A 41,426-nucleotide genomic window follows, 5' to 3' on the forward strand; every position below is an offset into this window, starting at 1 on the left:
AAGGGCGCGACGGGATAATCCCCTGAAAAGCAGGCGTCTCAATATTGCGGACATTCGGCATTGCGTCCGCCAGCCTCGCCCACCGCGCGATACAGCCCGTCCAGCGACACAAAGGACAGCGAATCGACGCCGATCCAGTTGCGCATCTCTTCGGGCGACATCTGAGCTGCCAACAGCTTTTCGCGGTCGGGCGTGTCCACGCCATAGAAACAGGGCCAGGCTGTCGGTGGCGAGGCGATGCGGAAATGCACCTCTGCCGCGCCCGCATCCAGGATCATGTCCTTCATCTTGCGGCTGGTCGTGCCGCGCACCACGCTGTCATCGACCAGCACCACCCGCTTGCCCGCGATCAGCGCGCGGTTGACGTTCAGCTTGAGCCGTACGCCCATGTTGCGGATCTGTTCGGTCGGCTCGATGAAGGTACGACCGACATACTGGTTGCGGATGATCCCCATGCCATAGGGAAACCCGGATTCCTGCGCAAAACCGATGGCGGCGGGGGTGCCGCTGTCGGGCACCGGGCAGACCAGATCGGCCTCGACCGGGGCCTCGCGCGCAAGTTCCACGCCAATCTGCCGCCGGGTCTCATAGACTGATCGACCGCCGATAATCGAATCGGGGCGAGAGAAATAGACATGCTCGAAAATGCAGAACCGGCCCTTCGACGGCCCGAAGGGACGGCTGCTTTCGACCTTGTCCTTCGAAATCACGACCATTTCGCCAGGTTCGATCTCTCGCATGAATTCTGCGCCGATAATGTCCAGTGCACAGGTTTCCGAGGCCAGAACAAAGCCGTCATCCCCGACCTTGCCCAGTACCAGCGGCCGCACCCCCAGCGGGTCGCGTACGCCGATCAGCTTGGTCCGGGTCATGGCGATCACCGAAAACGCACCCTCGACCCGGCGCAGGGCGTCCTTCATCCGCTCGGGGATGTTGCGCTGGATCGAGCGCGCCATCAGGTGAATGATGCATTCGCTGTCGCTGCTGGACTGAAAGATGCTGCCGCGTTCGGTCAATTCGCGGCGCAGCGCGGCGGCATTGGTGATATTGCCGTTATGCGCAATGGCACAGCCGCCCATCGAAAATTCGCCGAAAAAGGGCTGCACGTCGCGAATCGCGGTATTGGCCTTGGTGCCTGCCGTAGAATAGCGCACATGCCCGATGGCCAAAGACCCCGGCAGCGTCGCCATCACATCGGCCTTGGTGAAATTGTCGCGGACATAACCAAAGCGATGCGCGCTGTTAAAGCCCTGCGCGGGGTCATGTGCGACGATTCCCCCGGCCTCTTGCCCGCGATGTTGCAGGGCATGCAGCCCCAATGCGACAAAGCTGGCCGCGTCGGCGACGCCGATGGCTCCGAATATTCCGCATTCCTCGTGCAGGCGGTCCGAATCGAACGGATGGGCCAGAAAGGGTTGCATTGGCTGTCCTGAGAGTGATGGCGGTCGCCCGCTTATTTAGTGCGGACCCGTCACAAAGTCACGCCCCCGCGTGCCACAGGGGCAAATTTTAGTCATACAAATGACGCATGCCCCCCTGTCCGCACGGCACCGGAACATCCCCGCCAGCGCGGCGGGGCCGACATTGCCCCTCTTGTCGCCAAGGCTCAGTTCGCGGCGGGAATCGGGCAGCTACGCACCATCTGTTCGTAACGGCGGACGACCCAGCCGGGCGCATCGTCGGGGATCTGCCGGTCCATCTGGCCGCGCAACTGTTCGAACACCTGGGCCGAACGGGAATTTTCCACCATGGCAAGCTGCTGGCTGGTCATCACCCGGTCATAGACGATGAAGGCAATGGCGACGATCAGGATACCGCGCGCCGCGCCGAACACAAAGCCCATGCCCTGATCGATGCCGCCAAGCGCCGAACGCTGCACAACCGAGGAAAACAGCGGCGTCAGGATCGAGAACACCACCAGCGCTCCGGCAAAGACCACGGCGAAGGCGGCAATGGTGGCCAGTTCGCAGCTATCGGACAGAAATTGCTCAAGCACGGGCAGTTGGGCGATCATCGGCCGCACGCTGGCCGCGAACAGAAAGGCCAGCACGGCCGCAGCGATCCAGCCCAGAATTGCCAGCGATTCGCGGAAAAACCCCCGCGACCAGGCAAGAATCGCCGAAAGGATGATGATCCCCGCCACCACCGCGTCGATTATCGTGAAGCCGTCCATGGTCTGCCCCTGCGCCGGATATCGTTGCATTTCAGGCGGTTCAGCCGGCGCCGAAGACATCGCCCACAAATCCTGTCAGGTCGGCGACACGCCTTGTGCTCGTACCGCCGCCCGACCCGCCTGTACCCTCGACCTTCTGGCCTTCGGGCAAAATCGCCTGTGAGAAACCAAGTTTCTGCGCCTCTTTCAACCTGTTTTCCGCCTGAGCGACCGGGCGCAGCGCGCCCGACAGGCTGATTTCGCCGAAAAGAACGGCTTCGGGCGGCAATGCGCTGTCCTCGCGGGCGGATAACAGCGCACCGGCGATTGCCAGATCGGCGGCGGGTTCGCTGACCCGCATGCCGCCCGCGACGTTCAGAAAGACGTCGAGGCCGGTGAAGGGGATGCCGCAACGCGCCTCAAGCACGGCAAGGATGGTGCTGACGCGGCCGGAATCCAGCCCCACCACGGTGCGGCGCGGGCTGGCCAGGGTCGATGGCGCGACCAGTGCCTGAATTTCGGTCAGCACCGGCCGCGTACCCTCGATCCCGGCAAAGACGGCGCTGCCCGGCACCGGCTGGCCGCGTTCGGACAGGAACAGCGCCGAAGGGTTGGCGACCTCGGCCAGCCCCGCGCCGGTCATCTCGAACACGCCGATCTCGTCTGCGGGGCCAAAGCGGTTCTTGACGCTGCGCAGGATACGGAACTGGTGGCCGCGCTCGCCCTCGAAATATAGGACGGTATCGACCATATGCTCGACCACGCGGGGGCCGGCGATCTGGCCGTCCTTGGTGACATGGCCGACAATGACGATGGCGACGCCGCGCCGCTTGGCAAAGGTCACAAGCTCGTGCGCGGCGGCGCGGACCTGCGCAACGCTGCCCGGCGCGGCCTCGACCGTGTCGGACCACAGGGTCTGGACCGAATCGATGATGGCAAGATCGGGGCGCTCATTGTCCAGCGTGGTCAGGATGTCGCGCAGATTGGTTTCCGCGCCAAGCCGGACCGGCGCATCGGCCAGCCCCAGCCGCTGCGCGCGCATGCGGACCTGCGCGCTGGCCTCTTCGCCGCTGATATAGATGGCGTTCAGCCCCCGGCGTGCAAAAGCCGCCGCGCCTTGCAGCAGCAGCGTGGACTTGCCGATCCCCGGATCGCCGCCGACCAGCACGGCCGAGCCGGGAACCAGCCCGCCGCCCAGAACACGGTCCAGTTCTGCCATGCCCGAGATGCTGCGCGGCGGGGGCGGCTCGTCCGTGGCAAGGCCCGACAGCGGCACGCTGCGCCCCTTGGCCGCCCCAAGCCCCCGGCCCGGTCCCTGACTTAACGGAGCCTCTTCGATGACGGTGTTCCATGCGCCGCAGGCATCGCAGCGGCCCGCCCATTTCTTGTGCGCGGCTCCGCAGGCGGTACAGGTGAATGCGGTAACGGGTTTGGCCATGCCGTATCTTGTGGCATCGGAATGTCCGCGCCGCAATATCTGTCTTGCGGCGCCGGGGCAGGGATCACGCCATTGTCGGCTTGATCTTTCCGGTCTGCGGGGTCAGGTTCGCCGCGAAATCCGCAAGGTCCGCCCATGTCCAGCCCCGCACCCTTTTCACGTTACGAATTCATGATCGCCTGGCGATACCTTCGCGCCCGCCGGGCCGAGGGCGGCGTCAGCGTGATGACCTGGATCAGCCTGATCGGTATCGCGCTTGGGGTGATGGCGCTGATCGCGACGCTGGCCGTCAGGGCCGGCTTCCGGGCCGAATTCGTGGACACGATCCTAGGGGCAAACGCCCATACCGCCGTGTCCATGGGACCGCAGCGGATCGAGAACAACCTGACCGGCGATGTCTATATCGTACCGGGCCGGATACAGGATTACGACGCGATGACCGCCCGGCTGGCCGCCGTGCCCGGCGTGACCCGCGCCGCGCCGGTCATTCGCGGGCAGGTGATGGCGACGGCGCATGACAATTCCAACGTGGCCGAGGTCTTTGGTGTCACGCTGGACGATCTGAAGGCCATGCCGCGGATCGTCGATCCCGCAAGCGCGGTGGGGAATGTCGGGGATTTCGGCAAGGGCATCGCCATCGGTTCAGGCATCGCGCGCGAGCTGAACCTTGGCATCGGCGACAAGATCCGGCTGATCGCGCCCGAGGGGGCAAAAACGCCCATCGGCACCACCCCGCGCGTTGCCGCCTATGAGGTCGCATATATCTTCAGCGCCGGGCGCTATGACATCGACCGCACGCGCATCTACATGCCGCTGGCCGAGGCGCAAAGCTATTTCAACCGCGAGGGCGTGGCGGATGAGATCGAGATCTTTGTGACCGACCCCGAAAAGGTCGATGACTGGGCGCTGCCGCTGTTGCAGACGGCGGGCGAGGGGGCCCTCGTCTGGAGCTGGCGCGACAGTTCCGGCAGCTTTCTGGCCGCGCTGGACATGGAGGATGACGTGATGTTTGTCATCCTGTCGGTGCTGGTGCTGATCGCGTCGATGAACATCACATCGGGGTTGATCATGCTGGTCAAGAACAAGGGCCGCGACATCGGCATCCTGCGCACGATGGGACTGACCGAAGGCGCGGTGCTGCGGGTGTTTTTCCTGTGCGGCGCCTTCACGGGGGTGATCGGCACGATTGCCGGGGTGATCCTGGGTGTCCTGCTGGCGCTGAACGTGGATAATATCATGGCGGCGCTGAATGCGCTGACCGGCGGCGGCGCATGGCAGCCCGAGGTGCGCGGCATCTATCGCCTGCCCGCCGAATTGCGGTTGTGGGATGTGTTCCGCGCGGTTGCGCTGTCGCTGACCCTGTCCTTCGTCGTCACCATCTTTCCCGCGCGCCGCGCCGCGCGCCTGAACCCGGTCGAGGCCCTGCGCTATGAGTGACGTTCTGCGGCTTGAGGGGATCACGCGGACCTATGCCAAGGACGGCCCGACCCCGGTCGAGGTGCTGCGCGGCATCGACCTGACCGTCGCGCGCGGCGAGGTGGTGGCGCTGGTCGCGCCATCGGGGGCGGGCAAATCGACGCTGCTGCATATCGCCGGGCTGCTGGATATGCCCGATGCGGGCCGCGTCGTGCTGAACGGGCGCGACATGACCGGCCTGCCCGACAAGGCGCGGACCGAGGCGCGGCGGGCCGAGCTGGGCTTTGTCTATCAGTTCCACCACCTGCTGCCGGAATTTACAGCCGCCGAAAACATCACCCTGCCGCAGTTTGCGAACGGGATTGCGGCCAGCGCAGCCTCGGAGCGCGCCGCCGATCTGTTGAACCGCGTCGGGCTGGCCCATCGCGCGGGCCACCGTCCGGCGGAACTGTCGGGGGGCGAACAGCAGCGGGTGGCTTTTTGCCGGGCGCTGGCCAACAGCCCCGCGCTGCTGCTGGCGGACGAACCTACGGGCAACCTCGACCCCGAAACCTCGGACCGGGTGTTCGATCTGCTGATGACGCTGGTCCGCGACACCGGCCTCAGCGCGCTGATCGCGACGCATAACCACGACCTGGCGGGGCGGATGGACCGGGTAATTCATATCTGACGCTGGGGCAGGGGGCAGGCAGGGCCGCAGGCCCCCTGCCTGCCCCGACGTGAAATCAGGCGGTCGCCTTGGCCAGCGCCTGATCCAGATCGGCGATCAGGTCGGCGGCGTTCTCGATTCCGATGGACAGGCGCACGACCTCGGGGCCGGCCCCTGCCGCGCGTTGCTGCGCCTCGGTCAGTTGCCGATGCGTGGTCGAAGCCGAATGGATCACCAGCGACCGCGCGTCGCCCAGATTGGCGACATTGCTGAACAGTTCCAGCGAATCGACCAGCTTGACCGCAGCTTCGTAGCCCCCCTTGATTTCAAAGGTGAACAGCGCCCCCGCGCCGCGTGGATAGAGGCGTTTCGCTGTGGCGTTCCAGGGCGACGAGGCCAGCCCGGCATAGGTCACGCTGGTGACGCGCGGATCCTGTTCCAGCCACTCGGCGACCTTTTGCGCATTCTCGACATGGCGGGGCATGCGCAGACCCAGGGTCTCGATCCCCATCAGCGTGTAATGCGCGCCCTGCGGGTTCATCGTCATACCCAGATCGCGCAGCCCGATGGCGATGCCGTGAAAGGTAAAGGCCAGCGCGCCAAAGGTCTCGTGGAATTTCAGGCCGTGATAGGCAGGTTCCGGGGCCGAAAGAGAGGGGAACTTGTCGCTGCCCGACCAGTCGAACGTGCCGCTGTCCACCACCGCGCCGCCGGTCACGGTGCCATTGCCGGTCATGTATTTGGTCAGGCTGTGCACGACCAGCGTGGCCCCCATCTGAATCGGGTTGCAGAGCCAGGGCGTCGCCAGCGTATTGTCCACAATCAGCGGCACCCCCGCCAGATTGGCGATTTCGGCAACGGCGGGAATGTCGGTGACATAGCCGCCGGGATTGCTGATCGATTCACAGAACACCGCTCGGGTATCGTCATCAATGGCCGCGCGCAGCGCTGCAAGATCGTCGAGATCGACGAATTTGCACGACCAGCCAAAGCGCCGGATCGTCTGGCTGAACTGGGTGACGGTGCCGCCATACAGCCGGGTCGAGGCGACGATGTTCCGGCCCGGCCCCATCAACGGAAACAGCGCCATGATCTGCGCGGCATGGCCCGAGGAACAGCAGACTGCGCCTGCGCCCCCTTCAAGCGCGGCGACCCGCGATTGCAGCGCCGCGATGGTCGGGTTGGTCAGCCGCGAATAGATATAGCCGACCTCTTGCAGGTTGAACAAACGCGCGGCGTGATCGGCATCGCGGAACTGATAGGCGGTGGTCTGATAGATCGGCACCTGACGCGCCCCGGTGGCCGGATCGGCCCCGGCCCCTGCGTGAATGGCCAGAGTATCGAAATCGTAATTCTGAGACATGGTCCCCTCCAACTGACTTGGGCGCAGCCTAGTCGCAGGCGCGTGCTTGCGGCAATGCCGTTTTCAGCACAGCCGCATCGGCACACGCCACAGCACGGCGATGACCGATATCAGCGCAAAGACATAGGTGGTCGCACCCGTCCACGCCGCCGCAAGCGCCACCAGCGCCATGACCGGCAGCGCCAGCCCGCGCCAGCCAAGGCTGAAATGCCGGTCACGGATCAGCGTCAGGGCGATCCAGAAGGTTGCCAGCGGCCCGCCAAGCCACCAGGCGACCGTAGCTGTGGTCGATCCATGCGCCGCGTGAGTGGCCAGATCGACCTCGGCCGCGACCCCGGCCCCCAGAACAGCCAGCGCGCCGAACACGAAGACATGGCCATAGCCCCACAGCAGCGCGACGGACAGATCGGTGCTGACCAGATGATCTTCTTCCGCGAAATAGATCCAGAAGGCGGCAAAGACGATCACAAGTGAGGCGACCGACGTGCCAAGCGCCGCAAATTCGGGATGTTCACCGAACAGCGCGCCAAAGCCAAGCGAAACGGCCAGAACGATTTCACCCAGTGAAATGATGGTCAGCAGGCCATAGCGTTCGATCATGTGGTGGCGGTGAAAGGGCGTCCCGCGCGAGGATTCCGCATAGACGGGCACCGCCAGTTCCAGTGCAAAGACCAGGATGCCCCAGACAAAGAAATTGTGTCCACCCTGCATGACGGCAATATACATCGCCACCCAGCAGGCCTGCGCCAGCGCGATTCCCAGGGCATAGCGCAAGGCAGTGGTGCGGTATTCGGCATTTCCCGCTGCCCGCAGCCACAGCAGGATCATCGCCAGCCGCATCACGATCCAGCCGACCAGACCCCAGCGGAAATCAAGCGTTTCAAGGATATAGCCGACGCCCCCGGCGAAAAGCAGCTCGCCCCCCATGATGACCATGACCAGCAGCCGATAGACCGGACCGTCATTGTCAAACGCGCTGGCGAACCAGGTGAAATTCATCCAAACCCACCAGATCGCGAAAAACACGAAGGCAAAGCGGGGAAAAACCTCATAGCCATGCCCCTCGCTGATGGCGTGGTGCAGGCTGCCGGTGATCGTCGCAATGGCAATGACGCTGACCAGATCGAAGAACAGTTCAAGCTGGGTCGCGGCGCGGTGGGATTGATCGGGATCGCGGGCTTTCAGAATCGGCAGGGACATCGAAACTCCTGTACGCATCTTGCACAAGCAATAGCGGCAGGTTCCGGAACAAGGCAATTGCAGAAAACTGCGGCACGCCAAACAACGTCGCGCGCCCTCGCATTCATGGCCTGCGATCAAGCCCGGCGGTCATTTCGTTGCTATCAATCGGGGATCACCGCCAAAGCCCGACGCAACGGGTGCGGCGAGTTGGCGGTGATCGGATCACTAATAATCCGTCTTATGGAACGAAAATGTCAGCGCAGAAATGCGCCTCAGGACACCAAGCCCCGCTGCAACGGCCAGAACCAGACGTCGTCGGCCTGATTATAGCACTGAGTCCCGCAGCTCAGGGCACCGGCGCTGCCATCGATCAGGTCGATATGGCCACCGCCCGAATAACCCGGAAGCCCGAAATATGCGATGACGCCTTGTCCCGAGCCGATCGCGTTGGAAACGTTCCGATCCTCAAGAACGCGCGGAGCGCCGAACCAGGACGGTTGGGCAAGTTTTTCGGCCAAAGTCCTCATGCGGACCTCGACCCGCTCGCCCTTGTACGCACCGGCAAGGATCTTGTGCGAACCCGAGCTAAGCGGATGTCCGGTCTTGATCAGCGCAAGGCACAGCCGGATGGCGCAGGTGTTCTGATAGCTTGGGTTGCTGATGAAGTCGTCCCAGCCGATTTCATGGAAAAGATCGGCTGTCGAGACATAGCCGGGAAGCGAGGGAGTGCCAGATGAAAAATTCGCGCGAAGCTGAGCGTAGGAAATCTGTACTGTCATTCGGAAACCTCTTGTTCTGGGCATGGTGCCAGGGCGCGAAGGGTATCTCCGACAGCAGTATCGGCCCCCTGTTCCCCGGCCGAACCGTTTAATGTTTCTATGTGATCATAAATACGCGCCACAACTTCGTGTGGCGCAATGCCAGGGTCACACCATATTTTGTCATGCGTTGCCTGCGTCGCAAGCGCGGCAACATAACCTTCGGCAAAGGCGACAGCGCGGTCGCCGGAATACAGGATTGCGCGATAGTTGACCTCGTCGCCCCGGATCGCATCTCGCAAGTCTGCGGCCGAAAAGCCGGACCCGCCCGGCGACACGGGCTCTGCCATCGCGCCAAGGACGGTAAGCAAAGCAAAAGCGGCACCGACACCCGCCACCGAAAACGCGTGCATCGTCAATATCTCCCGACCGCATCGCGGTCTTGTTGTTGCCCTGAAGGGCTCAGAGGGGGCGCGGTCGAACCGCGCCCCATCCAGATGCGAATGCCCGATCAGGCAGCCTTTGTGGTCGTCAGATCGTAGGACGCGATCATCGGCGACTTCGGCTTGTGCTGCTCGTCGTGCGGGATGTACTTCACTTCCATTTTGGTGAAGTTCAGGTGGATGGTTTCCACCGGACGATCACCCGAGGTATCGACCGAGTAGTTCGAAACCAGCGTGTTGGTCAGCTTGTACTCGACATACACATCACCGGGGTTGCCGGTCGTGACCAGATGAATGATCGTGGTCTTGCCGGTGCGGCCGGTGCAGGCTTCGGCGAACAGCTTGGTCGAAGAGCTGTCGGTTACTTTGGTCAGGATCACTTCGCTGACCGTCGGTTCCGAGGCTTCGCGGTTCGCGGTCGAACCCGCCTGGGTGTTCATGTTACGCGCAACGTTCCAGTGCAGCGTTTCAATGTCCATCCAGTTCTTGTGCGTCTCGTGCGTCGCGTCACCGGGAATGCCATCAAGTTGCAAATAAATCGGCATCGTTTACTCCAAAGCTTTGATAGGAAGGGTTAGTGTGGGCTTGGGCAATGTATTGGACACTCCCCTAACCCGCTTGACGCCGTCTTGGTCCGACCGCCGAAACGGTGAACCCGGACTGAGGATCGACGTCTATTTCGACACTGCGTGGCATGGCACCGCGCAGGACCGAATCCAGGAAAAAGTCTGCAAGCCGCGGCAACAGGTTGCGCGACAGCATCGCCTCGATAGCGCGGGCACCGGCATCACCGGTTTCCGCCGCATCCGTCAATGTGGTACGGGCAGCTTCGCTGACCTCGAACCGCGTGTCATAGCTGGCAGCCAGCCGGTCGGCGATCTTGCCAAGCTGAATATCGACAATCCCGTTCAGAATTTCGCGCGTCAGCGGCAGGAATGGCAGGACCGAGACGCGGCCAAGAAAGGCGGGCTTGAACTGGCCCAGCAATTCGGGCTTCAGCGCGGCAGTCAGCGCATCGCCTTCGGGCATCGTGTCGGGGTCTTCGGACAGGGTCGCCAGCGTTTCGGTTCCGGTATTCGCGGTCATCAGGATGACCGTGTTGCGGAAATCCACGTCCCTGCCCTCGCCGTCGCGCAGCGTTCCCTTGTCGAACACCTGATAAAAGATGTCCTGAACGCCGGGATGGGCCTTGTCCATCTCGTCCAGCAGCAGGACACCATAGGGACGCCGCCGCACCGCCTCGGTCAGAACGCCGCCCTCGCCGTAACCGACATAGCCGGGGGGCGAACCCATCAGCAACGAGACCTTATGTTCTTCCTTGAACTCGGACATGTTGATGACGGTCAGCCCCGAAGGTCCGCCGAACAGTTCGTCGGCCAGCGCCAGCGCCGTTTCGGTCTTGCCGACGCCCGAGGTGCCGACCATCAGGAACACGCCTTGCGGGCGGCGCGGATCCTGCAGGTTGGCACGGGCTACACGCATCGCATCGGACAGCCCGTCCAGTGCGCGGTCCTGTCCCAGAACCCGCGCCTTCAGCCGTCCGCCAAGGGTCGAAACAGCCTTGATCTGATCGCGCATCAGCCGGGCCACCGGAACCCCGGTCCAACGGGCCACGACCTCGGCCACGGCACCGGCATCGACGACGCGATGCACCAGAGGCGCCTCGCCCGCCAGCTTGGCCAGTTTCTGTTCCGCCGTCGCCAGCCGCTTGAGGCGGTCGGCATCTTCCTCGGCCTCGATGGCATCGGCTTCATCGGCAAGCTTGCGCTGCTCGGTCAGGCGCTGACGCGCGGCCTCGGCCTGAGATTCGGCCTGCGCCAGTTCCGCCTTCAGCCGCCGCAGCCGGTCGCGCGTGTCGGCTGCCGCCGGCTCCAGCCCAAGCGCCTCGATTTCGTGGCGCAGAAATTCGGCCTCGCGCTGCGGTTCGGCCAGAGCGTCGGGGTCGGTTTCGCGGCTCATTGCGACGGCAGAAGCTGCCGTGTCGATGAGGCTGACCGCCTTGTCAGGCAGTTGCCGTTCGGGAATATAGCGTGCCGACAATTCCACCGCTGCGCGCAGGGCGCTGTCGCGGATGGGAATGCCGTGATGGGCCTGAAAGCGCGGCGCAAGCGCGCGCATCATCCGTATGCCGGTTTCGATGTCGGGCTCATCGACCTTGACGGTCTGGAAACGGCGGGTCAGTGCCGGATCCTTTTCGAAATATTTCTTGTATTCGGCCCAGGTCGTCGCCGCGATGGTCCGCAGCTCTCCTCTGGCTAGGGCGGGCTTGAGGATATTTGCGGCATCGCCCTGCCCGCCTCCACCGCCCGCGCCGACAAGCGTATGCGCCTCGTCGATGAACAGGATGATCGGGCGCGGCGAGGCCTTGACCTGATCGACCACGCCTTTCAGACGCCGCTCGAACTCGCCCTTCACCCCTGCCCCGGCCTGCAACAGGCTGAGGTCAAGCACATGCAGCGACACATCATGCAGACGCGCGGGTACGCGACCTTCGATGATGGCCATCGCAAAAGCCTCGACAATGGCGGTCTTGCCCACGCCCGCCTCGCCCACAAGGATGGGGTTGTTCTGGCGGCGGCGCATCAGGATGTCGATCATCTGACGCAATTCATTGTCACGACCAACCACCGAGTCGACCTCGCCGGCGCGCGCACGGGCAGTCAGATCGGTCGAAAACTGTGCCAGAAAATCCTCTCCCGAGGCCGATTGCAGGGGCGCGGACCCCGCCTCGCCCGCCGCTTCGGGAACGGCGGCGGCAATTTCCTCCAGCTTCGACAGGTTGATCCGCAGCAGCGACGGCGCGGCGGACCGCAACGCGGCGCGCAGATCGGTCTCGCTGCACAATGTCAGCAACAGCACGGGCAACAGCACGCGGTTATGTGAAAAGCGCAACGACGCTGCCGCCCATGCTTCACGGGCCAGCGTCACCACCGGCTGCGCCAGCGACGGCGCGCCCTGAGAGTCTCGCGTCATTTGCGACAGGTAAACGTCGGTTTCCGACACGACGGTCGCAGGTGCTACGCCCGCCTGTTCCAGCAGACCGACAGCGGATTGTTCGCGCGCAAGAACATTAAGCAGATGAGCAATCTCGACGGTCGGATGGTTGTTCCTGACCGCCAGTGCCGCTGCCCGCTCCAATGCCACCGAAAGCGGTGCATCAAGTCGGCGAAGCAATTGATGTAAATCTATAATAGCCAAAACCAAACCGTATAAATTTCACTTGCATACCCGTGGCTGGCGCTGGTTATTTATCTGTGCGGCGCCTGCCGTGCCTCGTGAACGTCAAAGAGCAAAATCTTGCGCAGGTTTCAATTAACTGTTTTCGATTGGCCCCTCGCAAAGGCAAGATCCGGATCAGCGCAATAATGAAACGAACCGAACTTATTAGTATTAATTTTGTTGGAAATGTCTGAATCCATGCAACAAACATCGCAAGTTGACCTAGATGCCGAAAGTATAGGCCTTCGGCAACCAATAAGCGAAAATCCGCCTATTGGAGGGGATCCACGTACCGAGCCGACGCAAAGTAAACTCTATCAGAGGTTGAGAGATGCCCGAAATGACGCCCGGCGCGACGAACGTCAGCAAGACGCTTCGGGGGCCGCTGAAGACAGCGTTTCGCTTAGCCCACACTGGAAAATAGTGCGTGATTTGTCTATTCAATTGCTGACCGAATCAGCAAAGGACATTGAAGTGATGTCGTGGCTGGTCGAGGCCGAAACCCGGTTGAACGGACATGCCGGGCTGGCCCGCGCATTGTGCCTGATCCGTGACATCGTGGCCGAGTTCGGCACCGATCTGCACCCCCGCCCGGAAGAGCCGGACGACGATCCCTATGCGGTTCTGGCGGGGCTGAACGGCATCGGTCGCGAGGGGGCCCTGGTCCAGCCATTGCGCCTTATTCCCCTGATTCCGGGTGATTCATGGGGTGAAAATTCGCTGTGGACCGCCGACGATCCGAAACGTGGTCCGGGCTTCCACACGGCGGTGTCAGAGGCGGGTCGCGACGCCATGATAAGGATAGCCGCAGATGTCGGTTCGGCACGCCGGGAACTGGATGCGCTGGACGCCCTGCTCAGCGACCGGCTGGGCAGCGGCGCACCGCCGACCGCCACCTTGCGCGCCGTTCTTGAGGATACGGACCGGACGATTCGCCGTGCCGCCAATCTGGGTGATTCGCCGCCCGAAGAGGTTGTCGAAACGGTCGAACAAGAGGTCGTCACCTCCTCTGACGGGCAGATTCGTAACCGAGAGGATGCGTTTTCTCAGCTTTTGCGGATTTCCGCCTATTTCCGCCATGCCGAGCCTCATTCACCGATTGGCTACGCGCTGGAAACCCTTGTCCACAGGGGAAGAATGGACTTTGTGACACTGCTACAGGAATTGATTCCCGACGACGCGGCGCGTGATTCGCTGATGACAAATGCCGGAATCCGGCGTCCAAAAAGCGAATAGGACAATATTTGGACTAATAAGTTCAGTATTCATCGTTGAGTGTCGGGCGCTACGGTGGCAAACCGTAGGAAAGCCGATACTGATTAAGTGTGTTTTAAGGAGTTGCCGATGGCGAGTATTCACAAGAAGCTCGAAAAGGTGCGCAAACCTCGGGTTCACATCAAATACGAAGTGGAAACCGAAGGCGCGATGGTCGAGAAGGAATTACCCTTCGTTGTCGGAGTCCTGGGCGACTTCTCCGGCAATCCGACGCAGAACCTCAAGCCCTTTGGCGAACGTAAGTTCGTTCAGATCGACAAGGACAATTTCGACGCGGTGATGGCGCGGATGACTCCGGGTATCAGCATGCAGGTCGAAAACACGCTAAGCGACGAAGACGAGCTTATGCGTGTCAACCTGTCCTTTTCCGGGATGGAGGACTTTGAACCGGCCCAGGTCGTCGAACAGGTGCCGGCGCTGAAGAAGCTGCTGGAAAGCCGCAACCAGTTGCGCGACCTGCTGACCAAGGCCGACAGATCCGAAGATCTGGAAACCCTGCTGGAAGAAATCCTTCAGGACAATGACGCGGTGCGCAAACTGATGGACGAACTTAGCGCACGTACTGCCGAGGGAGGGAAAGCCTGATGGCGTCACGTACCCAGGGCCAGGCCGCCGCAGGCGCCGCCGTCGAAACGACCGAATCCAGCCTGCTGGATCAGGTCATCAACGCCACCCGTCAGACCGCCCCGGACCAGACCGAGGCGCTGCTGCGCAACCTGACCGAGGCTGCGCTGTCAGGCACGGTCAGCTATAACCGCAACCTGACGATCACCCTGAACAAGGCGATCGAGGCGATTGATGCAAAGCTGTCGCGTCAGCTTGCGGCGATCATGCAGGCTCCGGAATTCGGGCGGCTGGAAGGAAGCTGGCGCGGGCTTTATCATCTGGTGATGGAAAGCAATACCAGCGCCAACCTGAAAATCCGGGTGCTGAACGCGACCAAGCGTGAAATCGGACGCGATCTGTCCAAGGCCGTCGAATTCGATCAGTCGCGCCTGTTCAAGTCGATCTACGAGGATGAATTCGGCACGCCCGGCGGCGAACCCATCGGGGCGCTGATCGGCGACTTCGAATTTGACAACAGCTTCGAGGATCTGGAAACGCTGCAAAGCATCAGCCAGGTCTCGGCAGCGGCCTTTGCGCCTTTCATTTCGGCGGCCAGCCCCAAGCTGTTCGGCTTTGACGATTACACCGAACTGTCGCGCCCCCGCGACCTGTCCAAGATCTTTGACAGCACCGAATACGCGAAATGGCGCAATTTCCGGAAATCGGACGATTCCCGCTTTGTGACGCTGACCCTGCCCCGCGTTCTGGCGCGGATGCCCTATGGCGATAACGGTCGGACCATCGACGAGTTTTCGTTCGACGAAGCCATCGCCTATGAAGGCGACCAGATCCCGCATAACAATTATTGCTGGATGAACGCCGCCTATGTCATGGGCAGCAACCTGTCGCATGCCTTTGCCGAATCCGGATGGTGTACGGCCATTCGCGGCGCCGAGAATGGCGGCCGGGTCGAAGGTCTGCCGATGCATCTGTTCTCGACCGATCAGGGCGATACCGACATCAAATGCCCGACCGAGATCGGCATCACCGACCGTCGCGACAGCGAATTGGGGGCGATGGGCTTTCTGCCGCTGTGTCATTACAAGAACAGCGATTACGCAGTGTTCTTTGGCGCGCAAACGACGCATCAGCCGGAAAAATACGACAGCCCCGAGGCGACGGCCAATGCCGCCATCTCGTCGCGCCTGCCCTATATGATGGCGACGTCGCGCTTTGCGCATTACCTCAAGGTGATCGGGCGCGACAAGATCGGCTCGTTCATGGAGGTCGAGGATTGCGAGGACTGGCTGAACCGCTGGATCAGAAACTATGTCAACGCGAACGATGCCGCCGGTGCCGAGATGCGGGCGCAATATCCGCTGCGCGAGGCGCGGGTTACGGTCGAGGAAATTCCGGGCCGTCCCGGCAGCTATAACGCGGTCGCCTGGCTGCGTCCGTGGTTGCAGATGGAGGAATTGACCACCGCCCTGCGCATGGTCGCAAGGATCCCCGAGAAGAACTGACATGTCCGCCTCGGCATTGTTTGTCGAGGCGGGTCAGCCGGACGATCCCCGCTCTGTGGCCTTCAGGGCCTTCGCTGCATCTATCGACCGGCTGATCGCCGCCATCGACGACCTGTTGACGTGCCAGTTGAACGTCATCCTTCACGACCCTGCTTTCAGGGGAATGGAGGCACGCTGGCGCGCCCTGCAAATGCTGGTCGATCAGGCCGGCATCGGTCAGGGTGTGCTTGTTCGGGTGCTGGATGCGGAATGGGGAACGCTGGCCCGGAATCTGGAACGCGCGGCCGATTTCGACCAGAGTCACCTGTTCCGCATGGTCTATGACGAAGAATTTGGCATGCCCGGCGGTCTGCCCTTCGGGCTGCTGGTTGCCGATTACCAGATCGCGCCGAATGTCGTGACCGGCGGGCGAGAGCCGGTCGAGGTTCTGTGGCGGCTGGCCTCGGTCGCGGCGGCGGCGTTCTGCCCCGTCGTGATGGATGCCGCGCCACAGATGTTCGGCTTTGGCAGCTTTGCCGATGTCAGCGCGGCCAGCGATATGGCAGCGGGGCGGCAGGACCGGCCCGAACTGATCCGCTGGACCGGCCTGCGCAAGGCCGACGACGCGCGTTTTCTGGGCCTTGTCGCGCCGGGGCTGATGATCCGCAGGCCCCTGACTTCGTGTCAGGCGGGGCGCGTGGATGGCTTTGTCTTTCACGAAAGCGCCGACCGGCCATTGATCATCGGCGGCGCCTTCGCCTTTGCGGCAACCGTGGTCGAGGCTTTTCAGGGCAGCGGCTGGTTCGCGGCGATCCGCGGCGCGCGTCAGGACGAAATCGGAGGCGGACGTGTCCCCGGCTTTGCGGCGATGGATTTCGGAACCGACCGGCATGGCCTGTCCGCACAGCCCGCCAACCAGTTCCGGCCGACGCCCACGCAAGAGGACGCCATGATCGGCCTTGGCGTCATTCCGATGTCCTCGCTTTATCACGACAGCGACCCGGTGTTTAACGCCAACCCTTCGCTGCATCTGCCGCCGGTCTTTCAGGGCGCGGTCGCCACGCAGAACGCCCGGCTGGGGGCGATGCTGCAATATGTGCTGTGCACCTCGCGTTTTGCGCATTACCTCAAGGTCATCATGCGCGACGAGATTGGCTCGATCAACGATCCTTCGGTGATCGAATTGCGGCTGAAGGACTGGCTGCGGCGTTATTGTCTGGGCAATGACGACGCCTCGCAGGAACTGAAGGCGCAATATCCGCTGCGAAACGCCGATGCGCATATTTCGGAAATCGCAGGCAGGCCCGGTGCCTATCGCTGCACCATTCATCTGCAACCGCATTTCCAGCTTGATGACATCACGACCAGCTTTCAGTTGATCGCCGAAACCTCGCTGCGCCGCAATGGCGCGGCAGACGCCGAAAGGAATACCGCATGACCGCCGCCATCACCGACCTGCTGAATGCCGACGCGCTGGACGATGCCGCCGCCGCCGCCGCCGCCACGGTCAAGACCAAACCGCAGGATCTGTCGGCGCGGATGGTTCTGGCGGGCCTGTCTGTGTTGCAGGGCGATCTGAAGCGGGCCGAAACCCATGCCAAGATGGCCGCGCAATTCTCGCCTCAGGATGCGGTCGGGCTGGGGCTGTTCCGTCAGCACCTGCGTGGCCTTCATGCCCGCGATGCATGGTGGCGGGACGGGGCCGTGCCGACCTTTCCGGGGGGTGCGACTGCGGCCGATCAGGCGGCTGTCGCGCTGAATCTGGCGCTGCGCGAGGGCAACAGGCCTGCCACGGAACAGGCGCTTGAAACGGTCGAGGCCGCAAGGGGAACCCGTCCGGGCACCTGGAACGGCGCGGCGGTGGACGATCTGCGCGAACTGGACGACCGGATGCCCCATGCGATCGAGGCTGTGACGGCGGGCGGCAATTACATGTGGATCGACATGTCCAAGATCGCGCGGATCGATTTCCGCCCCGTGGCGCAGCCGCTGGATCTGGTGCTGCGTTCGGCCCATGTGCTGCTGGAGGACGGGGCCGAGGCCGATCTGGTTCTGCCCGGCCTTTATCCCGACCCGCAAACGCCGCTGCAACGGCTGGGCCGTGAAACGGATTTCGTCGAAACCTGCGGCATCATGATCGGCCTCGGACAACGAAGCTGGCTGGCCGGTGACGACATGCAGGGCTTTCTGTCCGCCGATTCCATCGCTTTCGGAACGGATCATGGCTGAACGACCGCGAAACGAATTGCCTGTCTCGACCCTGCTGGACCGGTTGATCGATTTTGATCCCGACATGGATCGCGATCCGCCGGCGGCCTTGTCAACGCAGCCTTCGGCCCTGCGCGAGGCGCTGCGCCGCGATCTTGAGATGCTGCTGAACACGCGCTGCCGTTTTGACAAGACGCCTGCGGGGCTGGATCAGCTTGACGACAGCCTGTTATCGCTGGGGGTCGGGGATTTCTTTTCGTCGGATCTGGTCACGACCGGTCAGCGCAATGCCTTCGCCGCGGATCTGCAACGCCGTATCGCCCTGTTCGAGCCGCGGCTGGAACAGGTCTCGGTGTCATTGCAGCATGACAGCACGCCGGAAAACCGCGTCCTGCATCTGCGGATCGTGGCCGAATTCCGGCCCCGCTCGGGGCTGGCCCCGGTGATCTTTGAAAGCCGCGTCGATCCGGTGGGCGGGCGGTTCTCGGTTTCCGAGGGCAGGCATGGTTAACCGCTTTCTGGAATTCTATAACGAGGAACTGGGCGCGTTGCGCGGCCGGGCGCAGCGCTTTGCCGAAGCGTTCCCCAAGATCGCGGGCCGGCTGCGTCTGTCGCGCGACCTGTCCGACGATCCGCATGTCGAACGTCTGGTGCAGAGCTTTGCCTATTCCGCCGCGCGGATCCGGCAAAAGCTGGATGACAGCCTGCCGGAACTGACCGACGGGCTGATCGAGACGCTGTATCCCCACTATCTTGCGCCTCTGCCGTCGATGACGGTAGTGGCCTTCCGGCCCGATCCGCAGATGGACGCGGTACGAACCATCCTTCGCGGCACCGAGATGTTGTCGGAAACGATCGAGGGCGACCAGGTGCGCTTTGCGATCACCCAGGATGTGGCCCTTGCACCGCTCCGCATCGAAAGCGCACAGGTGATGAACCGCCCCTTGCAGGCACCGCCGCGGCCCGATCTGAACGCTGCGGGTGCGCTGCGGCTGACGCTTGTGCCGACGGGCAAGGCCAAGCTGACCGATCTGGGGTTGACGCGGCTGCGGCTGTATCTGTCGGGGGCACAGCCGCAGGCGATGGCACTGTTCCGGCTGCTGCATCAGCATTGCGTCGGCGGCGTGCTTGCCGCCCACAGTTCCGACCCGGATGCGCGGCACCTGCCGGCGGGCGCGCTGCACCCCTCGGGCCATCACGAGGACGAGGGGCTGCTGCCCTATCCCGACAGCAGTTTCCGGGGCTATCGCGCGCTGACCGAATATTTCGCCCTGCCCGAGAAATTTCTGTTCTTCGACATTGAGACCGGATCTCTGACCGCTGCCGGGCGGCAGGACATCTATCTGTATTTCGACCGCCCTGCGGGCGAGCTGGAGAGGCAGATCACCGATGCCGCCTTCACGCTTTTCGCCAGCCCCGCGATCAACCTCTTTCCCTGCCAGGCCGAACCGATCACGCTGGACGGGACACGCAGTGCCTATCCGTTGCAGGCCGATGCCCGGCGCCCGAACACGCGGGCGGTGCATTCCGTGCGCCATGTCACGCTGGCATCGGGCGACGGCCAGATCCGTCCTGCGCGCCCCTATTTCCATCGCATGACCGAACGCGGGGCCGAAGGCGTGTTCTGGCAGGTCCGCCGCCATTCGGACGAGGACGGACAGACCCCCGGCGCGACCTCGCTGTGTTTCGTGGACACCCGCAACCAGGCCCATTCACCCGGAGATCATACCGCCAGCGTGCAGGTTCTGGCGACCAATGCGGCATTGCCGCGCAAGCTGCCCTTTGGCGGTGGTCAGCCCCGGCTGCACATGCGCGGCACGGTCGATTACGTGGCCGGCATTGCCTGCCTGATCCCTCCGACCGCGCCCCGCCGCTCGACCCCGCCCGCCGACCGCGCATGGGAACTGATGTCGCATCTGTCGCTGAACCATCAGTCGCTGACCAAGGGCGGCACGCCGGTTCTGCGAAACATCCTGCGCCTCTATGATCCCGGAGACAGCCGCGAGACCGCGCATCTGATCGACGCCATCGCCTCGGTTCAGGGACGGCCCGGATTTACCCGGATCGGGCAGGTGATGGTGCCGGGAACGGATATTCTGCTGACCTTTGACAGCGACCGGATCGACCCTGCGACGGCGGTGTTCTTCGGTTCGGTTCTGGACCGCTTTTTCGGCTGCTACACCAGCCTGAACAGCTTTACCCGGCTGACGCTGAAAATGTCGGGCCGCACCGACAATCTGGCCGCCTTCGCCCCCCGCGCCGGCGAGGAGGCGCTGATATGACCCGCCGCCGCCCCGCACCCACGCTGTTCGGTCGCCTGACCGCAAACCCTGCCGATTTCGATACCGTGACCGCGCTGCGCGTGGCCGAGGCCGAGGCGAAGGCGCGCGGGGTTCCCTTGCTGGTCCGCGCCCGGCCCGAAACGCGGCTGCAACCGCTGGCCGTGGACCGGGTTACGGCGGATGACAAGGCGGTCAGCGTGGACAGCCATCTGTTCAGCTATCTGGGCCCGTTATCCCCCCTGCCGCCGGGATATGCCGAGGTCGCGGCGCAGGATCGCAGGCGCAGGGCAGGCGGTTTCGCGGGGTTCTTTGACCTGTTCACCGACAGGCTGACATGGCTGTTCGTGGCGGCGTCCGAAAAATATGATCTGGCCGCATTGCTGTGCTGGTCGCGGCCTGCCGACAACGCGATCCTGACGGCATTGCGTGCGCTTCTGGGCTTTTCCGGCCGCGAGGCTGAAACGCCCCTGCCCGATGACGAGGTGCTGCGCTTTAGCGGGCTTCTTGCACAGCGCACCCGCAGCGGCGAGGGGCTGCGCGCCATGGCGCAGGCGGAACTGGGCCTGCCGGTGCGGCTGGAACAATTCCGGCTGGTCTGGCGCGACATTCCCGTGAATGAACGCTCGCGCTTTGACAGGCGGATGCAACTGGGTGGCAATGCGACGGCGGGCAGCAAAAGCCCTGACCGGGCCGGTCAGTGCCGGCTTGTTGTCGGGCCGGTACGTTATCTTGATTTCCTGTCCCTTGAAAAGGAACAGCCGCGCATGGACCGGCTGTTGCGGCTGGTGCGCCACTATGTGCCGCCCGGCATTGATTTCGACGTCCAGATCGTTCTGGACCGGCGCGACATCCCCGAGGCCAGAATGGGCGATGCCCTGCCGCCCCGGCTGGGATGGAACAGTTGGGTAAGGATCGCCCCCGCTGCCAATGACAGCGGCGCGGCGGTGATCCGCCCGGATAATCTTGACGGAGGCGCGAATGCAGGTGCGGCTTGAACTGCGCGACGGACGGCAGGCGGGCGCCGAGCGCGCGACCGAATTGCTGACGCCGTTTTCCATTGGAACCCGGCAGGGGGTCACATGGCTTTTGCGCGGCGTCGATGACCGCGAGGGCACGGCGACCCTGCGCCGCAACGAAAGCGGGGGCATCGTCGTCGAGGCGGATGGCGAGGTTTCGGTTGACGGCAAGCCCGCCGCTGAAGGCCGCAGTAACCCGATGCCCGACAGCGGGATCATCATCATCGCCGGACGACAGGTTCAGGTGGTGGTCGAACGCGGCCTTGGCGCGATGTCCTTCGAGGATACCATGCCCTCGATCAGCTCGATCCTGTCCGATGTCACGCCGGGCGGCGAAACCGCTCTGGGTCCGCTGCCGGGGCGTGAATTGCACAGCGTGCTGGACGCGCCCCAGCAACCTCGTCCCGCTGCGGCACGTTTCTGGCAGGAACCCAAGGCATTTGAGGAACCTGCGCCCCCCCTGCCCGTCAGCAAGACGGTCTTTCTGCCCGACGATTGGGACGAGGTCGTCGAGCTGACCAATCGCAGTACCCAAAGCGCGGCTCCCCTTGGGCGAACAAATATCAACCCGACAGAACCTGCCCAGGCAGCGCCGCGTGCCCCGGCGAAGGCACCCGCAGGCGACACGGTTCCGCTGTTGCAGGCGGCGGGGATTACGGCGCTGGAAGCGGACGATATGCCTCCGGCAGTCGTTCTGGCCAATGCCGGGACCGGGCTGGTGCAGGCATTGCAGGCGCTGGCGCGGATCGAGGATCAGTTGCTGGGCCAGTTTGCCGAACTTGGCGTCACGGCCCCGGATCCGGGCGAATCCGCCCGCTATGCGCTGCATCCGGCGGCGGTGCTGTCGGACCGCAATGGTCTGCTGCTTGAGGCGATGCAGCAACGCATCGGCACGATTCTTTCGATGCAGCGGGCGCTGAGCGATGCCAGCCGCAAGGTTCTGGCAGATGCGCGCAAACAGCTTGACCCTGCCGCGATCTCGACCGCCGGAACGGCTCGGCGTGGCATGGCGGCAAAGCTTGCCCCGGCCATCGGAAGCTGGGCGGAATATCAGGCGCGCTTTGCGCCCGCAGACGGGGCCGCACCCCTGTCACCGGCTGCGCTGACCAAGGAAATCAATATCTTGCTGCGCAGGAAAGACCAGACCGAGGACCAAAAATGAAAACCGAAAACCGAGTAGTCTGGACAGAAGGAATGTTCCTGCGCGTGCAGCATTTCCAGCAGGCCGACCGTTGGGCCGACCGCCTGATCCGCGACCTGACGCGGCAGTTATCGCCGTTCCCCTGGGGTTTTGGCCAGCTTGCCATCGACAAAAGCGCATTGGGGATCGGGCGTCTGGCCCTGACCACATTCACTGCCATCCTTCCCGACGGCACCCCGGTCAGCGCGCCCGATCAGGCCGATCTGCCCGCGCCGCTGCAATTGAAGGAAGGGGTCAGCGACAAGCTGGTCTATCTGTGTCTGCCGATGCGCCGCGCGGATCGTGCCGAATTTGCCGGGTCCGGCGGCGAGGGAAGTGTGACCGCACGGATGGCCCCGTCGGAATACGAGGCGGCGGATGCCAATGCCGACAGCGCGCTGACCGCCCCGATCGCCGTGGGGCGGCTGGCACCGGTACTGAAGCTGCAGGGCGAGGAAATGGCGGGCTTTGAGGCATTGCCCGTCGCGCGGGTGGTCGAGGTGCGGGCAGATCTTTCCGTCCAGCTTGACGAGGACATGATCGCCCCCGCGCTGAACCTTGCGCAATCGCCGCGCCTGATCGGTTTTGTCACCGAAATCCTTGGCCTCGTCCGCCATCGCGCCGCCGCCATCGCCCGGCGCGCGGGCGATCCTTCGGTTCGCGGAACGGCCGAGATCGGCGATTATTTCATGCTGCAATTGCTGAACCGCGCGACCCCGATCCTGTCGCATCTGGCCGCTCAGGCCGGGCAGATGCACCCCGAATGCGCCTGGCGCGACCTTGCCGCGCTGGCCGGGGAATTTGCCACCTTTACGGCGGGCGACCGGTTGCCGGTCGAACTGCCCGACTATAACCATATGGAACCCGCCGCCTGCTTTGCGCCCCTGATGGACGAATTGCGCCGCTCGCTTTCCGCTGTGCTGGATCAGTCGGCCATCGCCATCCCGCTGGAAGAACGACGCCACGGCGTGCGCGTCGGGATGCTGGCCGATGCCGAGCTGCGGGCAGGTGCGGGGCTGGTGCTGGCCGTGCGGGCCGAAATTCCGAACGAACAGTTGCGCCGGCAGTTGCCGAACCAGATCAAGATCGGCTCGGTTGAACGTATCGCGGAACTGGTCAATGTCGCCCTGCCCGGCCTTGGCATCCGCCCGATGCCGGTTGCGCCGCGACAATTGCCGTTCCGATCCGGCACCGTCTATTTCGAACTGGACAACAGCGGCGAAATCTGGCGCGATATCACCCAGTCGGGCACCATCGCCGTTCATCTTTCCACGGATTTTCCTGGGCTTGAGATTGAAATGTGGGGAATCCGCTCATGAGCGGTGCTGGTGATTTCATGGATGACGGGCCACGGATCATCTTGCCCACGCCGGGGCGGGGCAAGCCCGAACCCGCATTCCCCGAACCGCTGGTCACGCCCCCTCCTCCACCGGTCGAGGACCGTTTTTCCGCCGAAGCGATCATGCGCGGCTTTCGCCTTGAGGGTCGCGACTTTCCGGTCATGGTCAGCGATGCTGCGGGCCTGCTGAACCTTGCGCATTCGTTGCGCCACCGCAAGACCCCCCCCGACCTCGAAGCATTGCGCCGCGATACCATCGCCGCGATCCGCGATTACGAACGCAAGCTTGGCTCGGCGGGGATTCTGCCCGAGCAGGCGCGCGCGGCGCATTATGTGATCTGTGCAACGCTGGACGATGTGATCCGCAATATGCCCTGGGGTCAGGGCTGGTCGCAGCGCGGGCTGGTCTCGACCTTTCACCACGATGTCACCGGCGGCGACAAGGTATTTGAATTGCTGACGCATTTTCAGTCGCAGCCGGGGCGGAACCGCGATCTGCTGCTGCTGATCTATCTGTGCCTGTCGATGGGGTTCGAGGGCCGGACCCGTGTATCGGCACGCGGCGCGCTGGAACTGGCGCAGATCCGCGACAATCTTTATCGCCTGCTGCGCGCGCAATATGGTGCGCCGGAACAGGATTTGTCGCCCGCCTGGAAGGGCGAGAACCTGCAACACCGCCCAATGCGCCGGGGCAGGCTGTTCTGGCTGATCAGCGGCTTGGCCGTGCTGCTGCTTTGCGCGCTGTTCGCGGTGCTGACGCAATCGCTGAACCGCGTGTCGGACAATGCCATCGCCGAAATGGCGGGTCTGCCGCCCGGAGAGACACCGTCGCTGTTCATCCGCGAACCCGAGCCGCCGGCCCCGCCCGAGAAACCGCCCGCAACGCGGCCCGTCGCGCCGCCGGTTCAGGCGACCCCGCCCGAGGCACAGATCGACACGCTGATCGCCTTTCTTCAGCCCGAGGTCGAGGAAGGGCTGGTGCGGCTTTATCGCGACGGCGATTCCGTTCTGGTGCGCATCGCCAATGCCGGGGCTTTCGCACCCGCTTCGGCCCAGATTCAGCCGCAGTTTCTGGAAACTTTCCGCCGCATCGGCCGGGCGCTGGCAGCCGAGGATTTCGACGTCACGGTTCTGGGGCATACGGACAATATTCCGATCCGCACCGACGCCTATCCGTCGAATTTCCACCTGTCCACCGCACGCGCCTCGGCGGTGCGGGACATTCTGGCCAGCTATGTCGCCACCGACCGGATCGCCATTCGCGGCGAGGCGGAAACGCGGCCCATCGCCGATAACGCCACGCCCGAAGGACGCGAGGCGAACCGGCGAACCGAAATTCTGGTGGCGGCCGCCGGGGCGCTGGTATCGCCTGAACTGCTTGAACAGGGCGACGCGCCCAGCTTCGACGATGCAACGGAGATCGGGCAATGATCAATCTTGTCGGAATGTGGACTTCGTTCCGCTCGACTCTGGACAGCTATATCAGTGTCGTCGGAGCCCGCTTTGCCATGCTGGTCTGGGTGGGCGCCATCGCGGCGCTGATCTGGATCTTTGGGCCAAGGCTGGTCATCGGAGATTTCGCGCCGCTGGCCCCTCCCCGCAACCGTCTGATCGCCATCGGCGCGCTGTTCCTGCTGTGGGGCATCTGGGCGCTGATTTCCTGGCTGCGCGCACGCCGCGCCGATGCCAGAATGATCGACGAGATCGCGGACAGCCCCGAGGCGCGGGCACAGGCCGAAACCAAGGCCGAGATCGACGAATTGCGCAAGCGCCTGCGCGAGGCCATGGCGATGATGCGCAAGGTCGTGCGGAGACGTTACGGCTATGTCTATGAGTTTCCGTGGTATCTGATGATGGGTGCCCCCGGCGCGGGGAAAACCACACTGCTCACCAATTCCGGGCTGAAATTCCCGCTTGGCGATGCCTTGGGCGGAGAGCCGGTTCAGGGCGTGGGGGGCACGCGCAACTGCAATTGGTGGTTCACCGACCGGGCGATCCTGATCGACACCGCCGGGCGCTATACGACGCAGGACAGCGGCCATGAACGCGACAAGGCGGGCTTTGCCGGCTTTTTGAAGATGCTGCGCCAGAGGCGGCGGGCGCAGCCGATCAACGGCGTGATCCTGACCATGGCGCTGACCGACATTCTGGGCCAGTCCCCCGAGGACCGGCTGCGCGAGGTTCGCGCCATCCGTCAGCGGCTTGCGGAAATGGCCACGACGCTTGAGGCCCGCGTCCCGGTCTATATCGTGCTGACCAAGGTGGACCGGGTTGCAGGGTTCGAACAGTTCTTTGAACGGCTTGGTGCCGAGGCGCGCGGTCAGGTCTGGGGCCTGACCCTGCCCTACGAGGAAACCCGCAGCGGCGCCGAGGTTCCTGCGGTGTTCAGCCGTGAATATCACCGTCTGGCCGAAAGGCTGAACGAACAGCTGCTGGATCGGTTGCAACAGGAAAGTGACCTGAACCGCCGCGGCCGCGTCTTTCGCTTTCCGGCCCAGATCGCGGCGCTGCACGATTCCCTGCTGGAGGTCATCGAGGAACTGTCCTCGGGGACGGGCACGATCGAGAAACCCCTGCTGCGCGGGGTCTATTTCGCCTCGGCCACACAAGAGGCGGAATTCCGGCACGAACTTGGCGGCGCGCGATCGATGAACCGCAGCTATTTCGTGGACCGGCTGTTCGGCGACGTGATCCTGAACGAGGCGGGGCTGGTCGTCGATGACCGCCGGATCAGCCGCCGCCGCAGGATCGTCACCGGCGCAATCTATGCCACTCTGGCCGTGGCGACAGCGTTTCTGTCCGGATCGTGGCTATCGGCCTATCTGGTCAATCGCGGTGCGATCAATCAGGTGGAAACCCAGCTTGCCCGCTATGACGATCTTGCCATGGCCATTCCGGTGCGCGACGTATCCGACACCGATTTCCTGCGCATCCTTCCGGCGCTGGACGCGCTGACCAATGTGCCTGCCGCCTTCGAGGTGCAGGACGGCAACGCCCCGCTTGGCGTGCCTCTGCACAGGGCGGCCCTGGGGCTGGACCGCGAGGATGACATTGTCATCCCCTTCGAGGATCAGTACAGCCGCGCCCTGGGGGCCTATCTGCTGCCGCGCTATATGGTCGCCTTGCAGAACCGGCTGAAACAGCCCGATCTTGATCCGGGCGATGCTTTCGAGACGCTGAAACACTATCTGTCGCTGGCCGGGATGGGGCCCATCGACCCGGATGCGCTGCTGGCCCAGTCCGAAGAGATCTTTGCCGTGCTGTACCCCGGCTCGGGCCGCGATGCGACCCGTCAGCGCCTTCAGGAGCATATGGAGGCGATGCTGGCAAAGGGCCAGTTGCCGGTGATGGCCATTGACGATGCGCTGGTCGCCAGCACGCGCGAGAAGATCAAGGGCCTCAGCCCGGCGCAACGCACCTATGACATGCTGCTGACCCGCCGCGCGGCGCGCGAGTTGACGATGTGGACCCCCGCCGAAGCACTTGGTCCCGCCGGGTCACGGGTCTTTGCCCGCGCCTCGGGTGCCGAACTGTCCGACGGGATCGCCGGTATCTTCAGCCGCCGCGGCTATCAGCAGGTCGTGCTGACGCAGATCAGCGCATTGTCCGAAATCGCCGCCTCGGAAGGATGGGTGCGCGGCGCGCGCGATGCCGAGGGGACGTCACAGAACGCCAGCGATATCGCCGCCGATGCCGTCAACCTGTACTGGTCCGAATTCAGTCGGCACTGGAACGACCTGCTGTCCGATCTGGTGATCCGCGACATCGGCGATCTGCGCGCCGCCTCGGATCTGGTGGCAGTGGTCGCCTCTGAAAGCCGCCCGCTAGAGCGTCTGGCCCAGGGGATCGCGCGCGAGACCTGGCTGACCGCGCCGCCCGGCAGTACTGAACTGGCCGCCGCCGCAACCGAAGTCGCCAGCGAGGCCGCGCTGGCGGCGGGCAATCTGGCCTTCGATCCGCTGGCCGCGCCCGATCCCTATGCCGCGCTGCGCCGGGGCCTTCAGCCCGAAGGCGAGGAAAAGACCACCATGCTGACGCCGCTTGAGCCGTTGTTCGAGAATATCTATCAACAGATCAGCCGCGCCGCAGCCAGCGATGCCCGCACCGCCGAGATCTTTGCCGCCGATGGCGCGCTGACCACGGCGACGCAGGATCTGCTGGCGCAGGGCCAGCGCCTGCCCCGCCCCGTCGATCAATGGGTGGTGGGCATTGCCGGCCGCATCGGCGAAGCTGCGGTCGCGGGTGCGCAGAAATCGCTGAACGACCTGTGGAAGGCCGAAGGCTATGCCGAATGCCGCCGCGCCATCGAGGGCCGCTATCCCTTTGCCCCGGATACTGCGCAGGACGTGACCATCGCCGATTTCACCCGCATTTTCGGCCCGAACGGCGTGTTCAAGAGCTTTTTCGACGAAAACCTGACCGGCCTGGTGGACGTTTCCGTCGATCCCTGGCGCTGGACCGGCGGGTTGGGAACCACCGGCCAGACCAGCGACGGTCTGCGCCAGTTCCAGCGTGCCGCGACGATCCGCACCGCGTTTTTTCCGCCTGACGGCAGCGGGCCCAAGGTGGATTATTCCTTTGACCTGCTGTCGATGGAAAATGCCGAGGTGGCGCTGATCGAGGTGGGCGGCAAAAGCTCTTATCACGGGCAGGACAACACGCGCGAACGCAGCTTTGTCTGGCCGACCGAGGAACGCGAGGTCGTGCTGCTGACGCTGTTGCCCGGATCGCGCAGCGAGGCCATCAAGGCCACCGGCCCCTGGGCCCCTTTCCGGTTGATGGATCACGGACAGGTCAGCCCGGTCTCCGAGAACGAATTTGACGTGTTTTTTCGCACCGGAGATCGCGCCGCGACGTTGCGTGTCACCAGCGGCTCGGTCAATAATCCGTTCAACCTTGACGCATTGCACGGCTTTGCATGTCCGGAGGCGCTATGACATTACCCGAAGCCTCGGCCGCGCCGATCGAGACCGGCTATTTCGGCAAGGTGCCCACTCAGGGCGATTTCGTTACCCGAGGTTTTCGCCCCGCCCTTGCCGACCGCTTCGATGGCTGGCTGAGGCAATGCGTCCGCGAAAGCCAGACCCGCATGGGCCGCGACTGGTTGCAGGCATTCCTGGTCGCGCCGGTCTGGCGCATGGCGATTTCGCCGGGGCTGTTCGGCCCCGACGCGATCATCGGTGTGATGATGCCCAGTGTGGACCGCGCGGGCCGCTATTTCCCGCTGGTCATCGCCGCTTCGATACCCGACACCCGGCTGGGGGCGGCGGAACTGGCCGGGATGACCACATGGTATGACGCGGCCGAGGAAATGGCCCTGTCCACGCTGGACGCGGATTTTTCGCTGAACTGGTTCGATTCGCAGATTACGGCGATGCAGATTCCCGCCTCGATGCTGCCCAATGCCGGGGAACAGGCCGAGACCGGATCGCTGTGGTGGACCGGCCACTATGGCGGCCGCCATGTCAGCCTTGACCACATGCCACAGCCCGAGTTTTTCGACCGGCTTTTCCTGACCCCTCCTCCCGGCGAAGCCGCAACCGGATCAGAGACCGCAGCCGACGAAGAAACCCGGCCGCAGCCCACGGCACATGACGACACCCCGCCCGATCATCACACGCACCTGCATCCCACGCGTGTCCCGCTGAAGGCCCATGTCGGCTGTGCAATCCGCAGATCGGCGCAGCAGCTTGTTCCCCCCGATCAGATCGTCGTCAATCAGGATCAGCAGGCGATCACCCTGCTGAACGGCTTTGGATCGGCACGCAATTTGCGCGGGGCGGTCCAGCAGGTTGCCGACACGCTGTCCTCGCTGGACGAACCCCTGTCGATGAGCGATCTCATCGCCGGGGCGAAAGGCCGGCTTGGCACGGCGAACAGCCTCGTCATCGCGCGGGGCAGTGCGATCGGCGCTGTCTATCCGATAGCTTTCGTCACGCTGCTGTTGCAAGCGCAGCTTTTCGCGATCCTCTGGGCCGGAAATGCCCGCGCCTATCTGCTGCGCGATGGTACGCTGAATCTGCTCACCCGCGACCATATCGACCGTCGCCTACCTGCGGTCCTGACCCGCAGCCTTGGCACATCCAAACAATTGTCGCCGGAACAGATCTGCGCCGAAGCGATCTCGCAGGATCGCTTTTTGCTGTGCTCGGCAAGCATCAGCGCCATCCTTTCGGACACCGAAATCCACAGCGCGCTGTCCCGTGGGACCACAGCCGAGGATGTCGCGCAATCGCTGACACAAGGCGCGCTGATCGGCGGCGCGACAGGATGCGTTTCGGCCGCAGCGGTGTTCATCGCATGACAGGCCGCCCCGAATCTGGCTGAAAGGTGTGACTGACGGAAACGGATTTGATCATCCAACTTACGCAGCATCGGCGTAAAATCAGGAAGTTAATGCCTGACAACAGGATCAGATAAAGGTCGTCTGGCTTTAACGCCTGTGGCAAAGCTGCCGCCCGGAAAGTTGCGTCCCGCGATGGCCGGGGGGGCTGTGCGCCCCCCGGACCCCCTGCAAAAGCCTGCGGCGGACCCTGTTGCTGTCGGTGGGCCTTGTTTCCGTCCGGGTTGCCACGCAAGCTGCCCGCGCGGAATGCGAAGTCCAGCCGCTACGACAACCAGCCACAGGCTGCCCCGGACGAGAACAGCCGGCTGTCTCGTGATGACAACCGGCCGGAAGGTCATTTATGGCCAGACGCACTGAAAGTGATCTGACATCTGGCTACAACCTGTTGATTTGACGCTGATGTAGCGCGGATTTTGTGATCAAAACCAAATTCCGTCAGCTATACCGCCCCGCCCTGCCGGGCGGGGCAAAGCTTGCAGTTAAACGCAGATGCAGTCCTGCTCCAGCTCGCTGAAGGGGATGCCGATGATGAAGGGCTGTGTGTTGCCATTCGCCTGCGCCTCGGCGGTCGGGTTCAGCACAAGTCCGACGATGTCATCCTCGCCCGGCGTGAAACCCTCGCCGTTTGCCAGCGCCAGATCGCGGATTTCCTCGGCATTCTCGTACGTGCCCAGACCACCGCCAACAAAGATCAGATCGTCGGTCAGGCCCCAGATCGCGCCCTGGATTTCGGCCTCGGTATAGTTGACACCGGTGCCGTCGCCATTGTCCTGCGCCTCGAAATTCTGGTTCATGATCCAGTTGATCACGTCCAGATTCTGCGGCCGCGCAACCACTCCTGCGGGAACCGAGCCCTCGGCGGCAAGATACAGGTCATAGGGGACTGCCTGACCGATCGTAAAGCCCTCAGAGGCGGCAAGGCAATAGGCCGCATCAAAGCTTTTGCCATCCAGACGATCATCGCCGCTGCCCGACAGGGTGACGTTGTAGAAATCACCCCCAAAGGCGTTGTCCAGCGTCACGACCATGGTGCCGCCGGATGGCAGGCTGGCCTCGATCGTCTGCAACGTATTCACCGTACCGCAGAAGGTCATGGCGACATTGGCCGTATCGGTGCCGCCATTCCCGTCGCTGATCGAATAGCTGTAGGTCGCGCTGTTATGCGTGCCGATCAGCGCATCGTCATAGCTGGTTCCGGTGGCATCAAAGACAAGCTGACCGCCGGTGAGGGTGATCTTGACGCCATCCGCCGCCGTGACGGACTGACCTTCGCTGATCGCCTGCCCGGCGACGGCGGTGATGGTCAGACTGTCGCCATCCGGATCGGTGTCATTGGCCAGAACGTTGATCGTCTTTGGCGTGTCGGCGCAGGTCTTGCCGCTGTCATCCATCGCGTCAGGACCGCGATTATCAGCGACCAGACCGGCATCGACCGTCATATTGGCCTCGCTGACGGCCAGGGTGATGGTACCCGTCCGCCCGGTCGTCTGGTCGGCATCGCTGTCCAGGGCATCATTGCCGCCGGCATTCGCGGTGGTAAAGCTGTAGCCGGCCGCCTCGGCAAAGCCGACGCTATAGCTGCCCGCAGCCAGACCGCTGAACAGATACTTGCCATCCGTCCCGGTCGAGGTGGTGGCCACCGCATTGCCGCCCGCATCGTAAAGCGTGACGTCCACTCCGGCGACACCGGCCTCTCCGGCATCCTGCAGGCCGTTCTTGTTGGCATCCAGGAACACCAGATCGCCGATGCTGGCATCCTTGGGATCCGCCGGAGGCTTTATCCCCGCGTCATTGTCGCGAGAGACCTGACTGGTCGCCAGCGTGATCGTGCCGGTCAGCCCGGTCGAGACATTGGCATCGCTGTCGATGGTATCATCGCCGCCGACATTGGCATCCACCAGCCCGCGCCCGTTGATATCGGTCGGGAAGCGGACCTGATAATCGCCCGCAGGCAGGCCGCCAAAGCTGTAGCCGCCATTCGCAGCAGTGGTTGTCGTGGCGACGACATTGCCGCCCGCGTCCAGCAGCGCAACGGTCACACCGCCGATCCCGGCCTCGCTGTCATCGACATTGTTGCCGTTGTCATCGGCGAAAACGCGGCCCTCGATGGCGGCATCCTCGGCCGGGGGCGGGGGCGCGACAAGCCCGGCATCCACATCGGTCACGGTCTGACCCGGCTGCACGGTGTAATTCCCGGTCTGCCCGGTCGAGACATTGGCGTCGCTGTCGATGCTGTCATCGCTGCCCACATCCTGCTGGGTCAGGGTCCGACCGCCAACCGAGGTCGGAAAGACCACCTTGTAATCGCCCGGTTGCAGGTTGGTGAAGGCATAGCTGCCATTCGCGGCGGTGGTCGTGGTCGCCAGGGTCGTGCCTGCCGCGCTGAGCAGGGTGACGGTCACGCCGCCGACGCCGGGTTCGTCATCGTCCACGCCATTCGCGTCCTCATCGACGAACAGCCGGCCTTGCAGCGCGCCAACCTGAGGCTTGGGGTCGATCGGGCACAATTCGATCTTGTCGATCCGCGCGGCTTCGTAGCGATCGGCATCGCCGACCAGCTTGATCACATCGCCCTTGTTGACGGTGATACCCTTCAGTTCGATCTCGGACCAGGTGGACTTGGAGTTGCCGTTGCCGTCAGTATTCTGATCCAGAACGACTTTCTTGATCAACGAGCCGTTGACGTAAACGCTGATCGAACCCTGACCGTCGTTTTCGTCCATATAGGTCATCTTCATGTCATAGGTGCCGGACGCGCCGTTCCAGGTCGTATGCGCATATCCGCCATCCTTGACCAGCATGATGTCCTTGCCGCCCGAGGCATTGTGACGCCCCTCGACGCAATAGTTGCGAAGCTGCATGTGCTCGGCTTCGATGACCACGCATTTCTGCGTCGACTCGTCCACGTCGCAGACTTCGACTTTCAGCTCTTTCTGGGTGACGCCGCCCTTGCCGTCGCTGACCGCCACATTCACCTTGTAGATATTGTCCAGATTATAGTCGGCCGGCTTTTCGTAATCGGGGGCCTGCTTGAAGCTGAGAACACCGGTGCTTGCATCAATGTCGAACAGCGCGCCATCAGGGCCGCCGGTGATCGAAAAGCTGAGATTGTCGTTATCGGGGTCTTTCGCGTCCAGATCGATGACCAGCTTGGTGTTCTCATCAACGCAGAACACCCCGTCCGAGGGGATGTTGGTAAAGACCGGCGGATTGTTGCCGCCACCGGGTTTGCCCGCACCAAAGCAGGTATAGTCGATCCACGAGCCCTTGACGTTGCAGGTTTCAACCACGGTCAGTTCAGTGCCTGCTGGGGGGCAGTCACCGTAGAAAGTAAAATAGCCATTGCCCGCACCGGGCGAGTCATGACCCTCGATCCTGATCTCTATCATGACGTATTTATGGCCAGAGGCGTCCTTCAGGACGTGATACTGTTCGGCATACATCTGGCTGCCAATACGGCAATTGTCGATATAGGCTTTCTGACCTGACAGGTCTGAAGCGCAGTCATTGATCCAGTCATCACCGGACAGGTATTTCTCGTTATCATAGGTGGACATCTTTACCGTGGACGAACCAACAACGAATTTGTCGCCGCTGTTGAAATCGTGGCCGTTTCGCCCGTTGGCCAAAAGATCGGCCTCGGTAAAGGCAGTCCATTCAAATCGCTTATAAAAAAATGTCATGATCGTGATCCTCGCTGACTAATTCCACACGACTTTCGGAAGCGGGGTCAAAGAGGTTCGCACAGTCAGTCACAGCCCCGGCGCGCCAGGACATCAAAGGTACCAACACAAAATAATCAAGAACCCCTTAAACGAATACCTCCGGCTCAGCAGGTTATCTGCAAAGCCAATGTAGGTCTATACAGTTCGGGATGAAAAAGAGGTGCTTCACGATACAAATTTGTATTTTGAACTGAACCAATCATCATAATATTAATAATATGACTTATCTTTCAGACTAAACATTTTTTTATTTCTTGTTAAAATCAAGAAAAAATATTAATTTCAACCTCAGGATGTTTCCGGCCCTGATCGGCATTGCCGCGGCAGAATCAGTTCACTTCTGCGTCAGGCCCGCCCGCCGTGCCCCGCCTGGCAGATTTTGTCGGCGGGAATTGGCCGGGGCACAGTCGCGGCCCGGCCTTTTGCCTTCAGTTCCCCATGATGGCGAGGATGAGGAAATACATCACTGACGGTCCCAGAAGGCAGCCCAGCCCCGTGTAGAATGTCGCGGTCATCGCGCCATAGGGCACAAGCCGCTTGTCGGTGGCCGCAAGGCCGCCCGCGACGCCGCTGGTCGTGCCCATCAGCCCGCCATAGGCCATCGCGGCCTTTGGGTTGTTCAGGCCGATGAAGGGCGCGATGAAGGGCGTGCCGATCATGACCAGCACCGATTTCACCAACCCGGCCGCCACCGACAGCGCCACGATCTCGCTGGATGCACCCAGGGCGGTGCCGGTGACGGGACCGACGATATAGGTCGCCGCGCCCGCGCCAAGGGTGGTCATGCTGACGGCATCGTTATAGCCGAACATCAGTGCGATGATCGCGCCCACGACAAAGGACAGCAGGATTCCCAGAAACAGCGACAGCACCCCGACGATGCCCGAGCGGCGAATCTCGGCCAGATCGACGCCATAGGCGGTCGAGACGATGGCAAAGTCGCGCAGCATCGACCCGCCCATGATCGCAAGCCCGGCGAACAGCGGAACATCGGACAGGCCCTTGGTCCCTCCGGTAAAGGCCCCGCCGATATAGGCCAGCACCAGACCCGCGATGATCGCCACGGCGGAACCGTGCAACCGCCCGGCTGTCAGGTGATGCGAGACGAAATAGCTGACCCACATCACCGCTCCGACCAGCACAAAGGCGTACAACAGGCCGTTCTTGATCAGAACGTCGGAAATCATCTCCATCGCTCAGACCTCCTGCGCTTCGCTGATCGGCGGCAGCGGGTCATCGGCCCCGCCGATCCGCGACAGCACGGGCACCAGCGCCCAGCAAACGGCGGTCGCGCCCACGCCGGCCAGCAGCGCCACGGGCCCCGCGCCCACAGCGGCCACTACGTTCTGCGTGGACGCCATGGCGACGACGATGGGGATGTACATCGCGCTCCAGTACAACACGCCCTCGGCGCTGTGGCTGGGAAAATGTCCGGCGCGGCGCATGCGGTCGGTGACGACGATCAGCAGCAGCATGGCAAAGCCCACACCGCCCACATTCGATGCCACCCCCAGCAATGCGCCAAGCGCATCGCCGATGATCTTGCCCACGATCAGGCAAGCCGCCAGAACGGCGGTTCCATAGATGATCATTGATCCACTCCTCCTTGGATGGGCGGCGGCCGCGCCTTTCCGTGCCGGTGCGCCGCCCGCAGCTTAGTTACTTGTAAAGATCGGCATAGGTCTTGCGCAGCTCGGCCTTCTGGACCTTGCCCATGACATTGCGCGGCAGTTCCGGCACGAACAGCACCTTTTTGGGCTGCTTGTAGCGGGCCAGCCTGTCGCCAATGGCCGCGACCACCGCGCCCTCGTCCAGCGAGGCACCGGGCTGCGGCACCACGACCGCCGTGACGCCTTCGCCAAGGTCGGGATGGTGCAGGCCGATGACCGCGCTTTCCACGACGCCGGGAAGATCGTCGATCAGCGATTCGATTTCCTTGGGGTAGACATTATAGCCCCCCGAAATCACCAGATCCTTGTCGCGCCCGACGATCCGCAGATAGCCGTCATCGCCAATCTGCCCCAGATCGCCGGTGATGAAAAAGCCGTCGGCGCGAAATTCCGATGCGGTCTTTTCCGGCATCTGCCAATAGCCCACAAAGACATTCGGCCCGCGCACCTCGATCGCGCCGATCTCGCCACCGGTCAGGGGCTGGCCGCTTTCGCGGTCGGTCACGCGGATCGCGATTCCGGGCAGCGGCATGCCCACCGCGCCGGGCTTGCGCGCACCGTCATAGGGGTTCGTCGTGATCATGCAGGTTTCGGTCATGCCATAGCGTTCAAGGATCGCGTGGCCCGTCCGTTCCTCGAAGGCGCGGTGATCCTCGGCCAAAAGCGGGGCGGAACCGGATACGAACAACCGCATGTTGGCGGTGGTGTCGCGGTTCAGCCGGTCCGATTTCAGCAGCCGTGTGTAAAAGGTCGGTACGCCCATCAGCACAGTTGCGTTTGCCATCAGGTCGATGGCCTGTTCGGCGTCGAATTTCGTCAGCCAGATCATCGTGGCACCGGCCACCATCGACATGTTGGCGGCCACGAACAGGCCATGCGTGTGAAAGATCGGCAGGGCATGGATCAGCCGGTCATCGCCCGTATAGTGCCAGCTTTCCAGCAGGGCTGCGGTGTTCGAGGCCAGATTGCCATGGGTCAGCACCGCGCCCTTGGACCGCCCCGTCGTTCCCGATGTGTACAGGATCGCGGCGTGATCGTCATCCTTGCGCGTGACCCGTCCGGTTCGGGGTGCTGCGGCACGGGCCAAATCCATCAGGCTGCCATCGCCCGTTGCGCCAAGGCTTTCGACCCGCAGACTGTCGCTTTCGCGCGGCTTGTGGGCGTCCAGTGTGGCGGGGGTGCAGGCGAACAGGCGCGGCGAGGCGTCGCCCAGGAAATAGTCGATCTCGGCCCCGGTATAGGCGGTGTTCAGCGGCAGATAGACCCCGCCCACTTGCAGCGTGGCCAGATAGAGGCAGATCGCCTCGGGGCTTTTATCGGTCTGCACGGCAACACGGTCGCCGGGCCGGATGCCGATATCGCCGAGCACCGAGGCGAAACGATGCACCAGATCCAGCGCCTCGCCATAGCTGATGGCAGGCTGGTCCGGACGCTCGAACAGCGCCTTTTCGGGATGCGCCGCAGCCGAGGCGGTAAAGCTTTCGTGAATGGTTTGCATGGTCTCCTCCCCCTATGCGTGGATTTGTCTGATTATGCGGGATTTTTGCGTCCCGAAAAGCGGCATTCGCCTTTCGGGACGCCTGATCAGCGCGCTAGGACAGCAGCCAGAGGCTTGCCCGTTGCGATGGTTCCGTCGCGGACGAAAGCCTCGTGCTGACTTTCGATGGCGGCGGGTTCGTACAGATAGTTGATCATCAGCCCATAGGCGCGACCAGCCGCGCCTTCGGACAGATCGCCTGGCCAGTTGACGCGCCAGGCGGCGGCACCATTGCCCAGATGAAACCGCCCGACCGGATCGCGCGGCGCGCCATGCCTGTTCTTGGCGGCGGTGAAATAGGTCGCCGCCAGCGCCTCGACCTGCGGCTTCAGACGCGCGGCCTCGGCCGGATCAGTGCGCCATGTTCCGGGCGACAGTTCCGCGATCAGACCGGCGGCACGCGGGTCTTCGCCGCCAGCCAGCCACGCGGCGAAACCGGGGGCGGGTGACAGCGTGACGAAGGTTTTCAGCGAAGGCAGTTCGGCAGCCAGTTCCGCCACCACCTGCTTGATCAGGAAATTTCCGAAGGACACACCCTTCAATCCGGCAAGGGTGTTGTTGATCGAATAGAACACCGCCGTATCGGCATCCTGCGCCGCATCACGCAGCGGCGCGTTCAGGATCGGGGCGATTTCCGCCGGAGTTTCCTTCATCAGCGCCACCTCGACAAAGATCAGCGGCTCATTTCCCGTCGCGGGGTGGAAAAAGGCGAAAAAGCGGCGGTCGGCGGGATCCAGACGGCGGCGCAGATCCTCCCACCCTTTCATCGGGTGAACGGTTTCATAGGCCATGACCTTTTCCAGCACGGCGGCCGGGGTAGACCAGTCCATACGCTGAATCCGCAGGAAACCACGGTTGAACCACGAGCTGAACAGATGCTCGAAATCGGCATCCACCGGGAAAAGCTGGGGATCGTCGCGCATCGCTTGCAGCAGGTCGGCGCGCATATGGACCAGTCGCAGCGTGGCCCCCGGCGCGGTGTTCAGCCGACGCAGCAGCGTCTGGCGCGGCGGCTCGACCGCGTCGAACAGCGGTACAAGGGACATTGCCGTCGGATCGGCATCATAGGCTGCAAAGGCCGCGCGGATACTGTCGGGATCGGGCGTGAACCGGTCGCGCAGCAGCACAAAGAATTCGCGGCGCTGCGCCTTGTCCAGTTGCGCATAGGCATTCAGCGCCTGTTCGGCCACGGCCACGCGCGCCGCATCACCGATCCGCCCCATCAGCACGTCGCAGGCAGCGGCAAGCCGTTCCGCCGGCGGTCGCGACAGCGCCTTGCGCGTCGCGGTTTCGTCGGCTGCCCGGTCACGCCTTTCGGTTCCCGTGATCGCATGCACCAGATCATTCAAGAATGTCAGTTTAGGTCTTGCCATGACGCGCCCTCCTGAGTTTGTTATACGCACATTTTATTGTGTTGTATATAACAAAGATGTTTATGGACATTACGCACGGCAAAGTAAATAATATCTTTGTGACAAGGGTTTGACACGGCATGACCACAACATTGCAGGGCAAGCTTACAACCCAGCAGATTCGGCAGACGCTGGAAAACGCCATCGTGGACGGGCGATTCTCGCCGGGCCAGAAGCTGGATCTTGAGGCGCTGAGCGCCGAGTTTCGATGTTCGCGCACCCCGATCCGCGAGGCGCTGCAATCGCTGGAGTTGTCGGGGCTTGTCCGGGTCGAACCAAAGCGCGGCACTTTCGTGACGGAACTGGGAATCGTCGATCTGACCGAACGTTTCGAGGTCATGGCCGAGCTTGAGGCGATGTGCGCCCGGCTGGCCGCGAGACGCGCGACCAGCGACCAGCTTCGGCGCATCCAGACCGCCGGACGGGCCTGCAAAGAGGCGGCGGAAACCGGCGACAGCGACGCCTATTATTACCAGAACACCGCCTTTCATCAGGCGATCTATACCGCATCCGGCAACCGCTTTCTGGAAAGCGAGGCGCTGCGGTTACAGGCCATGCTGCAACCCTATCGCCGCCGCCAGCTTCACCTGCGCGGGCGGATGATGCGTTCCTTGCAGGAACATCAGCGCATCGTGGCACTGATCCATTCCGGCGATGCCGAAGAGGCCGCAGCCGTGATGAACGCCCATGTCATCATCCAGGGCGACCGCTTTCACGAACTGGTCGCCTCGATGCGCCTGTCACAGCCCTGCTGACGGGCCTAATCCAGCCGCACGGCCAGTTCTGCGTCCAGACGCCGGTCGCGCAGCATGATCGCCACCCCGGTCGCTGCGGCCGAGGCACCTGTCCTCGCCAGCACGATCCGGGGCGGGGGCGTGCCGGGCAGCATCAGATCCCCGGCCATGCGCGCCAGCCGCGTGACATCACCCAGAAACAACTGCGCCAATGGTCCCCCCAACAGGATCACCCCCGGATCCAGCGCCGAGACAAGCGAAGCGATCACAGCGGCGCAGCGCATCTGCCACTGGTCAATGACGCAGCGCAGCGCGGGATCCGGGTTCGCATCATCCGACAGGCGGGCGACGACATCGGGCAAGGTCAGCCGGTCGCCCGAAATCCGCGACAGCTCCGCAAAAATTGCCTCACGGCCGATCAGGGCCTCGATCCGCAAAGGCGACTTGCCCTCAAGCATGCGGTCGATGGACAGGATGTGCCCGAACTCTCCGGCAAGGCCGTGATGACCGCGTACCAGCCGGCCCTCGTTCACGAAAGCCCCGCCGATCCCGACATCCAGCCACAGCGCCGCTGCGTCGGACAGGTTCTGGATCGCGCCTTCCTCAAGCTCGGCGATGGCGAAGGCATTGGCGTCATTGTCGCAGAAAATTTCTTGCAGGTCAGGAAAGGCCGCATGCAGTTCCGGCATCATCGACACGTCGCGCCAACCCAAAAGCGGCGCGCGCATGATGGTACCGTCATGGCTGACGGTGCCCGGAAAGGTCAGGCCAAGCGACAGGCGGCCATCCTGCGGCCAGTCCAGCACATCGGCAGTCTGGCGGACCAGCCCGGCCACGGCGGCGCAGACCCCGGCGGGGCTACCGCCGATCCCCTGCATGGACAGCGCCTGCGAATGGCATAGCCGCCCCCGGAAATCACGGGCAACCAGATGGATGCGGCGGATTCCGACCTCGATCCCGACAAAGCGCGCATAGGCCGGATTCAGTTCGAAATACTGCGCCGGACGCCCCTGCCCGCCCCCTTCGGCGTCAATCGGCCGCAGCGCGCCCTCGGACAGCAATTCCTCGACCAGACTGCCCGCAGATGATCGCATCATCTCAAGATCGCGGGCAACGCCAGCCCTGCTGGCCCGCCCCTCGCGCATCAGCAGGCGGATGGCGCGATGGCGGTTGATCTGGCGGATTGTTCTTGGTGTGGCCACGGCGATCTGCGTCTGGAAATTTCCTTGACAGCAGTATAGCCGCATAGTTTGTATGGATACGATACAAAATAGTGAACCGGATTTCAGGGAGGATAAGAATGAGGAATTTCGTGGTATCGGCGGGGCTGGCCCTGTGCATGACGGGCGCGGCAGGGGCACAACAGGTCGAGGTGATGCACTGGTGGACATCGGGCGGTGAAGGTGCTGCTGTCGGGGTGCTGAAGGACAAGCTGGCCGAAGAGGGGATTACATGGCGCGACATGGCCGTGGCAGGCGGCGGAGGCGAGGCCGCGATGACAGCGCTGCGCGCCCGCGTGGTCGCAGGCAACCCGCCCACCGCCGCGCAGATGCTGGGAATGGCGGTGCGCGACTGGTCGGGGCAGGGCCTGCTGGGCAATCTTGACGAGGTGGCGCAGGCCGATGGCTGGTCAGATGTGGTGCCGAAGGCCGTTCAGGATTTTGGAGTCAACGATGGCCACTGGGTCGCAGCGCCCGTCAACATGCACCGCCCGCATTGGGTCTGGATGAATGCGAAACTCTTTGCCGATAACGGCCTGACGCCCCCGACGACATGGGACGAGTTCTTTGCCGCCGCCGATACGCTGAAGGCCGCGGGCGTCATTCCCATCGCCGTGGGCGGGCAGGACTGGCAAGAGGCAACCATGTGGGAAGCCATCGTGCTGTCCAAGGGCCCCGATTTCTATCGTCGCGCGGTGATCGAGGCCGACCCCGAGGCGCTTGGCTCGGATGAGATGGTCGATGTGTTCGACACGATGCGCCGCATCCACGGCTATGCCGACCCGAATTTCGCGGGCCGCGACTGGAATCTTGC

31 protein-coding genes and 1 pseudogene are annotated in these 41,426 nt (G+C 63.3%); 17 read left to right on the top strand and 15 right to left on the bottom strand.

Annotation, left to right across the window (positions count from 1 at the left end):
* Positions 1 to 41: 41 nt before the first annotated feature.
* From purF to radA, 3 genes and pseudogenes are all read right to left on the bottom strand, one after another.
* Positions 42 to 1,421, bottom strand: a pseudogene (purF, locus tag ACK5L9_RS20115) (amidophosphoribosyltransferase); the annotation flags it as partial.
* A gap of 185 nt (positions 1,422 to 1,606) precedes the next feature.
* Positions 1,607 to 2,173, bottom strand: coding sequence for a CvpA family protein (locus ACK5L9_RS20120; protein WP_416913235.1), 567 nt, complete (start codon positions 2,171 to 2,173; stop codon positions 1,607 to 1,609).
* Between the two features lie 40 nt (positions 2,174 to 2,213).
* Positions 2,214 to 3,590: a DNA repair protein RadA gene (radA, locus tag ACK5L9_RS20125; protein WP_416913236.1), complete on the bottom strand. Its 1,377-nt coding sequence runs from the start codon at positions 3,588 to 3,590 to the stop codon at positions 2,214 to 2,216.
* A gap of 135 nt (positions 3,591 to 3,725) precedes the next feature.
* Between radA and ACK5L9_RS20130 the strand changes: the two genes are divergently transcribed.
* Positions 3,726 to 5,027: a lipoprotein-releasing ABC transporter permease subunit gene (locus ACK5L9_RS20130; RefSeq protein ID WP_416913237.1), complete on the top strand. Its 1,302-nt coding sequence runs from the start codon at positions 3,726 to 3,728 to the stop codon at positions 5,025 to 5,027.
* Complete coding sequence (locus ACK5L9_RS20135; protein ID WP_416913238.1) at positions 5,020 to 5,676, top strand: ABC transporter ATP-binding protein; 657 nt, start codon at positions 5,020 to 5,022, stop codon at positions 5,674 to 5,676. The genes ACK5L9_RS20130 and ACK5L9_RS20135 overlap by 8 nt, the downstream gene beginning before the upstream one ends.
* 55 nt (positions 5,677 to 5,731) lie before the next feature.
* Here the strand turns inward: ACK5L9_RS20135 and ACK5L9_RS20140 are convergent, their stop codons facing one another.
* From ACK5L9_RS20140 to tssH, 6 genes are all read right to left on the bottom strand, one after another.
* Positions 5,732 to 7,018, bottom strand: a complete 1,287-nt coding sequence (locus ACK5L9_RS20140) for an O-acetylhomoserine aminocarboxypropyltransferase/cysteine synthase family protein (protein ID WP_416913239.1) — start codon at positions 7,016 to 7,018, stop codon at positions 5,732 to 5,734.
* A 63-nt stretch (positions 7,019 to 7,081) separates the two neighbouring features.
* Positions 7,082 to 8,218, bottom strand: a complete 1,137-nt coding sequence (locus tag ACK5L9_RS20145) for a low temperature requirement protein A (RefSeq protein ID WP_416913240.1) — start codon at positions 8,216 to 8,218, stop codon at positions 7,082 to 7,084.
* Between the two features lie 254 nt (positions 8,219 to 8,472).
* Positions 8,473 to 8,979, bottom strand: coding sequence for a T6SS effector amidase Tae4 family protein (locus tag ACK5L9_RS20150; protein ID WP_416913241.1), 507 nt, complete (start codon positions 8,977 to 8,979; stop codon positions 8,473 to 8,475).
* Positions 8,976 to 9,371, bottom strand: coding sequence for a hypothetical protein (locus ACK5L9_RS20155; RefSeq protein WP_416913242.1), 396 nt, complete (start codon positions 9,369 to 9,371; stop codon positions 8,976 to 8,978). The genes ACK5L9_RS20150 and ACK5L9_RS20155 overlap by 4 nt, the downstream gene beginning before the upstream one ends.
* A gap of 98 nt (positions 9,372 to 9,469) precedes the next feature.
* Positions 9,470 to 9,946, bottom strand: coding sequence for an Hcp family type VI secretion system effector (locus ACK5L9_RS20160; RefSeq protein ID WP_416913243.1), 477 nt, complete (start codon positions 9,944 to 9,946; stop codon positions 9,470 to 9,472).
* A 64-nt stretch (positions 9,947 to 10,010) separates the two neighbouring features.
* The gene (gene tssH, locus ACK5L9_RS20165; RefSeq protein WP_416913244.1) at positions 10,011 to 12,605 is read right to left on the bottom strand and encodes a type VI secretion system ATPase TssH; all 2,595 of its coding nucleotides are present in this window, start codon (positions 12,603 to 12,605) and stop codon (positions 10,011 to 10,013) included.
* A 213-nt stretch (positions 12,606 to 12,818) separates the two neighbouring features.
* Between tssH and ACK5L9_RS20170 the strand changes: the two genes are divergently transcribed.
* The 13 genes from ACK5L9_RS20170 (at position 12,819) to tagF (ending at position 30,272) form a co-directional block, all read left to right on the top strand.
* Positions 12,819 to 13,856 (top strand): ImpA family type VI secretion system protein, encoded by a 1,038-nt coding sequence (locus ACK5L9_RS20170; protein ID WP_416913265.1) that lies wholly within the window; start codon positions 12,819 to 12,821, stop codon positions 13,854 to 13,856.
* Between the two features lie 108 nt (positions 13,857 to 13,964).
* Complete coding sequence (gene tssB, locus ACK5L9_RS20175) at positions 13,965 to 14,480, top strand: type VI secretion system contractile sheath small subunit (protein WP_416913245.1); 516 nt, start codon at positions 13,965 to 13,967, stop codon at positions 14,478 to 14,480.
* Positions 14,480 to 15,964: a type VI secretion system contractile sheath large subunit gene (tssC, locus tag ACK5L9_RS20180; protein ID WP_416913246.1), complete on the top strand. Its 1,485-nt coding sequence runs from the start codon at positions 14,480 to 14,482 to the stop codon at positions 15,962 to 15,964. Before tssB ends, tssC (ACK5L9_RS20180) begins: the two co-directional genes overlap by 1 nt.
* A 1-nt stretch (position 15,965) precedes the next feature.
* Entirely contained in the window at positions 15,966 to 17,381 is a 1,416-nt protein-coding gene (gene tssC / locus ACK5L9_RS20185) for a type VI secretion system contractile sheath large subunit (protein ID WP_416913247.1), read from the top strand.
* Positions 17,378 to 18,172, top strand: a complete 795-nt coding sequence (locus ACK5L9_RS20190) for a type VI secretion system accessory protein TagJ (protein WP_416913248.1) — start codon at positions 17,378 to 17,380, stop codon at positions 18,170 to 18,172. The genes tssC (ACK5L9_RS20185) and ACK5L9_RS20190 overlap by 4 nt, the downstream gene beginning before the upstream one ends.
* Positions 18,165 to 18,662: a type VI secretion system baseplate subunit TssE gene (gene tssE, locus ACK5L9_RS20195; RefSeq protein WP_416913249.1), complete on the top strand. Its 498-nt coding sequence runs from the start codon at positions 18,165 to 18,167 to the stop codon at positions 18,660 to 18,662. Before ACK5L9_RS20190 ends, tssE begins: the two co-directional genes overlap by 8 nt.
* Positions 18,655 to 20,433, top strand: a complete 1,779-nt coding sequence (gene tssF, locus ACK5L9_RS20200; protein ID WP_416913250.1) for a type VI secretion system baseplate subunit TssF — start codon at positions 18,655 to 18,657, stop codon at positions 20,431 to 20,433. The genes tssE and tssF overlap by 8 nt, the downstream gene beginning before the upstream one ends.
* Complete coding sequence (gene tssG / locus ACK5L9_RS20205) at positions 20,430 to 21,428, top strand: type VI secretion system baseplate subunit TssG (protein WP_416913251.1); 999 nt, start codon at positions 20,430 to 20,432, stop codon at positions 21,426 to 21,428. The genes tssF and tssG overlap by 4 nt, the downstream gene beginning before the upstream one ends.
* Positions 21,412 to 22,611 carry a hypothetical protein gene (locus tag ACK5L9_RS20210; protein ID WP_416913252.1) on the top strand — a complete coding sequence of 400 codons (1,200 nt, stop codon included), beginning with the start codon at positions 21,412 to 21,414 and terminating at the stop codon, positions 22,609 to 22,611. Before tssG ends, ACK5L9_RS20210 begins: the two co-directional genes overlap by 17 nt.
* Positions 22,608 to 23,948, top strand: coding sequence for a type VI secretion system baseplate subunit TssK (gene tssK / locus ACK5L9_RS20215; protein WP_416913253.1), 1,341 nt, complete (start codon positions 22,608 to 22,610; stop codon positions 23,946 to 23,948). Before ACK5L9_RS20210 ends, tssK begins: the two co-directional genes overlap by 4 nt.
* On the top strand, positions 23,945 to 25,399 hold the full coding sequence (gene tssL / locus ACK5L9_RS20220) for a type VI secretion system protein TssL, long form (protein WP_416913254.1): 1,455 nt from the start codon (positions 23,945 to 23,947) through the stop codon (positions 25,397 to 25,399). Before tssK ends, tssL begins: the two co-directional genes overlap by 4 nt.
* The gene (gene tssM / locus ACK5L9_RS20225) at positions 25,396 to 28,905 is read left to right on the top strand and encodes a type VI secretion system membrane subunit TssM (protein ID WP_416913255.1); all 3,510 of its coding nucleotides are present in this window, start codon (positions 25,396 to 25,398) and stop codon (positions 28,903 to 28,905) included. The genes tssL and tssM overlap by 4 nt, the downstream gene beginning before the upstream one ends.
* Positions 28,902 to 30,272 (top strand): type VI secretion system-associated protein TagF, encoded by a 1,371-nt coding sequence (gene tagF, locus ACK5L9_RS20230; RefSeq protein ID WP_416913256.1) that lies wholly within the window; start codon positions 28,902 to 28,904, stop codon positions 30,270 to 30,272. The genes tssM and tagF overlap by 4 nt, the downstream gene beginning before the upstream one ends.
* 521 nt (positions 30,273 to 30,793) lie before the next feature.
* On the opposite strand, the gene ACK5L9_RS20235 is transcribed toward tagF, so the two are convergent.
* From ACK5L9_RS20235 to ACK5L9_RS20255, 5 genes are all read right to left on the bottom strand, one after another.
* On the bottom strand, positions 30,794 to 33,997 hold the full coding sequence (locus ACK5L9_RS20235) for an SdrD B-like domain-containing protein (RefSeq protein WP_416913257.1): 3,204 nt from the start codon (positions 33,995 to 33,997) through the stop codon (positions 30,794 to 30,796).
* A 470-nt stretch (positions 33,998 to 34,467) separates the two neighbouring features.
* Positions 34,468 to 35,232, bottom strand: coding sequence for a malonate transporter subunit MadM (gene madM, locus ACK5L9_RS20240; protein WP_416913258.1), 765 nt, complete (start codon positions 35,230 to 35,232; stop codon positions 34,468 to 34,470).
* 3 nt (positions 35,233 to 35,235) lie between these two features.
* The gene (madL, locus tag ACK5L9_RS20245; RefSeq protein WP_416913259.1) at positions 35,236 to 35,631 is read right to left on the bottom strand and encodes a malonate transporter subunit MadL; all 396 of its coding nucleotides are present in this window, start codon (positions 35,629 to 35,631) and stop codon (positions 35,236 to 35,238) included.
* Between the two features lie 67 nt (positions 35,632 to 35,698).
* Positions 35,699 to 37,207 carry a malonate--CoA ligase gene (locus ACK5L9_RS20250; protein WP_416913260.1) on the bottom strand — a complete coding sequence of 503 codons (1,509 nt, stop codon included), beginning with the start codon at positions 37,205 to 37,207 and terminating at the stop codon, positions 35,699 to 35,701.
* Between the two features lie 86 nt (positions 37,208 to 37,293).
* Positions 37,294 to 38,619, bottom strand: a complete 1,326-nt coding sequence (locus ACK5L9_RS20255; RefSeq protein ID WP_416913261.1) for a malonyl-CoA decarboxylase domain-containing protein — start codon at positions 38,617 to 38,619, stop codon at positions 37,294 to 37,296.
* A gap of 119 nt (positions 38,620 to 38,738) precedes the next feature.
* Between ACK5L9_RS20255 and ACK5L9_RS20260 the strand changes: the two genes are divergently transcribed.
* Complete coding sequence (locus ACK5L9_RS20260) at positions 38,739 to 39,413, top strand: GntR family transcriptional regulator (RefSeq protein ID WP_416913262.1); 675 nt, start codon at positions 38,739 to 38,741, stop codon at positions 39,411 to 39,413.
* A 5-nt stretch (positions 39,414 to 39,418) separates the two neighbouring features.
* On the opposite strand, the gene ACK5L9_RS20265 is transcribed toward ACK5L9_RS20260, so the two are convergent.
* The gene (locus ACK5L9_RS20265; protein WP_416913263.1) at positions 39,419 to 40,594 is read right to left on the bottom strand and encodes an ROK family protein; all 1,176 of its coding nucleotides are present in this window, start codon (positions 40,592 to 40,594) and stop codon (positions 39,419 to 39,421) included.
* Between the two features lie 98 nt (positions 40,595 to 40,692).
* On the opposite strand from ACK5L9_RS20265, the gene ACK5L9_RS20270 reads away from it, so the two are divergent.
* The coding region (locus ACK5L9_RS20270; RefSeq protein WP_416913264.1) for an ABC transporter substrate-binding protein at positions 40,693 to 41,426 on the top strand (734 nt) is incomplete at its 3' end.

This window comes from Paracoccus sp. (in: a-proteobacteria) (assembly GCF_047973135.1).
Lineage (GTDB): Bacteria > Pseudomonadota > Alphaproteobacteria > Rhodobacterales > Rhodobacteraceae > Paracoccus.

What these genes read in the sequence shown, in the direction of transcription:
- ACK5L9_RS20120 (WP_416913235.1), bottom strand. Translation starts at nt 2,173, where the DNA reads ATGGACGGCTTCACGATAATCGACGCGGTGGTGGCGGGGATCATCATC.
- radA (WP_416913236.1), bottom strand. Translation starts at nt 3,590, where the DNA reads ATGGCCAAACCCGTTACCGCATTCACCTGTACCGCCTGCGGAGCCGCG.
- ACK5L9_RS20130 (WP_416913237.1), top strand. Translation starts at nt 3,726, where the DNA reads ATGTCCAGCCCCGCACCCTTTTCACGTTACGAATTCATGATCGCCTGG.
- ACK5L9_RS20135 (WP_416913238.1), top strand. Translation starts at nt 5,020, where the DNA reads ATGAGTGACGTTCTGCGGCTTGAGGGGATCACGCGGACCTATGCCAAG.
- ACK5L9_RS20140 (WP_416913239.1), bottom strand. Translation starts at nt 7,018, where the DNA reads ATGTCTCAGAATTACGATTTCGATACTCTGGCCATTCACGCAGGGGCC.
- ACK5L9_RS20145 (WP_416913240.1), bottom strand. Translation starts at nt 8,218, where the DNA reads ATGTCCCTGCCGATTCTGAAAGCCCGCGATCCCGATCAATCCCACCGC.
- ACK5L9_RS20150 (WP_416913241.1), bottom strand. Translation starts at nt 8,979, where the DNA reads ATGACAGTACAGATTTCCTACGCTCAGCTTCGCGCGAATTTTTCATCT.
- ACK5L9_RS20155 (WP_416913242.1), bottom strand. Translation starts at nt 9,371, where the DNA reads ATGCACGCGTTTTCGGTGGCGGGTGTCGGTGCCGCTTTTGCTTTGCTT.
- ACK5L9_RS20160 (WP_416913243.1), bottom strand. Translation starts at nt 9,946, where the DNA reads ATGCCGATTTATTTGCAACTTGATGGCATTCCCGGTGACGCGACGCAC.
- ACK5L9_RS20170 (WP_416913265.1), top strand. Translation starts at nt 12,819, where the DNA reads ATGCAACAAACATCGCAAGTTGACCTAGATGCCGAAAGTATAGGCCTT.
- tssB (WP_416913245.1), top strand. Translation starts at nt 13,965, where the DNA reads ATGGCGAGTATTCACAAGAAGCTCGAAAAGGTGCGCAAACCTCGGGTT.
- tssC (WP_416913246.1), top strand. Translation starts at nt 14,480, where the DNA reads ATGGCGTCACGTACCCAGGGCCAGGCCGCCGCAGGCGCCGCCGTCGAA.
- tssC (WP_416913247.1), top strand. Translation starts at nt 15,966, where the DNA reads ATGTCCGCCTCGGCATTGTTTGTCGAGGCGGGTCAGCCGGACGATCCC.
- ACK5L9_RS20190 (WP_416913248.1), top strand. Translation starts at nt 17,378, where the DNA reads ATGACCGCCGCCATCACCGACCTGCTGAATGCCGACGCGCTGGACGAT.
- tssE (WP_416913249.1), top strand. Translation starts at nt 18,165, where the DNA reads ATGGCTGAACGACCGCGAAACGAATTGCCTGTCTCGACCCTGCTGGAC.
- tssF (WP_416913250.1), top strand. Translation starts at nt 18,655, where the DNA reads ATGGTTAACCGCTTTCTGGAATTCTATAACGAGGAACTGGGCGCGTTG.
- tssG (WP_416913251.1), top strand. Translation starts at nt 20,430, where the DNA reads ATGACCCGCCGCCGCCCCGCACCCACGCTGTTCGGTCGCCTGACCGCA.
- ACK5L9_RS20210 (WP_416913252.1), top strand. Translation starts at nt 21,412, where the DNA reads ATGCAGGTGCGGCTTGAACTGCGCGACGGACGGCAGGCGGGCGCCGAG.
- tssK (WP_416913253.1), top strand. Translation starts at nt 22,608, where the DNA reads ATGAAAACCGAAAACCGAGTAGTCTGGACAGAAGGAATGTTCCTGCGC.
- tssL (WP_416913254.1), top strand. Translation starts at nt 23,945, where the DNA reads ATGAGCGGTGCTGGTGATTTCATGGATGACGGGCCACGGATCATCTTG.
- tssM (WP_416913255.1), top strand. Translation starts at nt 25,396, where the DNA reads ATGATCAATCTTGTCGGAATGTGGACTTCGTTCCGCTCGACTCTGGAC.
- tagF (WP_416913256.1), top strand. Translation starts at nt 28,902, where the DNA reads ATGACATTACCCGAAGCCTCGGCCGCGCCGATCGAGACCGGCTATTTC.
- ACK5L9_RS20235 (WP_416913257.1), bottom strand. Translation starts at nt 33,997, where the DNA reads ATGACATTTTTTTATAAGCGATTTGAATGGACTGCCTTTACCGAGGCC.
- madM (WP_416913258.1), bottom strand. Translation starts at nt 35,232, where the DNA reads ATGGAGATGATTTCCGACGTTCTGATCAAGAACGGCCTGTTGTACGCC.
- madL (WP_416913259.1), bottom strand. Translation starts at nt 35,631, where the DNA reads ATGATCATCTATGGAACCGCCGTTCTGGCGGCTTGCCTGATCGTGGGC.
- ACK5L9_RS20250 (WP_416913260.1), bottom strand. Translation starts at nt 37,207, where the DNA reads ATGCAAACCATTCACGAAAGCTTTACCGCCTCGGCTGCGGCGCATCCC.
- ACK5L9_RS20255 (WP_416913261.1), bottom strand. Translation starts at nt 38,619, where the DNA reads ATGGCAAGACCTAAACTGACATTCTTGAATGATCTGGTGCATGCGATC.
- ACK5L9_RS20260 (WP_416913262.1), top strand. Translation starts at nt 38,739, where the DNA reads ATGACCACAACATTGCAGGGCAAGCTTACAACCCAGCAGATTCGGCAG.